Origin of the sequence: Citrobacter koseri ATCC BAA-895 (genome assembly GCF_000018045.1) — a bacterium.
Taxonomy (GTDB): Bacteria; Pseudomonadota; Gammaproteobacteria; order Enterobacterales; family Enterobacteriaceae; genus Citrobacter_B; species Citrobacter_B koseri.
This window is the reverse complement of record NC_009792.1, coordinates 3,857,867-3,915,537: the sequence shown is the minus strand read 5'-3', so window position 1 is coordinate 3,915,537 and position 57,671 is coordinate 3,857,867. Positions and strand designations below refer to the sequence as shown.

General features: G+C 55.2%; 47 protein-coding genes and 3 tRNA genes (2 of these 50 running past the window's edge). 28 read left to right on the top strand and 22 right to left on the bottom strand.

The genetic code is table 11. The annotated features are described in order from the left end of the window. On the top strand, positions 1-1,060 hold the 3' portion of the coding sequence (lysA, locus tag CKO_RS17995; protein WP_012134958.1) for a diaminopimelate decarboxylase. Its footprint begins 203 nt before the window's first position; only the last 1,060 of its 1,263 coding nucleotides appear in the window; its start codon lies off the left edge, out of view; its stop codon occupies positions 1,058-1,060. A gap of 111 nt (positions 1,061-1,171) precedes the next feature. Here the strand turns inward: lysA and CKO_RS17990 are convergent, their stop codons facing one another. Further along, a complete protein-coding gene (locus CKO_RS17990) occupies positions 1,172-2,191 on the bottom strand; it encodes a LacI family DNA-binding transcriptional regulator (protein ID WP_012134957.1) in 1,020 nt (339 codons plus the stop codon). 13 nt (positions 2,192-2,204) lie between these two features. Then, positions 2,205-3,233 (bottom strand): HTH-type transcriptional regulator GalR, encoded by a 1,029-nt coding sequence (gene galR / locus CKO_RS17985; RefSeq protein ID WP_012134956.1) that lies wholly within the window; start codon positions 3,231-3,233, stop codon positions 2,205-2,207. A gap of 592 nt (positions 3,234-3,825) precedes the next feature. Here galR and aas point away from each other — a divergent pair. Then, positions 3,826-5,985: a bifunctional acyl-ACP--phospholipid O-acyltransferase/long-chain-fatty-acid--ACP ligase gene (gene aas, locus CKO_RS17980; protein WP_012134954.1), complete on the top strand. Its 2,160-nt coding sequence runs from the start codon at positions 3,826-3,828 to the stop codon at positions 5,983-5,985. Next, the gene (gene lplT, locus CKO_RS17975; protein WP_012134953.1) at positions 5,978-7,174 is read left to right on the top strand and encodes a lysophospholipid transporter LplT; all 1,197 of its coding nucleotides are present in this window, start codon (positions 5,978-5,980) and stop codon (positions 7,172-7,174) included. Before aas ends, lplT begins: the two co-directional genes overlap by 8 nt. A 150-nt stretch (positions 7,175-7,324) precedes the next feature. On the opposite strand, the gene CKO_RS17970 is transcribed toward lplT, so the two are convergent. The 4 genes from CKO_RS17970 to mutH all read right to left on the bottom strand — a co-directional run bounded on the left by CKO_RS17970 (position 7,325) and on the right by mutH (position 10,334). After that, a complete protein-coding gene (locus CKO_RS17970; protein WP_024130910.1) occupies positions 7,325-8,365 on the bottom strand; it encodes an NADP(H)-dependent aldo-keto reductase in 1,041 nt (346 codons plus the stop codon). Between the two features lie 119 nt (positions 8,366-8,484). After that, the gene (gene ygdR / locus CKO_RS17965) at positions 8,485-8,703 is read right to left on the bottom strand and encodes a lipoprotein YgdR (RefSeq protein ID WP_012134951.1); all 219 of its coding nucleotides are present in this window, start codon (positions 8,701-8,703) and stop codon (positions 8,485-8,487) included. 146 nt (positions 8,704-8,849) lie between these two features. Further along, complete coding sequence (locus CKO_RS17960; RefSeq protein ID WP_012134949.1) at positions 8,850-9,563, bottom strand: TerC family protein; 714 nt, start codon at positions 9,561-9,563, stop codon at positions 8,850-8,852. Between the two features lie 78 nt (positions 9,564-9,641). Next, on the bottom strand, positions 9,642-10,334 hold the full coding sequence (gene mutH / locus CKO_RS17955; RefSeq protein ID WP_012134948.1) for a DNA mismatch repair endonuclease MutH: 693 nt from the start codon (positions 10,332-10,334) through the stop codon (positions 9,642-9,644). Between the two features lie 186 nt (positions 10,335-10,520). On the opposite strand from mutH, the gene CKO_RS23820 reads away from it, so the two are divergent. From CKO_RS23820 to recD, 13 genes are all read left to right on the top strand, one after another. Beyond that, positions 10,521-10,667, top strand: a complete 147-nt coding sequence (locus tag CKO_RS23820) for a hypothetical protein (RefSeq protein WP_047461519.1) — start codon at positions 10,521-10,523, stop codon at positions 10,665-10,667. Between the two features lie 351 nt (positions 10,668-11,018). Next, positions 11,019-11,549: an RNA pyrophosphohydrolase gene (rppH, locus tag CKO_RS17945; RefSeq protein WP_024130909.1), complete on the top strand. Its 531-nt coding sequence runs from the start codon at positions 11,019-11,021 to the stop codon at positions 11,547-11,549. Between the two features lie 13 nt (positions 11,550-11,562). Continuing rightward, complete coding sequence (gene ptsP / locus CKO_RS17940) at positions 11,563-13,809, top strand: phosphoenolpyruvate--protein phosphotransferase (protein ID WP_012134945.1); 2,247 nt, start codon at positions 11,563-11,565, stop codon at positions 13,807-13,809. Between the two features lie 510 nt (positions 13,810-14,319). Next, positions 14,320-15,195 carry a prolipoprotein diacylglyceryl transferase gene (gene lgt / locus CKO_RS17935; protein ID WP_012134944.1) on the top strand — a complete coding sequence of 292 codons (876 nt, stop codon included), beginning with the start codon at positions 14,320-14,322 and terminating at the stop codon, positions 15,193-15,195. 6 nt (positions 15,196-15,201) lie between these two features. Next, on the top strand, positions 15,202-15,996 hold the full coding sequence (gene thyA / locus CKO_RS17930) for a thymidylate synthase (RefSeq protein WP_012134943.1): 795 nt from the start codon (positions 15,202-15,204) through the stop codon (positions 15,994-15,996). Positions 15,997-16,180: 184 nt separating this feature from the next. Further along, on the top strand, positions 16,181-16,651 hold the full coding sequence (locus CKO_RS17925; RefSeq protein ID WP_012134942.1) for a prepilin peptidase-dependent protein: 471 nt from the start codon (positions 16,181-16,183) through the stop codon (positions 16,649-16,651). Continuing rightward, the gene (locus CKO_RS17920; protein WP_024130908.1) at positions 16,642-17,205 is read left to right on the top strand and encodes a prepilin peptidase-dependent protein; all 564 of its coding nucleotides are present in this window, start codon (positions 16,642-16,644) and stop codon (positions 17,203-17,205) included. Before CKO_RS17925 ends, CKO_RS17920 begins: the two co-directional genes overlap by 10 nt. Beyond that, positions 17,202-17,609 (top strand): DUF2509 family protein, encoded by a 408-nt coding sequence (locus tag CKO_RS17915; RefSeq protein ID WP_024130907.1) that lies wholly within the window; start codon positions 17,202-17,204, stop codon positions 17,607-17,609. The genes CKO_RS17920 and CKO_RS17915 overlap by 4 nt, the downstream gene beginning before the upstream one ends. Next, a complete protein-coding gene (locus tag CKO_RS17910; RefSeq protein WP_012134939.1) occupies positions 17,594-17,917 on the top strand; it encodes a prepilin-type N-terminal cleavage/methylation domain-containing protein in 324 nt (107 codons plus the stop codon). Before CKO_RS17915 ends, CKO_RS17910 begins: the two co-directional genes overlap by 16 nt. A 12-nt stretch (positions 17,918-17,929) precedes the next feature. Continuing rightward, a complete protein-coding gene (gene recC, locus CKO_RS17905; protein ID WP_012134938.1) occupies positions 17,930-21,298 on the top strand; it encodes an exodeoxyribonuclease V subunit gamma in 3,369 nt (1,122 codons plus the stop codon). 181 nt (positions 21,299-21,479) lie between these two features. Continuing rightward, positions 21,480-24,368, top strand: coding sequence for a pitrilysin (gene ptrA / locus CKO_RS17900; RefSeq protein WP_012134936.1), 2,889 nt, complete (start codon positions 21,480-21,482; stop codon positions 24,366-24,368). Continuing rightward, a complete protein-coding gene (gene recB, locus CKO_RS17895; protein WP_012134935.1) occupies positions 24,361-27,906 on the top strand; it encodes an exodeoxyribonuclease V subunit beta in 3,546 nt (1,181 codons plus the stop codon). Before ptrA ends, recB begins: the two co-directional genes overlap by 8 nt. Continuing rightward, complete coding sequence (gene recD / locus CKO_RS17890) at positions 27,903-29,729, top strand: exodeoxyribonuclease V subunit alpha (protein ID WP_012134934.1); 1,827 nt, start codon at positions 27,903-27,905, stop codon at positions 29,727-29,729. The genes recB and recD overlap by 4 nt, the downstream gene beginning before the upstream one ends. 93 nt (positions 29,730-29,822) lie before the next feature. On the opposite strand, the gene argA is transcribed toward recD, so the two are convergent. After that, positions 29,823-31,154 carry an amino-acid N-acetyltransferase gene (gene argA, locus CKO_RS17885; protein WP_024130906.1) on the bottom strand — a complete coding sequence of 444 codons (1,332 nt, stop codon included), beginning with the start codon at positions 31,152-31,154 and terminating at the stop codon, positions 29,823-29,825. Between the two features lie 233 nt (positions 31,155-31,387). On the opposite strand from argA, the gene amiC reads away from it, so the two are divergent. Next, on the top strand, positions 31,388-32,641 hold the full coding sequence (amiC, locus tag CKO_RS17880) for an N-acetylmuramoyl-L-alanine amidase AmiC (protein WP_024130905.1): 1,254 nt from the start codon (positions 31,388-31,390) through the stop codon (positions 32,639-32,641). Positions 32,642-32,714: 73 nt separating this feature from the next. On the opposite strand, the gene CKO_RS17875 is transcribed toward amiC, so the two are convergent. The 3 genes from CKO_RS17875 to CKO_RS17865 all read right to left on the bottom strand — a co-directional run bounded on the left by CKO_RS17875 (position 32,715) and on the right by CKO_RS17865 (position 33,247). Next, a tRNA-Met gene (locus CKO_RS17875) sits at positions 32,715-32,791 on the bottom strand. A 151-nt stretch (positions 32,792-32,942) separates the two neighbouring features. Beyond that, a tRNA-Met gene (locus CKO_RS17870) sits at positions 32,943-33,019 on the bottom strand. Positions 33,020-33,170: 151 nt separating this feature from the next. Then, positions 33,171-33,247: transfer RNA gene (locus tag CKO_RS17865), tRNA-Met, on the bottom strand. A gap of 208 nt (positions 33,248-33,455) precedes the next feature. Here CKO_RS17865 and mltA point away from each other — a divergent pair. Together mltA and tcdA are read left to right on the top strand one after the other, a co-directional pair. Beyond that, complete coding sequence (gene mltA, locus CKO_RS17860; RefSeq protein WP_012134931.1) at positions 33,456-34,553, top strand: murein transglycosylase A; 1,098 nt, start codon at positions 33,456-33,458, stop codon at positions 34,551-34,553. 139 nt (positions 34,554-34,692) lie between these two features. After that, positions 34,693-35,499 (top strand): tRNA cyclic N6-threonylcarbamoyladenosine(37) synthase TcdA, encoded by an 807-nt coding sequence (gene tcdA / locus CKO_RS17855; protein ID WP_012134929.1) that lies wholly within the window; start codon positions 34,693-34,695, stop codon positions 35,497-35,499. 77 nt (positions 35,500-35,576) lie between these two features. Here the strand turns inward: tcdA and csdE are convergent, their stop codons facing one another. Continuing rightward, positions 35,577-36,023 (bottom strand): cysteine desulfurase sulfur acceptor subunit CsdE, encoded by a 447-nt coding sequence (csdE, locus tag CKO_RS17850; RefSeq protein WP_012134928.1) that lies wholly within the window; start codon positions 36,021-36,023, stop codon positions 35,577-35,579. Then, positions 36,023-37,228 carry a cysteine desulfurase CsdA gene (gene csdA / locus CKO_RS17845; protein WP_012134927.1) on the bottom strand — a complete coding sequence of 402 codons (1,206 nt, stop codon included), beginning with the start codon at positions 37,226-37,228 and terminating at the stop codon, positions 36,023-36,025. Before csdA ends, csdE begins: the two co-directional genes overlap by 1 nt. Before the next feature lie 198 nt (positions 37,229-37,426). Here csdA and CKO_RS17840 point away from each other — a divergent pair, with 198 nt between their 5' ends. From CKO_RS17840 to rlmM, 4 genes are all read left to right on the top strand, one after another. Continuing rightward, on the top strand, positions 37,427-37,654 hold the full coding sequence (locus CKO_RS17840; RefSeq protein ID WP_024130904.1) for a YgdI/YgdR family lipoprotein: 228 nt from the start codon (positions 37,427-37,429) through the stop codon (positions 37,652-37,654). Between the two features lie 349 nt (positions 37,655-38,003). Continuing rightward, positions 38,004-38,921, top strand: coding sequence for a glycine cleavage system transcriptional regulator GcvA (gene gcvA, locus CKO_RS17835; protein ID WP_012134925.1), 918 nt, complete (start codon positions 38,004-38,006; stop codon positions 38,919-38,921). Positions 38,922-38,939: 18 nt separating this feature from the next. Beyond that, positions 38,940-39,335 (top strand): DUF423 domain-containing protein, encoded by a 396-nt coding sequence (locus tag CKO_RS17830; protein WP_012134924.1) that lies wholly within the window; start codon positions 38,940-38,942, stop codon positions 39,333-39,335. Continuing rightward, positions 39,328-40,428, top strand: coding sequence for a 23S rRNA (cytidine(2498)-2'-O)-methyltransferase RlmM (rlmM, locus tag CKO_RS17825; protein ID WP_012134923.1), 1,101 nt, complete (start codon positions 39,328-39,330; stop codon positions 40,426-40,428). Before CKO_RS17830 ends, rlmM begins: the two co-directional genes overlap by 8 nt. Before the next feature lie 82 nt (positions 40,429-40,510). On the opposite strand, the gene fucR is transcribed toward rlmM, so the two are convergent. From fucR to fucP, 5 genes are all read right to left on the bottom strand, one after another. Beyond that, positions 40,511-41,233, bottom strand: coding sequence for an L-fucose operon activator (fucR, locus tag CKO_RS17820; RefSeq protein WP_012134922.1), 723 nt, complete (start codon positions 41,231-41,233; stop codon positions 40,511-40,513). Positions 41,234-41,291: 58 nt separating this feature from the next. After that, a complete protein-coding gene (gene fucU, locus CKO_RS17815; RefSeq protein ID WP_012134919.1) occupies positions 41,292-41,714 on the bottom strand; it encodes an L-fucose mutarotase in 423 nt (140 codons plus the stop codon). A gap of 1 nt (position 41,715) precedes the next feature. Then, a complete protein-coding gene (gene fucK, locus CKO_RS17810) occupies positions 41,716-43,134 on the bottom strand; it encodes an L-fuculokinase (protein ID WP_012134918.1) in 1,419 nt (472 codons plus the stop codon). 103 nt (positions 43,135-43,237) lie between these two features. Beyond that, entirely contained in the window at positions 43,238-45,013 is a 1,776-nt protein-coding gene (gene fucI / locus CKO_RS17805) for an L-fucose isomerase (protein WP_012134915.1), read from the bottom strand. Positions 45,014-45,044: 31 nt separating this feature from the next. Then, complete coding sequence (fucP, locus tag CKO_RS17800) at positions 45,045-46,355, bottom strand: L-fucose:H+ symporter permease (protein ID WP_012134914.1); 1,311 nt, start codon at positions 46,353-46,355, stop codon at positions 45,045-45,047. A 555-nt stretch (positions 46,356-46,910) separates the two neighbouring features. On the opposite strand from fucP, the gene fucA reads away from it, so the two are divergent. Together fucA and fucO are read left to right on the top strand one after the other, a co-directional pair. Continuing rightward, positions 46,911-47,558 (top strand): L-fuculose-phosphate aldolase, encoded by a 648-nt coding sequence (fucA, locus tag CKO_RS17795; protein WP_012134912.1) that lies wholly within the window; start codon positions 46,911-46,913, stop codon positions 47,556-47,558. A 25-nt stretch (positions 47,559-47,583) separates the two neighbouring features. Continuing rightward, positions 47,584-48,732 (top strand): lactaldehyde reductase, encoded by a 1,149-nt coding sequence (gene fucO, locus CKO_RS17790; RefSeq protein ID WP_012134911.1) that lies wholly within the window; start codon positions 47,584-47,586, stop codon positions 48,730-48,732. Between the two features lie 80 nt (positions 48,733-48,812). Here fucO and xni read toward each other — a convergent pair whose 3' ends face one another. The 5 genes from xni to queF all read right to left on the bottom strand — a co-directional run bounded on the left by xni (position 48,813) and on the right by queF (position 55,348). Further along, positions 48,813-49,568: a flap endonuclease Xni gene (gene xni, locus CKO_RS17785; RefSeq protein WP_012134910.1), complete on the bottom strand. Its 756-nt coding sequence runs from the start codon at positions 49,566-49,568 to the stop codon at positions 48,813-48,815. 170 nt (positions 49,569-49,738) lie between these two features. Further along, on the bottom strand, positions 49,739-51,106 hold the full coding sequence (sdaB, locus tag CKO_RS17780; RefSeq protein WP_012134908.1) for an L-serine ammonia-lyase II: 1,368 nt from the start codon (positions 51,104-51,106) through the stop codon (positions 49,739-49,741). Positions 51,107-51,166: 60 nt separating this feature from the next. Beyond that, a complete protein-coding gene (gene sdaC, locus CKO_RS17775) occupies positions 51,167-52,456 on the bottom strand; it encodes an HAAAP family serine/threonine permease SdaC (protein WP_012134907.1) in 1,290 nt (429 codons plus the stop codon). A 564-nt stretch (positions 52,457-53,020) separates the two neighbouring features. Further along, on the bottom strand, positions 53,021-54,385 hold the full coding sequence (gene ppnN, locus CKO_RS17770) for a nucleotide 5'-monophosphate nucleosidase PpnN (protein WP_024130903.1): 1,365 nt from the start codon (positions 54,383-54,385) through the stop codon (positions 53,021-53,023). A gap of 114 nt (positions 54,386-54,499) precedes the next feature. Next, positions 54,500-55,348 (bottom strand): NADPH-dependent 7-cyano-7-deazaguanine reductase QueF, encoded by an 849-nt coding sequence (gene queF / locus CKO_RS17765; RefSeq protein ID WP_012134904.1) that lies wholly within the window; start codon positions 55,346-55,348, stop codon positions 54,500-54,502. Positions 55,349-55,416: 68 nt separating this feature from the next. On the opposite strand from queF, the gene syd reads away from it, so the two are divergent. The 3 genes from syd to truC form a co-directional block, all read left to right on the top strand. Beyond that, positions 55,417-55,962, top strand: coding sequence for a SecY-interacting protein (gene syd / locus CKO_RS17760; protein WP_012134903.1), 546 nt, complete (start codon positions 55,417-55,419; stop codon positions 55,960-55,962). A gap of 634 nt (positions 55,963-56,596) precedes the next feature. Continuing rightward, entirely contained in the window at positions 56,597-56,926 is a 330-nt protein-coding gene (locus CKO_RS17755) for a YqcC family protein (protein ID WP_012134902.1), read from the top strand. Beyond that, positions 56,926-57,671 carry the 5' portion of a tRNA pseudouridine(65) synthase TruC gene (gene truC / locus CKO_RS17750; RefSeq protein WP_012134901.1) on the top strand. Its footprint extends 37 nt past the window's final position, so the window shows 746 of its 783 coding nt (coding positions 1-746); the start codon lies at positions 56,926-56,928; the stop codon falls past the right edge of the window. The genes CKO_RS17755 and truC overlap by 1 nt, the downstream gene beginning before the upstream one ends.

The following is a 57,671-nucleotide window of genomic DNA, read 5'->3' as shown; positions in this document are numbered from 1 at the left end:
GGGCGTAAAGGTGGATTCCGTTTCGCTGGGTGAAATTGAGCGCGCGCTGGCGGCGGGATATGATCCGCAAAACCATCCTGATGATATCGTCTTCACGGCTGATGTCATTGACGCCGCCACGCTGGCCCGCGTCAGCGAACTGCGCATTCCGGTGAATGCCGGGTCGGTGGATATGCTGGATCAACTGGGGCAGGTTTCGCCGGGTCATCGCGTCTGGCTGCGTATCAATCCCGGTTTTGGTCACGGGCACAGCCAGAAAACCAATACCGGCGGCGAGAACAGCAAACACGGCATCTGGCATACCGATCTGCCTGCCGCGCTGGCGGTGATGCAGCGCCATCGGCTTCAGCTTGTCGGGGTTCACATGCACATTGGTTCCGGCGTTGATTACGGTCATCTGGAGCAGGTGTGCGGCGCGATGGTGCGCCAGGTTATCGATTTTGGGCAGGATCTGGAGGCGATTTCGGCGGGAGGCGGGCTGTCGATCCCTTATCACGAGGGAGAAGAGGCGGTCGATACGCAGCATTACTTCGGACTGTGGAACGCCGCCCGCGAGCAAATCGCTCGCCATCTGGGGCATCGGGTGAAGCTGGAAATTGAACCGGGACGTTTTCTGGTGGCGCAATCCGGCGTGCTGGTGACGCAGGTACGCAGCGTGAAAGAGATGGGGCGCCGTCATTTTGTGCTGGTGGATGCCGGTTTCAACGACCTGATGCGCCCGGCAATGTACGGCAGCTATCACCATATTACGGCGCTGGCGGCGGACGGTCGCTCGCTTGAACATGCGCCGCTGCTGGATACCGTGGTGGCGGGGCCGTTGTGTGAATCTGGCGATGTCTTTACGCAGCAGGAAGGCGGTAACGTGGAAACGCGTGCGCTGCCTGCGGTAGCACCGGGGGATTACCTGGTTCTGCACGATACCGGCGCGTACGGCGCGTCTATGTCATCAAATTACAACAGCCGACCGCTGCTGCCGGAAGTGCTGTTTGATAATGGTAAAGCGCGATTGATTCGCCGCCGCCAGACGATTGAAGAGTTGCTGGCGCTGGAAGTTTTTTAACCGGCAGGCCGGATAAGGCGCCTTTGCCTGATGGCGCTACGCTTATCAGGCCTACGGACGGCGCAATATCGTAGGCCGGATAAGGCGCTTGCGCCGCCATCCGGCAAACCATCAGCAATCCGACTGAAAAAATGGCCCGGTGGTCACTGAATCACGCAGCACTAATGTTCCTGTAAACGGCGGGATCGGCTCCAGCTCCTCGCCGCTCGCCAGCCGAATCGCTTGATCGATTGCGGTGGTAATCATACTGTCGATCGGCAGATAAACGGTGGACAGCGCCGGTTCCAGCCACTTCGCGCTGGGCGCGTCATCGAAGCCAAACAGTGAAATATCCTGCGGTATCCGCAGCCCGGCCTGATGCAGCGCCTTTGATGCGCCAAGCGCCATATCGTCGTTACAGGCAAAGAGCGCGGTAAAGGCGATCCCTTCCTCCAGCAGTTCACGGCACGCTTCGTACCCGCGTGTCATACTGGAGTCGCCGTATTTCACTTTCGCCGGGTCCCAGTCGATCCCGTTTTTCTCCAGCGCCTTGCGGTAGCCCGTCAGGCGGGATTTTCCCGTTGGCGTGTGATTCGGTACGGTAATGCAGGCGATATCCCGATGGCCCTGTGAGATCAGGTAATCCACCGCCTGAAACGCGGCATCTTCCTGTTCAAAGAATATGGCGCGATCGCGGGCCAGACTGACATCGCGGTTGATCACGACCAGCGGCGTCTCTATGGTATTAATCAACGAGATGATCGTTTTTTCGCTCATATAGCGGGTATAGAGAATGATCGCGTCGCACTGCCTGTCGGCCAGCATCTGCACCGCCTCTTGCTCGCGTTCCGGCGTGTCATGGCCATCGGTCACGATAAGCTGCTTACCGTGCGACTCCGTCTGGCGTGACGCCTGTTGCAGCAAACGCCCGAAGTAAAATCCGTCAAAGGTCGAGACAACAAGCCCAATGCTGTTACTGGTGCGGTTCGCCAGCGATCGCGCCAAAAAATTGGGTCGGTAATCTAACGCCTGCATCGCTTTGAAGACTTTCTGGCGCGTGCTCTCTTTCACCTGTCCCGTTCCGTTCAGCACGCGAGAAACCGTCGCTTTTGATACGCCCGCGCGACGTGAAACATCCAGCATTGTTGTCATGACGCTATCCTGATTAATCGTTTGACGAAGAATTCCCGGTTTCCGACGGCGTCGAAACGGAATGCCGACGTACCAGAGTAGGGCTAAAGACATGGGTGATTTCGGGTACAGGCCGTTTTTCCGCCAGCGCGAGCGCCAGTTCGGCGGCCTGAGTCGCCATGGTCACGATCGGGTAGCGTACCGTGGTCAGACGTGGACGCACGTAGCGCGAGACCAGCACATCATCGAAACCAATCAGTGAAATTTCGCCCGGCACGTCAATACCGTTGTCGTTTAATACGCCCATTGCGCCTGCGGCCATCGAATCGTTGTAACAGGCGATCGCCGTGAAGTTTCTTCCGCGACCTAACAGTTCGGTCATTGCCTGTTCACCGCCGCTCTCATCCGGTTCACCAAATGTGACCAGCCTGTCGTTAGCCGGAATATGGCTCTCTTCCAGCGCGTCGTAATAACCCTTGAGCCGGTCTTCCGCATCAGAAATCGAATGGTTGGAACAGATATAGCCGATGCGGGTATGGCCCTGCTGAATTAAATGACGCGTTGCCAGCCAGGCGCCGTAACGGTCATCTAACGCCACGCAGCGCTGCTCAAACCCAGGCAGGATGCGGTTAATCAGCACCATGCCAGGCATCTGTTTCATTAATGACGCCAGGTCCGCGTCCGGGATCATCTTGGCGTGTACGACTAACGCCGCGCAACGATGGCGGATCAGTTGTTCAATCGCCTGATGCTCTTTTTGTTCATTGTGGTAGCCGTTGCCAATCAGTAAGAAATTACCGGTGTGGTAGGCCACCTGCTCGACCGCTTTAACCATCGCGCCAAAGAAAGGGTCGGAGACATCCCCCACGACTAAACCAATTGTCTCCGTGGATTGCTGCGCCAGCGCTCGCGCATTGGCGTTGGGGTGATAGCTGAGCGATTCCATCGCGCTGGTGACCGCGAGGCGGGATGCTTCGCTGGCTTTCGGGGAATCATTAATAACGCGAGAAACGGTGGCGACTGAAACACCAGCCAGTCGGGCTACATCCTTTATGGTCGCCATGACAGTACCTATAGTGGGTAAACGCTTACATTTCGTCAGTGTTACGGAAAATGGCTATCTGTTCAAGCAGATTGCCTGACGGGAACGCGCAAATGTGAGCGCACGCCGGGGAAGTAAGACAGAAAAGGGAGAATGCAAACCTTTGGTTACACTTTGCGAAGCGCTGTTGCGATTGTTCGCTGGTGAGGGCGTCGGGCGGATTGCTAGAGTTGAGATCCCAGAGGTATTGATAGGTGAAATCAGCTTTCGGGTTGATCACAAGAATTACACCAACCTGCGCATCATGTGCAGGTTTTTTTTGCGCTTACACCAATCTGTAACAGTAACCGATAATTTACACAACTCGTTGCATTTGTGTTCATTCCTTTGCGTTTTGCTGGTGGCGCGCAGCGTCGCCGGAGACCACAATCAAGATCCCAGAGGTATTGATTGGTGAGATTATTCGGTACGCTCTTCGTACCTGTCTCTTGCACCAACCTGCGCGGATGCGCAGGTTTTTTTTCGTCCTTCCATTTACCTGTCGCGCCTGTTCCCCATCTCGTATAATCTGCAACCATGCATCTTTACCGAACTGTGAGCAAAGGGAGTTGACATGCTTTTTGGATTTTTTCGCAACCTGTTCCGCGTGCTTTATCGTGTACGCGTCACCGGGGATGCCAGGGCGCTACAGGGTGAGCGCATCCTGATCACGCCAAACCATGTCTCTTTTATCGACGGTATTTTACTCGCCCTGTTTTTACCGGTTCGCCCTGTTTTCGCGGTCTATTCCTCTATCAGCCAGCAATGGTATATGCGCTGGTTAAAGTCGCTGATTGATTTTGTGCCGCTCGACCCGACGAAGCCGATGGCGATTAAGCACCTGGTACGCCTGGTAGAGCAGGGCCGCCCGGTGGTTATCTTCCCGGAAGGGCGAATTTCGGTTAGCGGTTCGTTGATGAAAATCTACGACGGCGCCGGGTTTGTGGCGGCGAAGTCTGGCGCAACGGTGGTGCCGGTTCGTATTGAAGGCGCAGAGCTTACGCACTTTAGCCGCCTGAAAGGTCTGGTAAAACAGCGCTTTTTCCCGCGCATTCACCTGCATATCCTGCCGCCCACCCATCTGCCGATGCCGGAGGCGCCGCGAGCGCGCGAGCGCCGCAAACTGGCCGGAGAAATGCTGCATCAAATTATGATGGAAGCGCGCATGGCGGTGCGCCCGCGTGAAACGCTGTATGAATCACTGTTAGCTGCGCAGTACCGCTACGGGGCGGGTAAAAACTGTGTTGAAGATATTAACTTCACGCCGGACACTTATCGCAAATTGCTGACAAAAACGCTGTTTGTCGGCCGCATTCTGGAAAAATACAGCGCGCAGGGCGAAAACATCGGCCTGATGCTGCCAAACGCGGCCATCAGCGCCGCCGTCATCTTTGGCGCGGTTTCTCGTGGCCGTATCCCGGCGATGATGAACTACACGGCGGGCGTGAAAGGGCTGACCAGCGCCATTACCGCTGCGGAGATCAAAACCGTATTCACCTCCCGTCAGTTTCTTGAGAAAGGCAAACTCTGGCATCTGCCGGAGCAACTGACGCAGGTTCGCTGGATTTATCTCGAAGATTTAAAAGCTGATGTGACGCTCGCCGATAAGCTCTGGATTTTTGCGCATCTGCTGATGCCACGCCTGGCGCAGGTCAAACAGCGGCCGGAAGAGGCGGCAATGATCCTCTTTACATCCGGTTCGGAAGGGCACCCGAAAGGCGTGGTGCACAGCCATAAAAGCCTTCTGGCGAACGTTGAGCAGATAAAAACCATTGCCGATTTCACGGCGAACGACCGCTTTATGTCAGCGCTGCCGCTGTTCCACTCCTTCGGCCTGACCGTCGGCCTGTTGACGCCGCTGCTGACCGGCGCTGAGGTGTTTCTCTATCCCAGCCCGTTGCACTATCGCATTGTGCCGGAGCTGGTCTATGACCGGAACTGCACGGTGCTGTTTGGCACGTCGACGTTTCTGGGCAACTACGCGCGGTTTGCCAACCCGTATGATTTCTATCGCCTGCGCTATGTCGTCGCCGGCGCGGAAAAATTGCAGGACAGCACCCGACAGCTCTGGCAGGACAAATTTGGCCTGCGCGTTCTGGAAGGTTACGGCGTGACCGAATGCGCGCCGGTTGTGTCGATTAACGTACCTATGGCGGCGAAGCCGGGCACCGTTGGGCGCATTTTGCCAGGCATGGATGCGCGCTTGCTGGCGGTTCCGGGCATTGATGACGGCGGGCGTCTGCAACTCAAAGGGCCTAATATCATGAATGGCTACCTGCGGGTTGAAAAACCGGGCGTGCTGGAAGCGCCTGCGGCGGAAAATGCGCTGGGTGACGTTGAACAGGGCTGGTACGACACGGGCGATATTGTGCGTTTTGATGAAAACGGTTTTGTGCAGATCCAGGGGCGAGCGAAGCGCTTTGCGAAAATCGCCGGAGAGATGGTTTCGCTGGAGATGGTCGAACAGCTGGCGCTGGGCGTCTCGCCAGATAAAATGCACGCTACGGCGATTAAAAGCGACGCCAGCAAGGGCGAAGCGCTGGTGCTGTTCACGACAGACGGCGAGCTGACGCGTGAAAGCCTGCTGCAATATGCCCGCACACACGGCATTCCTGAACTTGCCGTACCGCGTGATATCCGCTATCTGAAACAACTTCCGTTACTGGGCAGCGGCAAGCCGGACTTTGTGACGCTGAAAAGCTGGGTTGATGAACCGGAAAAACAACATGCGTGAGTCAGTACATACTAACACTTCGATCTGGTCGAAAGGGATGATGTCGGTTATCGCCGCGCAGTTTCTCTCTGCGTTTGGCGATAACGCGCTGTTGTTCGCGACGCTGGCGCTGCTGAAGGCGCAGTTCTACCCGGACTGGAGCCAGCCGATCCTGCAAATGGTGTTTGTAGGCGCTTACATTCTTTTTGCCCCCTTTGTCGGGCAGGTGGCGGACAGCTTTGCCAAAGGTCGGGTGATGATGTTCGCCAACGGCCTGAAACTGTTGGGCGCCGCGAGCATCTGTTTTGGTTTTAATCCCTTTGTCGGCTATACGCTGGTGGGGATTGGCGCGGCGGCTTACTCTCCGGCGAAATATGGCATTCTTGGCGAGCTGACCACGGGCGACAAACTGGTGAAAGCCAATGGTCTGATGGAAGCCTCCACCATTGCCGCGATTCTGCTGGGATCGGTGGCAGGCGGCGTACTGGCAGACTGGCATGTGATTGCGGCGCTGGTCGCCTGTGCGTTGGCTTATGCGGGCGCAGTCGTCGCTAACCTTTTTATTCCGAAACTCGCGGCGGCGCGGCCAGGCCAGTCCTGGCATTTGCGTAAGATGGTGCGCAGCTTCTTCTGCGCCTGCATATCGCTCTGGCGTAACGGGGAGACGCGTTTCTCGCTGGTTGGCACCAGCCTTTTTTGGGGCGCGGGCGTCACGCTGCGTTTTCTGCTGGTGCTGTGGGTGCCGGTAGCGCTGGGAATTACCGATAACGCCACGCCGACTTACCTGAACGCAATGGTGGCGATCGGTATTGTTGTGGGCGCAGGCGCTGCGGCGAAGCTGGTTACGCTGGAGACGGTAGCGCGTTGTATGCCTGCGGGTATTCTGATTGGTGTGGTGGTGCTGATTTTCTCTTTGCAGCACGCATTACTTCCGGCCTATGCGCTGTTGACGCTTATTGGCGTGCTGGGCGGCTTTTTCGTGGTGCCGCTCAATGCGTTATTGCAGGAGCGCGGCAAGAAAAGCGTCGGCGCGGGCAACGCGATTGCGGTACAGAACCTGGGGGAGAACAGCGCGATGCTGTTGATGCTGGGTCTCTATTCGCTGGCCGTACTGGTGGGTATTCCGGTCGTGGCGATCGGCATTGGTTTTGGCGGACTGTTTGCGCTGGCGATTGCGGCGCTGTGGATTTGGCAGCGCCGCCAGATGTGATTGTTGCGCCGTCGGTAGGCCTGATAAGCGCAGCGCCATCAGGCAGAAGCGCCGGATGGCGGCGCAGGTGCCTTATCCGGCCTACGGTATGGTGCTGTTGGTAGGCCTGATAAGCGTAGCGCCATCAGGCAGAAACGCCGGATATGCGCATTACGGTGCCGGGTAGGTATAAACCTGATGCACCGCTTCGATCTCCGCCAGCACCTCTTCGCTTAACTCCAGATGCAAACTCTCAACGTTAGTTTTTAACTGCGCCATCGTCGTTGCGCCCAACAGGGTGCTGGCGACGAACGGCTGACGACGCACAAACGCCAGCGCCATCTGGGCCGGATCGAGGTTGTGGCGTCTGGCGATGTCGACGTAGGCCGCAACCGCCTTTTGCGCCTGCTCGCCGCTGTAGCGCGTAAAGCGGCTAAACAGGGTGTTGCGCGCGCCGACGGGTTTGGCGCCATTCAGATATTTACCGGTCAACGTACCGAATGCCAGGCAAGAGTAGGCCAGCAGCTCGACGCCTTCATACTGGCTGACTTCCGCTAATCCCACCTCATAACTGCGGTTCAGCAGGCTGTAAGGGTTCTGGATAGTGACAATGCGCGGCAGGTCATGTTTATCCGCCAGATGCAGATAGCGCATGACGCCGAAGGCCGTTTCGTTAGAGACGCCAATGTAGCGAATTTTGCCCGCGCGCTGGAACTCCGTCAGCGCGTCCAGCGTTTCGAGCAGCGTGACAACCGGAGCCGAATCCGTCCAGCTGTAGCCCAGCTTGCCGAAGCAGTTGGTCGGGCGCTGCGGCCAGTGAACCTGATACAGATCCAGATAGTCGGTTTGCAGGCGTTTGAGGCTATCGTGTAAGGCCTCACGGATATTTTTACGATCCAGCGCCTGATTGGGGCGAATTCCGCTGTCGTTATTACGCGATGGGCCGCTTACCTTGGAAGCGATAACCAGCTTCTCACGGCTGCCGTGTTTAGCAAGCCAGTTACCGACATAGGTTTCTGTTAGCCCCTGGGTTTCCGGGCGTGGAGGCACCGGATACATTTCGGCGACGTCGATCAGGTTAATGCCCTGATCCACGGCGTAATCGAGCTGTGCATGTGCGTCGGCTTCGCTGTTTTGTTCACCAAACGTCATTGTGCCCAGCCCCAGTGTACTTATTTCAAGCGAGCTGTGGGGTATACGGTGATAGTGCATAGCCGTTTCCTTCTTATTATGAAGTCAGTAAATCCCGACAAAGGAATATAAAAATGGCAGAGGGAAGAGAAAAGGGAAAGAGAAAATTCTAAGGCCAGCAGGGCTGCTGACCTCAACAATTAGCGTTCAATGATCTGAGAGACTTCGTCACGATTGATTTGCATCGCGTTGCCTTGCTGATCATGGTAGCTCACCAGACCCGTATCATCGTCAATTTCTGGTTTACCGTCGGTCAGAATCATCCGACCATCTTTGGTCGCCATTACATAATCGCTGCTACATCCAGAAACAGCAAAAGCCAGTCCTACAGCGGAAATCACAACTGCCCATTTTTTCATCCATTTATCCTCACGTGGCCTGCGTCTGATAATAGTCTAGTAATAACCTGAAGTTATGTCTGATAAAAGCAGTAAAATCTTAAACTGTGAGGAACGGGAGCGGCATTGCGGGTGTTCGCTCCCCTTACAGGGAGCGAAAGAGTGAATCAGAGAGGGTTCTTTTTATTGCGCATCAGGTTCAGGCTCTCTACGGCGATAGAGAAGAACATGGCGAAGTAGATGTACCCTTTCGGAACGTGTACATCGAAACTTTCCAGAATCAGGGTAAAGCCGACCAGAATCAGGAAAGAGAGCGCCAGCATTTTTACGGAAGGGTGGCGGTCAACAAACTCGCCGATAGGGCGCGCCGCGAACATCATCACGCCGACGGCAATCACAACTGCCGCCATCATGATAAACAGATGATCCGAGAGGCCCACCGCCGTGATGACGGAATCAAGGCTGAAAATAATATCCAGCATCATGATCTGGACAATCGCGCCCAGGAAGGAGGAGACGCGCGTTTTCAGCCCTTCTTCCTCGCCTTCAATCGATTCGTGAATTTCTTTACTGGCTTTCCAGATCAGGAACAACCCACCCAGCAGCAGGATCAGATCGCGGGCGGAAATCGCTTCGCCGAAAATCTCGAACAGCGGGTTTGTCAGGCGTGTGACCCAGGCGATAGAAGCCAGCAAAGCCAGGCGCATCACCATCGCCGCCGCCAGCCCAAGGCGTCGGGCGTGATTCCGTTGCGCTGTAGGAAGTTTCGCCACCACCAGAGAGAGGAAAATAATATTGTCGATCCCAAGAACGATCTCCAGCAGCGTCAGCGTACCGAGCGCGAGCCAGGCGTTAGGATCGGTTACCCATGCAAATAACATCGAACAAAGTCCTGCCAAAAAAAAGAAGCGCTAATTATAGGCGCGCAATGCGGCAGGTGAAAGTCCAGTCTGTGCCTGTTAGCCCTGTAACAGGAAATGGCGGGCCAGCAGCGTGCGAGTGAAGTTCTTTTTCAGATAAAAGCCGCGCGGCAGCGTCAGAATGGTCTCTCCCTGCGCGCCAATTGCTTCGGTAAGGGCTTTGGCATTCGCTGCTTTTGGCCGCAGTTGTAAAAATTCGCCATGCCGGGCGGTGATCCGCTCAACCTGACCCAGCACAATCATGTCCATCAACTCTTCCCAGTCGAGGCGAAGCTGCTGATCTTCTTCTTCATTTGGGCTCCACAGCAGTGGGGAACCGACGCGCCGATCGGCTAACGGAATACTGCGATCCCCCTCTACGGGGACCCATAACACGCGTTTTAATTTGTGGCGGACGTGACTTGTTTCCCACGTCACGCCGCTGTTGCCGGTTAGCGGCGCGACGCAGACAAACGTGGTTTCCAGCGGGTGGCCAAGGCTATCGACGGGAATGGTTTTCAGCTCCACGCCAAGCGCGGCGAAATCTTGTTCCGGTTTGCTACCGGCGCTGGCGCCGAGCCAGATCTCCAGCAGCACGCCAATCCAGCCTTTATCCCGTTTCAAATCTTTAGGGGCCACTAAACCGGCCAGCGCCGCCAGTTCGCCCAGCGAGTAACCTGAAAGCTGCTGCGCCTGGGCAAGCAAAAGGGCTTCAGATGCTGGCGGAGAAAGTAGCGGGCGGAGTCCGGGCATGACGTTATACCTTAGGCGAAAAAGTGAACAATGATTTTATACCGTATGAACAGAGTTTAACGATTTCCACACGCGATGTTCAATCGCATGATTTATATTGGTTTTTAGGATCTGATCCTGCAAGTTGCGCAACAGAGAAATGGGTTTTCCAAATCTGGTCACTGAAAATAAACAGGATCTTACACCATGTTATCCACAGAAAGATGGGATAACTGTGAAAAACCGCCACTACTGTTTCAATTTACAGCCTTGACGTGCGACGAAAATCGAATTTTTACACAAATTGTGCCTAACTTATTGGCACAATCTGTGGATAAAAGCGACGGTGGTTGATCTTTCATCAGCCTGACGATCTTCAATGTGATGGCTGTCACGATTTAGCACGAATGGTCGCAGGTTTTGCATTTAACTTAATGAATTTACGAGGCTATTTTTTGATGGCGTTTGCCGCCCAATTCAGACTGCTCCGGGTTTTCCCGTAGTAATTCCGTACTTCTTCACAACTATATCCACAGAAAAGGTGAATAAAATCGTCTGTGAACACACCTCTCTGTTTATAACTCGGCTATTTGCTGTGAGTTATTCAATTGTTATTAGTAGCGCGTACGCCTAACAGAGTGGTTTACCGTCTCTCTGGAGTGTGAAACAATCATTCATATATAAGGTTTATGTTGAGGTAGTCCGGTGATTGATGACGATGGCTACCGCCCAAATGTAGGTATCGTAATTTGTAATCGCCAGGGGCAGGTTATGTGGGCCCGGCGATTTGGTCAGCACTCCTGGCAATTCCCGCAAGGCGGGATAAATTCAGGGGAGTCAGCAGAACAAGCGATGTACCGGGAACTGTTTGAAGAAGTCGGGTTGAGCCGTAAAGATGTGCGGATACTTGCTTCTACTCGCAACTGGTTGCGTTACAAGTTACCGAAACGTTTGGTGCGTTGGGACACGAAGCCGGTTTGTATCGGCCAGAAACAAAAATGGTTTCTTCTGCAATTGATGAGCGCTGATGCGGAAATCAATATGCAAACCAGCAGCACCCCTGAGTTTGATGGCTGGCGCTGGGTAAGTTACTGGTACCCGGTCAGGCAGGTGGTGTCATTTAAACGCGATGTCTACCGCAGGGTGATGAAAGAGTTCGCAAGTGTCGTGATGGCGCTTCAGGAGAGTACGCCGAAGCCACAAAACGCACCTGCCTGGCGACGTAAAAGAGGTTAAAGCTACGCAAATTATGCTCACCCGCCTGCGCGAAATAGTGGAAAAGGTGGCCAGTGCGCCGCGCCTTAACGAGGCGCTGAATATTCTGGTCACTGATATCTGTCTTGCGATGGATACAGAGGTCTGTTCGGTCTATCTGGCCGATCACGACCGACGTTGTTACTACCTCATGGCGACGCGAGGGCTAAAAAAACCGCGTGGCCGTACTGTCACACTCGCATTTGATGAAGGTATCGTCGGCCTGGTTGGCAGGCTGGCGGAACCGATCAACCTTGCCGATGCGCAGAAACACCCCAGCTTTAAATACATCCCGTCAGTAAAAGAGGAGCGTTTCCGCGCTTTTCTGGGTGTGCCGATTATCCAGCGCCGCCAGCTACTGGGGGTGCTGGTGGTACAGCAGCGTGAACTGCGCCAGTACGATGAAAGCGAAGAGTCTTTCCTCGTTACGCTGGCGACCCAGATGGCGGCTATCCTTTCGCAGACGCAGCTAACCGCGTTATTTGGTCAATACCGCCATACGCGCATCCGTGCGCTACCCGCCGCGCCCGGCGTGGCGATAGCGGAAGGCTGGCAGGATGCAACGTTGCCGCTGATGGAGCAGGTCTATGAAGCCTCCACCCTTGACCCGGCGCTTGAGCGCGAGCGGCTGACCGGCGCGCTGGAAGAGGCCGCTAACGAATTTCGTCGTTACAGTAAGCGCTTTGCCGCTGGAGCGCAGAAAGAGACGGCGGCGATCTTCGATCTGTATTCACACCTGCTTTCTGATGCCCGACTGCGTCGTGAACTGTTTGCCGAAGTCGATAAAGGCGCGGTGGCGGAGTGGGCCGTCAAAAAAGTCATCGAAAAGTTTGCCGAGCAGTTTGCCGCCCTGACGGATGGCTACCTCAAAGAGCGTGCCGGAGATTTACGCGCGCTGGGCCAGCGTCTGTTATTCCACCTGGATGACACCATTCAGGGGCCGAACACATGGCCCGAGCGTTTTGTGCTGGTGGCGGACGAACTCTCAGCCACCACGCTGGCGGAACTGCCGCAGGACAGACTGGCCGGCGTCGTGGTTCGCGACGGCGCGGCTAACTCGCATGCGGCGATTATGGTGCGCGCGCTCGGTATTCCGACCGTGATGGGCGCGGATATTCAGCCTTCGGTTCTTCATCACCGCACGCTGGTGGTGGATGGCTATCGCGGGGAACTGCTGGTCGATCCTGAACCGGTATTGTTGCAGGAATATCAGCGGCTTATCAGCGAAGAGAATGAACTAAGCCGGCTGGCGGAAGATGATGTCAATCTGCCCGCGCATCTGAAAAGCGGCGAACGCGTTAAGGTGATGCTTAACGCAGGGTTAAGCCCGGAACATGAAGAGAAGCTGGGCAGCCGTATCGACGGTATCGGGCTTTATCGCACCGAAATTCCGTTCATGTTGCAAAGCGGTTTCCCCTCGGAAGAAGAGCAGGTAGCGCAGTATCAGGGGATGCTGCAAATGTTTAACGACAAACCGGTGACTCTGCGTACGCTGGATGTCGGCGCGGACAAGCAACTGCCCTATATGCCGATCAGCGAAGAAAACCCGTGCCTGGGCTGGCGCGGCATTCGTATTACGCTCGATCAGCCGGAGATCTTCCTGATCCAGGTGCGCGCGATGCTGCGCGCCAACGCCGCGACCGGCAACCTGAGCATTTTACTGCCGATGGTCACCAGCATTGATGAAGTGGATGAAGCGCGACGCCTGATTGAGCGTGCCGGACGTGAAGTCGAAGAGATGATCGGTTACGCGATCCCCAGGCCGCGCATTGGGATCATGCTGGAAGTGCCGTCGATGGTATTTATGCTGCCGCAGCTGGCGAACCGGGTCGATTTTATCTCCGTTGGCACCAATGATCTGACGCAGTACATCCTGGCGGTTGATCGCAACAATACGCGTGTGGCCAGTATTTACGACAGCCTGCACCCGGGGATGTTACGTGCGCTGGCGATGATCGCTCAGGAAGCCGAAAAGCAGGGGCTTGATTTGCGGCTATGCGGTGAAATGGCGGGCGATCCGATGTGTGTGGCGATCCTGATAGGCCTGGGATTCCGCCATCTGTCGATGAACGGTCGCTCCGTCGCGCGTGTGAAATACCTGCTGCGGCACATTGATTATGAAGACGCGCAAACGCTGGCGCAGCGCAGTCTGGAAGCGCAAATGGCGACGGAAGTGCGTCATCAGGTAGCGGCGTTTATGGAGCGCCGTGGCATGGGCGGCCTGATACGCGGGGGGTTGTGACAGGCGCAGTGCCCTTGATTGCCGGATGGCGGCGCACGCGCCTTATCCGGCCTACGGCGCGGTGCCATTCGTAGGCCTGATAAGCGCAGCGCCATCAGGCAAAGATGTTGTGCCGTCTGTAGGCCTGATAAGCGTAGCGCCATCAGGCAAAGGTGTTGCGCGGTCCGTAGGCCTGATAAGCGTAGCGCCATCAGGCAAAGGTGTTGCGCGGTCGGTAGGCCTGATAAGCGTAAGCGCCATCAGGCAAAGATGTTGCGCGGTCCGTAGGCCTGATAAGCGTAAGCGCCATCAGGCAAAGATGTTGCGCGGTCTGTAGGCCTGATAAGCGTAAGCGCCATCAGGCATTCCTGGGATTGTCATTGATAGCCTATACAGATCTTTTACATCTTCCCGGCATCACCGATGCACCCCTTGTGCTATCATTCGCTCCTTTGGAGCGCCTGTGAACGGCTGGCGCGCATATCAATTGCTGTCTATTTTCAGCGAAATAACAAGAACTTGTGGTGACAGATGACCAGTAGCTATCTGCATTTTCCGGAATTTGATCCGGTCATTTTCTCAATTGGGCCCGTTGCGCTGCACTGGTACGGCATGATGTACCTGGTCGGTTTTGTCTTTGCAATGTGGCTGGCGATTCGCCGGGCAAACCGTCCGGGCAGCGGCTGGACCAAAAACGAAGTTGAAAACTTACTCTATGCCGGTTTTCTCGGCGTTTTCCTCGGTGGCCGTATTGGTTACGTTCTGTTCTACAACTTCCCGCTGTTCCTGGAAAATCCGCTCTATCTGTTCCGCGTCTGGGATGGCGGCATGTCTTTCCACGGCGGCCTGATCGGCGTCATTCTGGTGATGGTGATCTTCGCCAGACGCACTAAACGTTCTTTCTTCCAGGTATCCGATTTTATCGCGCCGCTGATTCCTTTTGGTTTAGGCGCAGGGCGTCTGGGGAACTTTATCAACGGCGAGCTGTGGGGGCGTGTCGATCCGAGCTTCCCGTTTGCCATGCTGTTCCCGGGCTCTCGCGCGGAAGATATCGAGCTGTTGCCGTCAAACCCGCAGTGGCAGTCGATCTTTGATACCTATGGCGTTCTGCCTCGCCATCCGTCCCAGCTGTATGAGCTGGTGCTGGAAGGTATCGTGCTGTTCATTATTCTTAACCTGTTTATCCGCAAGTCGCGCCCGATGGGGGCTGTCTCTGGCCTGTTCCTGATTGGCTATGGCGCGTTTCGTATCATTGTTGAATTCTTCCGCCAGCCGGATGCGCAGTTTACCGGCGCATGGGTACAGTACATCAGCATGGGGCAGATTCTCTCTATCCCGATGATTGTCGCTGGTGTGATCATGATGGTTTGGGCTTACCGCCGCAGCCCACAGCAACACGTTTCCTGAGGAACCATGAAACAGTATTTAGAACTGATGCAAAAAGTGCTGGATGAAGGCACACAGAAAAACGACCGTACCGGAACCGGAACGCTTTCCATTTTTGGTCATCAGATGCGTTTTAACCTGCGGGAAGGATTTCCGCTGGTGACGACGAAGCGCTGCCATTTACGCTCCATCATTCACGAGCTGTTGTGGTTCCTGCAAGGCGATACCAACGTCGCTTACCTGCATGAAAACAATGTGACGATCTGGGACGAATGGGCCGATGAAAACGGTAATTTAGGCCCGGTATATGGCAAACAGTGGCGCGCATGGCCTGCGCCGGACGGTCGCCATATTGACCAGATCACCACGGTCATGAACCAGTTGAAAAATGACCCGGACTCCCGCCGTATTATTGTTTCCGCCTGGAACGTCGGCGAGCTGGATAAAATGGCGCTGGCGCCGTGTCATGCGTTCTTCCAGTTCTATGTTGCGGACGGCAAACTCTCCTGCCAGCTGTATCAGCGCTCCTGCGACGTCTTCCTGGGGCTGCCGTTTAATATCGCCAGCTATGCGTTACTGGTGCATATGATGGCGCAACAGTGCGACCTGGAAGTGGGCGACTTTGTCTGGACCGGCGGCGACACGCACCTGTACAGCAACCATATGGAACAGACGCATCTACAGTTAAGCCGCGAACCGCGCGCGCTGCCGAAACTGGTGATCAAACGTAAGCCTGACTCTATCTTCGACTACCGTTTTGAAGATTTTGAGATTGAAGGCTACGACCCGCATCCTGGCATTAAAGCGCCGGTCGCTATCTGACCTGAGCTCATCCTGTCATAACCGACGCCCTTGCGCGTCGGTTTTTTTTATCCTGTACGCCATTCTTCGGCGCTGATTCCCGAATTTTTGCAACGTGCTGTAATACGATAACTATTTCTCGTAACGCGCCGAATAATCTGCATTCTTGCCTCGTCATTTTCTCCGCCCCCGGCATACTGCCGCTATGAAAAAACAACAGGGCTATACGCTCATTGAAACAATGGTCGCAATGCTTCTTATGGTTAGCCTTAGCGCCACAGGACTCTATGGCTGGCAGCGTTGGCAACAGCAGCAACGGTTATGGCAAACCGCCAGCCAGCTGCGGGATTACTTGCTGCAACTGCGTGAGGATGCGAACTGGCACAACCGGGATCACATTGTTCAGGTCATCAGAGAACGCGGCGGCTGGTGCTTTGTCAGCGCTGCTTCGGCGCAAGGTGCCTGTACGCCAGACGCGCCGTTTGTCTTTATTCCAGCATGGCGCGATATCGACATGGTGGAGATCACCCCCTCGCTGGCGTTTTTTGGTCTGCGCAATACCGCCTGGGCCGGGCATATCCGCCTGAAAAACGCCGCGGGCGAATGGCGTCTGGTGGTTTCGTCCTGGGGGCGAATCCGGCTCTGTGAGGGACGAGAGGCCGAAGCATGTCGATGAACGAGCGCGGTTTTTCTCTGCTGGAGGTACTTATCGCGATGGCGATAAGCAGCATGCTACTGCTCGGCGCGGCACGATTTTTACCCGCGCTACAGCGTGAGATTCTACAGACCACGCGGCAGTTGTTGCTGGAAGATGAGATCTGGCAGCGTGCTTATACCGTGGCAAAACACCTGCAACGCGCGGGATATTGTCGGGGAAACTGCACAGGGAAAGGACTGGTGATTGCCGGGCAGGGGGAGTGCGTTATCGTACAGTGGGACGCCAATAATAACGGGCGCTGGGAGACTGCGCCGGGAAAAGAGGCCGAACAGACCGGGTTTCGTTTAAACAATAAAACGCTGGAAACATTGCGTGGGGCAACATCATGCGCAGATAAAGGGTGGGATAAAATGACCGATCCCGATACGGTACAGATTGAGGCATTTAACGTTGAGCGTCAGGAGATGCCCGGTTTTGCGCCGGTACTGACGCTGTCTCTTCAGGGGCGCAGTAAAGCGGCTTCTAAAACCGCTGTTGAGGCGCAATACAGCGTCACCGGGTTTAATCTGTGAAACGTGAACGGGGTGTGTCCTCTCTGGTGATGGTGCTTTTGCTGCTGGTATTGGGCAGCCTGCTGCTTCAGGGGGCAAACCAGCAGCAGGCGAGCTTTTCCACTCTGGTGGCGACAGAAAGCCGGGCCTTGCAGCGTCAGGCGGTGGCGCAGTCGGCGCTGGAATGGGGAAGGATGCAGTCATGGTCGGCGCAGGCTGTGGTTGAGTGCCGGCAATACACCACGCCGAATGCCCGCGTTTGCCTGCGCCTGCTCGAGAACAACACCGCTTTATTGATTGCGCAGTATGATGGCGCATCGGTCTGGCGCCTGGGAGCGCGGGAGGAAAGCGGCGTTGTATTTTCTCCGCATGGATGGAGCGATTTTTGCCCGTTGAGTGAGGTGGCGTTATGCCAGATACCCTGAACAGGCAGCGTGGTTTTAGTCTGCCGGAAGTGATACTGGCGATGGCGCTGCTGGTGATAACCGTCACCGCGTTATCGGGTTATCAGCGGGCGTTGATGACGAGTCTTGTCGTCAGGGCGCAATATCAACAGCTCTGGCGGTATGGCTGGCAGCAAACGGCGCTGTATTCATTTTCACCTCCCGAAAGCTGGCAGGCCAACCGAATGCAGACAACACAAGCGGGATGTGTCAGCATCAGCGTTAAACTCATTTCCCCTTTGGGCAGGCAAGGCCAGATGTCGCGCTTACATTGCCCGAAAAGTCAGTAGTCAGGAGTTGCTATGTTAAGGGTCTACCACTCCAACCGTCTGGACGTGCTGGAAGCGTTAATGGAATTCATCGTTGAGCGCGATCGGCTTGACGATCCTTTTGAACCCGAACTTGTGTTGGTTCAAAGTACCGGTATGGCGCAGTGGCTGCAAATGACCCTTTCGCAGAAATTTGGTATCGCCGCGAATATCGATTTTCCGCTACCCGCGAGTTTTATCTGGGATATGTTTGTACGCGTGCTGCCTGATATCCCGAAAGAGAGCGCGTTCAGCAAGCAAAACATGAGCTGGAAGCTGATGACGCTGCTGCCGCAACTGCTGGAGCGTGAAGATTTTACGCTACTGCGCCACTATCTGACGGACGACGCTGACAAGCGCAAGCTATTCCAGCTTTCCTCGCGTGCCGCCGATCTTTTCGATCAGTATCTGGTCTATCGCCCCGACTGGCTTACCCAGTGGGAGGCGGGGCAGATGGTTGACGGGTTAGGGGAGGCTCAGATCTGGCAGGCGCCGCTGTGGAAGGCGCTGGTGGAATACACGGCTGAACTGGGGCAGCCGTGCTGGCACCGTGCGAATGTGTATCAGCGTTTTATCCAGACGCTGGAAAATGCGACAACCAGCCCGACGGGGCTGCCTTCGCGCGTCTTTATTTGTGGTATTTCCGCGCTGCCGCCGGTGTATCTCCGGGCCTTGCAGGCGCTGGGAAAGCACATCGAAATCCATCTGCTGTTCACTAACCCCTGTCGTTATTACTGGGGGGATATCAGAGATCCTGCCTGGCTGGCAAAACTGGTGGCTCGTCAGCGTCGTCACAGCTTTGAGGAGCGCGACTTACCGCTGTTTCGCGATAACCAACGCGCCGGGGAGTTATTTAATAGCGACGGCGAGCAGGATGTCGGGAACCCGATGCTGGCGTCCTGGGGGAAACTGGGGCGGGACTACATTTACTTGCTTTCCGAACTGGAAAACACACAGGAACTGGATGCGTTTGTCGATATTCCCCCGGACAATCTGCTTCATAACATTCAGGCGGACATCCTTGAGCTGGAAAGTCGCGCCGTGGCTGGGGTGAACCTCGAAGAGTACGCCCGAAGCGACAACAAGCGTCTGCTTGACCCGAATGACGCCAGCGTGACCTTTCACGTATGCCATAGCCCGCAGCGTGAAGTGGAGATCCTGCATGATCGTCTGCTGGCGATGCTGGAGGCCGACCCGACGCTGATGCCGCGCGATATTATCGTCATGGTGGCGGATATCGACAGCTATAGCCCCTTTATTCAGGCCGTATTTGGCAGTGCGCCTGCCGAACGCTATCTGCCTTATGCCATCTCCGATCGCCGGGCGCGTCAGTCGCATCCTGTTTTGCAGGCGTTTATCAGCCTGCTGTCGTTGCCGGACAGCCGTTTTGTCTCTGAAGATGTGCTGGCGCTGCTGGACGTGCCGGTTCTGGCGGCCCGATTTAACATCAACGAAGAAGGGCTGCGCTATCTTCGCTTATGGGTCAATGAGTCGGGTATCCGCTGGGGGATTGATGACGACAACGTGCGCGAGCTGGCGCTTCCTGCAACGGGGCAGCATACCTGGCAATTTGGCCTGACGCGTATGCTGCTGGGTTACGCGATGGAAAGCGCGCAGGGCGAATGGCAGTCCGTGCTGCCTTATGACGAGTCCAGCGGGCTGATTGCGGAGCTGGTCGGGCATCTGGCGTCCCTGCTTATGCAGTTGAACCTCTGGCGTCGCGGGCTGGCGCAGGCGCGTCCGCTGGAAGAGTGGCTCCCGGTTTGCCGCGACATGCTCAATGACTTTTTCCTGCCCGATGCGGAAACGGAAGCCGCAATGACCCTTATCGAGCAGCAATGGCAGGCGATTATCACCGAAGGGCTTGAGGCGGAGTATGGCGATGCGGTGCCGCTGTCTCTGTTACGGGACGAGCTGGCGCAAAGGCTGGATCAGGAACGCATCAGCCAGCGTTTTCTGGCGGGGCCGGTAAACATCTGTACGCTCATGCCTATGCGTTCTATCCCCTTTAAGGTTGTGTGTCTCCTTGGTATGAATGACGGCGTCTATCCGCGTCAGCTGGCGCCGCTCGGTTTTGACCTGATGAGTCAGAAACCGATGCGCGGGGATCGTAGCCGTCGCGATGATGACCGCTACCTGTTCCTTGAGGCCTTAATCTCTGCGCAGCAGACGCTCTATATCAGCTACATCGGGCGCTCTATTCAGGATAACAGCGAACGTTTCCCGTCAGTCCTGGTGCAGGAACTGATGGATTATATCGGGCAAAGTCACTATTTGCCGGGAGATGAAGAACTGACCAGCGATGAGAGCGAGGCCCGCGTGAAAGCGCATATCGCTCGCCTGCACACGAGGATGCCGTTTGATGCGCAAAACTATCTTCCCGGAGAACAGCAAAGCTACGCGCGCGAATGGCTGCCTGCTGCAAGTCAGTCAGGCGAGGCCCACTCTGATTTTGTACAGCCGTTGCCCTATGAACTCCCTGAGACGTTGACGCTGGAAAAACTTCAGCGCTTCTGGGCGCATCCGGTGCGGGCGTTTTTCCAGATGCGGCTACAGGTGAATTTCCGCGCGGAAGAGAGTGAAATTCCCGATACGGAGCCGTTCATTCTGGAAGGGCTAACCCGCTATCAGCTTAATCAGCAGTTGCTTAATACGCTGGTCGAAGAAGAGGATGCCGGGCTTTTATTCCGTCGCTTCCGGGCGGCGGGCGATCTCCCGTATGGCGCTTTTGGCGAGATCCTCTGGGATACGCAGCGTCAGGAGATGCAGTCGCTGGCGGACAGGATTATCGCGTGTCGTCAGCCGGGGAAAAGTATGGAAGTTGATCTGCTCTGCAATGGCGTGCAGATCACGGGGTGGTTGCCGCAGGTGCAGGAAGACGGTTTGTTGCGCTGGCGCCCATCTTTAATAAGCGTTGCGCAGGGAATGCAACTTTGGCTGGAACACCTTGTCTATTGTGCCTGTGGCGGAAAAGGCGAAAGTCGTTTGTTCCTGCGTAAAGAGGGAGAGTGGCGCTTCCCGCCGTTAGAGGCTGAACAGGCGTTAACTTACCTCGCACAGCTGATTGACGGTTATCGGGAAGGGATGTCATCCCCACTGCTGGTTCTTCCTGAAAGCGGCGGCGCATGGATAAAAGCTTGTTATGACGCGACGAATAATGCCATGTTAGATGATGCTGACACGCTGCAAAAAGCCCGGACGAAGTTCTTGCAGGCTTATGAAGGTAACATGGTGATACGCGGAGAAGGGGATGATATCTGGTATCAACGGTTGTGGCGTCAGCTGGAGCCGAAGACGATAGAGAGCATTATTTCTCAGTCTCAACGTTATCTGTTACCGCTATTTCGTTTTAATCAGTCGTGAGGGCTGTATAAAAATTGCGCAATTAAATGGCTTCATTTATGATGCGTTTTCTGTCACGGACTGATTTTACAATAAGAGATGCTGACTCGTTTAGCACACAGTTTTGTCCTGCTCAATAAGCGCCAGCGTCGCGCTCGCGCTTCACCTGAGCGGGAAAGAAAGTTAATGATGAGGTTCGTGAATGCCCCGCAGCACCTGGTTCAAAGCGTTATTGTTGTTTGTCGCCCTTTGGGCACCCTTAAGTCAGGCAGATACCGGTTGGCAGCCTTTGGCGGAAACCATCCGTAAAAGCGAGAAAGATACGCGTCAGTATCAGGCGGTTCGTCTGGACAATGACATGGTGGTTTTGCTGGTATCCGACCCGCAAGCGGTGAAATCGCTTTCGGCGCTGGTGGTGCCTGTTGGATCGCTGGAGGACCCCGATGAACATCAGGGGCTGGCGCACTATCTCGAACATATGAGCCTGATGGGGTCTAAAAAATATCCCCAGCCTGACAGCCTTGCCGAATACCTTAAAATGCACGGCGGCAGCCATAATGCCAGCACCGCGCCGTATCGTACCGCCTTCTATCTGGAGGTGGAAAACGACGCCCTGTCAGGTGCGGTCGATCGCCTTGCCGATGCCATTGCCACGCCGTTGCTGGATAAAAAATATGCCGAGCGTGAGCGCAATGCGGTCAATGCCGAACTGACGATGGCGCGTACGCGAGACGGTATGCGTATGGCGCAGGTCAGCGCAGAAACCATCAACCCGGCGCACCCGGGTTCGCGCTTCTCTGGCGGCAATCTGGAAACCTTAAGCGACAAACCGGGCAATCCGGTTCAGCAGGCGTTGCAGGCGTTTCACGAAAAATATTATTCAGCGAACCTGATGAAGGCGGTGATTTACAGTAACAAACCGCTGCCGGAACTGGCGCGTATTGCGGCTGAAACCTATGGCCGGGTGCCGAATAAAAATATCAAAAAGCCGGAAATTACCGTGCCGGTAGTAACGGACGCGCAAAAGGGCATCATCATTCATTATGTGCCTGCTCTGCCGCGTAAAGTGCTGCGCGTAGAGTTTCGTATTGATAACAACAGCGCGCAGTTTCGCAGCAAAACCGACGAACTGGTGACCTACCTGATTGGCAACCGGAGCCCGGGAACGCTCTCCGACTGGCTGCAAAAACAAGGATTAGTGGAAGGCATTCGTGCGGACTCTGACCCGGTGGTTAACGGTAACAGCGGCGTACTGGCTATTTCCGCTACCCTGACGGACAAAGGACTGGCGAACCGGGACGACGTTGTCGCCGCCATCTTCAGCTATCTCAACCTGTTACGTGAAAAAGGCGTGGATAAACGCTACTTCGATGAGCTGGCGCATGTGCTGGATCTCGACTTCCGTTACCCCTCTATCACCCGTGATATGGATTACGTCGAATGGCTGGCGGATACGATGATTCGCGTTCCGGTGGAACATACGCTGGATGCGGTGAATATCGCCGATCAATATGATGCGGCGGCGGTGAAATCACGCCTGGCGATGATGACGCCGCAGAATGCGCGTATCTGGTACATCAGCCCGAAGGAACCGCACAACAAAACGGCCTATTTTGTCGACGCGCCTTATCAGGTGAATAAAATCGACGACAAAACGCTCGCCGACTGGCAGCAAAAAGCGCAGGGCATTGCGCTGTCATTACCGGAGCTTAACCCCTATATTCCAGACGATTTCACGCTGATCAAACCGGAGAAGGAATATCCCCACCCGGAGCTGATTGTCGATGAACCGGATTTGCGCGTGGTTTATGCGCCGAGCCGTTATTTTGCCAGCGAGCCTAAGGCGGATGTCAGCGTTATTCTGCGTAACCCGAAAGCAATGGACAGCGCCAGAAACCAGGTGATGTTTGCGTTAAACGATTATCTCGCGGGGATCGCGCTCGACCAGTTAAGCAACCAGGCATCGGTCGGCGGGATTGGCTTTTCCACCAACGCCAACAATGGCCTGATGCTTAACGCGAACGGTTACACGCAACGCTTGCCGCAGCTTTTCCAGGCATTGCTGGAAGGGTATTTCAGCTACACCGCGACGGAAGAACAGCTGGAACAGGCGAAATCCTGGTATGCGCAGATGATGGATTCCGCAGAAAAAGGGAAGGCCTACGATCAGGCGATTATGCCGGCACAGATGCTTTCTCAGGTGCCTTACTTCCAGCGTGATGAACGCCGTAAGCTGTTGCCTTCGATCACGCTGAAAGAGGTCATGGCTTACCGCGATACGTTAAAAGCAGGCGCGCGACCGGAGTTCCTGGTGATTGGCAATATGCGCGAAGCGCAGGTGAAAACCATGGCGCGGGATATCCAACAGCAGCTTGGCGCCAACGGTTCAGAGTGGTGTCGCAATAAAGACGTACTGGTGGATAAAAAGCAGTCGGTCATCTTTGAGAAGGCGGGAAGCAGCACTGACTCCGCGCTGGCGGCGGTATTCGTTCCAACCGGTTACGATGAATATGCCAGTTCAGCCTACAGCGCGATGTTAGGGCAAATCGTTCAGCCGTGGTTCTATAATCAGTTGCGTACTGAAGAACAGTTAGGTTATGCGGTGTTCGCTTTCCCGATGAGCGTCGGGCGTCAGTGGGGGATGGGTTTCTTGCTGCAAAGCAGCGACAAGCAACCGTCTTATCTCTGGGAGCGTTACAAAGCATTCTTCCCAACGGCGGAAGCGAAGCTGCGGGCGATGACGCCGGAAGAGTTTGCGCAAATTCAGCAGGCGATCATCGCGCAGATGTTGCAAGCGCCGCAAACGCTGGGCGAAGAAGCGTCGAAATTAAGCAAAGATTTCGATCGCGGCAATATGCGCTTTGATTCACGTGATAAAATCGTGGCTCAGATTAAACTGCTGACGCCGCAAAAACTTGCCGATTTCTTCCATCAGGCGGTGGTTGAGCCGCAAGGCATGGCGATACTGTCACAGGTTTCCGGCAGTCAGAACGGGAAAGCAGAGTACGTGCGCCTGGAAGGCTGGAAAGTGTGGGAGAACGTCAGCGCGTTGCAGCAAACCTTACCCCTGATGAGTGAAAAGAATGAATGATGCCGCTGAGTCCCTTGATCCTTTACGCTTGCCCCTCACGGGCGAGCGTCTGATTGAAGCCTCTGCGGGCACTGGCAAAACGTTTACTATCGCCGCGTTGTATCTGCGCCTGCTGCTCGGATTGGGCGGCTCTGCCGCCTTTCCCCGACGGCTGACCGTGGAAGAACTGTTGGTCGTGACGTTTACCGAGGCGGCCACCGAAGAGTTACGCGGCCGCATCCGCAGCAACATCCATGAACTGCGCATTGCCTGTCTGCGTGAAACTACCGATAACCCGTTATATGCCCGCCTGCTGGAAGAGATCGAGGATAAAAAGCAGGCGGCGCAGTGGTTACTGTTGGCGGAAAGACAGATGGATGAGGCGGCGGTATTCACCATCCACGGTTTTTGCCAGCGCATGCTCAGCCTGAATGCGTTTGAGTCCGGCATGCTGTTCGAGCAGCAATTAATCGAAGATGAATCCCTTCTGCGCTATCAGGCCTGCGCCGACTTCTGGCGGCGTCACTGTTATCCGCTGCCGCGCGAAATTGCCCAGGTTGTCTTTGAAGCGTGGAAAGGCCCCCGGGCGCTACTGAAAGATATCGATCGTTATTTGCAGGGTGAAGCGCCGGTCATCAAAGCCCCGCCGCCGTCAGACGAGACGCTGGCGTCTCGCCACGAACATATTTTGTCGCGTATTAACGCCCTGAAGCAGCAATGGTGCGCGTCCGTTGATGAACTGGATGGGGTGATAGAGTCGTCGGGAATCGATCGCAGAAAATTCAATCGCGGCAACCAGACGAAATGGATCGAGAAGATCACGGCGTGGGCGCAGGCGGAAACGCAAACCTATCAATTACCCGACGCGCTGGAGAAATTCTCCCGGCGATTCCTGGAAGAGAGAACCAAAGCGGGCGGCATAACCCCGCAGCATCCGCTGTTTGTCGCCATTGAGGAACTGCTGGCTGAACCGTTGACGATAAAAGATCTGCTGATCACCCGTGCGCTGGCAGAAATCCGCGAGACGGTTGCGCAGGAAAAACAACGCCGGGGTGAATTAGGTTTCGACGACATGCTGAGTCGTCTGGATGTTGCGCTGCGTAGTAATAGCGGCGATGCGCTGGCAAGCGCAATTCGTGGCCGTTTCCCGGTGGCGATGATTGATGAATTTCAGGATACCGACCCGCAGCAGTACCGCATTTTCCGCCGCATCTGGCGGCATCAGCCGGACACCGCGCTGTTGCTGATTGGCGATCCGAAACAGGCGATTTATGCGTTTCGCGGCGCGGATATCTTCACCTACATGAAAGCCCGCAGCGAGGTCAGCGCCCATTATACGCTGGATACCAACTGGCGTTCCGCACCGGGCATGGTCAACAGCGTGAATACGTTGTTCAGTCAGATGAACGACGCCTTTATGTTCCGCGAAATTCCATTTGCGCCGGTTAAATCGGCCCAGAAGAACCAGTCGCTGCGCTTTGTGCTGAACGGCGAGACGCAGCCCGCCATGAACATGTGGTTGATGGAAGGGGAAAGCTGCGGCATTGGCGACTATCAGAGTTACATGGCGCAGGTGTGCGCGACGCAAATTCGTGACTGGCTGAAAGCCGGGCAAACTGGCGATGCGCTGCTTGTTAGCGAGAAAACCTCACGCCCGGTTCGAGCCTCGGATATCAGCGTGCTGGTGCGAAGCCGCCAGGAAGCGGCGCAAATTCGTGATGCGCTGACGCTGCTGGCGATTCCGTCCGTTTATCTCTCCAACCGCGACAGCGTATTTGAGACGCTGGAAGCGCAGGAAATGCTGTGGATCTTACAGGCCGTCATGACGCCTGAGCGTGAAAATACGCTGCGTAGCGCGATGGCGGCCTCGATGATGGGGTTGACCGCGCAGGACATCGAAACGCTGAATAACGACGAAAATGCCTGGGATGCGGTGGTCGAAGAGTTCGACGGCTATCGTCAAATCTGGCATAAGCGCGGCGTCATGCCCATGCTGCGCGCGCTGATGTCAGCGCGGAATATTGCCGAAAACCTGCTGGCGACGGCGGGAGGCGAGCGCCGCCTGACCGATATTCTGCACATCAGCGAATTGTTGCAGGAAGCCGGTTCGCAGCTGGAAAGCGAGCATGCGCTGGTGCGCTGGCTGTCGCAGCATATTCTTGAGCCGGACAGCAATGCCGCCAGCCAGCAACTGCGGCTGGAAAGCGATAAACATCTGGTGAAAATCGTCACCATCCATAAATCAAAAGGGCTGGAATATCCGCTTGTCTGGCTGCCTTTTATTACCCATTTCCGCGTGCAGGATCAGGCGTTTTATCACGATCGCAATTCGTTTGACGCGGTGCTGGATCTCAGCCACGCCGAGGAGAGCGTTGAACTGGCGGAAGCAGAGCGTCTGGCGGAAGACCTGCGTTTGCTTTATGTGGCGCTGACCCGTTCGGTGTGGCATTGCAGCCTCGGCGTTGCGCCGTTGGTGCGTCGTCGCGGAGATAAGAAAGGCGATACCGATGTACACCAGAGCGCGCTCGGGCGCCTGCTGCAAAAAGGTGAGCCGAAAGATGCCGCCGGGCTTCGCGCCTGTATTGACGCGCTTTGCGGGGAGGATATCACCTGTCGGACGCCAGCCGAACCGGACAGCGAACGCTGGCAGGTAACGGAAGCGTCGCGTGCGGCGCTAAGCGCCAGAGCATTACGCCGAATGCCTGCCGACAACTGGCGAGTAACCAGTTATTCCGGCTTACAGCAGCAAGGCCATAGCGTCGCCCAGGATTTAATTCCGCGTCTGGATGTGGATGCCGCCGGGGTAGGGGACGTGGTGGAAGAGCCGGAGCTGACGCCGCACCAGTTCCCGCGAGGGGCATCGCCGGGTACATTCCTGCATAGCCTGTTTGAAGACCTCGACTTTACGCAGCCCGTTGACCCGGCCTGGGTGCGGGAAAAACTGGAGCTTGGCGGTTATGACGCGCACTGGGAGCCGGTTTTAACGCAGTGGCTGGACGCTGTTTTGCAGGCTCCCCTGACCGAACGCGGCGTGAGTCTGCGTCATCTTTCTGCCCGTGAAAAACAGGTGGAGATGGCGTTTTATCTGCCGATCGCACAGCCGCTTATCGCCAGTCAACTGGATGCGCTGATTCGCCGGTTTGATCCGCTCTCGGCGGGCTGCCCGCCGCTCGACTTCATGCAGGTTCGCGGCATGCTGAAAGGGTTTATCGACCTGGTGTTTCGCCATGAAGGGCGGTATTACCTGCTCGATTACAAATCAAACTGGCTGGGCGAAGACAGCACGGCCTACACTCAGGAGGCGATGGCCTCAGCGATGCAGGCGCATCGCTATGACCTGCAATATCAGCTGTATACGCTGGCGTTGCACCGCTATCTGCGCCATCGCATCGCCGATTATGACTATGAACGTCATTTCGGCGGCGTGATCTACCTTTTCCTGCGCGGCGTTGACCGTGAATATCCACGGCAGGGCATTTTCTCGACCCGGCCGGACGGTGAATTGATTGCATTAATGGATGAGATGTTTGCAGGCGTTGTAGCGGAGGAGGCGCAATGACAATTCAGAAGCGGTTACTGGAGGCCGTAGAACAAAAGTTGTTGCGGCCATTAGACGCGCAGTTTGCGCTGGCGGTTGCCGGGCAGGACGATCCGTGCGTAACGCTGGCCGTTGCATTGCTCAGCCGCGATGCCGGGGAAGGGCATGTCTGTATGCCGCTTTCGCGTCTGGCGATAACGGAAGAGTCGCATCCGCTACTGGTCTCCTGGTTTAGCGAGAGGGATGTGCCTGAAGACTGGGCATCGTGTCTGCTGGCTTCCGGGGCGGTCAGTCGGGGAGAGCGGCCAACGCCGTTGATTCTGCATGAAGATCGCCTTTACCTGAACCGGATGTGGAGTAACGAGCGCACGGTAGCCCGCTTTTTTAGCGAGGTTAACCAGGCGATCGCGGTAGATGAACAGCAACTGGCCCGCACGCTGGATGCGCTTTTCCCGCCGACGGATGATGTCAACTGGCAAAAAGTGGCGGCGGCCGTGGCGTTGACGCGCCGTATTTCCGTCATTTCCGGCGGGCCTGGCACCGGTAAAACCACTACCGTGGCGAAGCTGCTGGCCGCGTTGATTCAGATGGCGGACGGCGAACGATGCCGTATACGACTGGCGGCGCCGACGGGGAAAGCGGCGGCGCGTCTGACCGAGTCGCTTGGCGCGGCATTGCGCCAGCTTCCGCTCACGGATGAGCAAAAAAAACGCATCCCGGATGACGCCAGTACGTTGCACCGGCTGTTGGGCGCACAGCCCGGTAGCCAGAGGCTGCGCCATCATGCGGGAAACCCGCTGCATCTGGACGTGCTGGTGGTGGATGAGGCATCAATGATCGATTTGCCGATGATGTCGCGGCTAATTGAGGCGCTGCCGCCGCACGGACGCGTGATTTTTCTCGGCGATCGCGATCAGCTGGCTTCCGTTGAGGCGGGGGCGGTGCTGGGCGATATCTGCGCCTGGGTAAATGCCGGATTTACCGCCGGGCGCGCGCAGCAGCTGAGCCGATTGACGGGAAGCCCCATTCCTGCGGGCGCAGGCACGGAGGCAGCCTCTTTGCGCGATAGCCTGTGTTTGCTGCAAAAAAGCTATCGCTTCGGGCATGATTCCGGCATTGGTCAACTGGCGGCAGCCATTAATTGCGGCGATAAAGCGGCGATGAAAACGGTCTTTCAGCAGGGATTCAGCGATATTGAAAAACGAACGCTACAGAGCAGCGAGGATTACGCCGCCATGCTCGACGAGGCGCTGGCCGGTTATGGGCGTTATCTGGCGCTTGTTCGCGAGGGCGCGGAGCCGGGGGCGATTATTCAGGCTTTCAATGAGTACCAGTTGCTGTGCGCGCTGCGTGAAGGGCCGTTTGGCGTTGGCGGTCTGAATGAACGCATCGAACAGGTTATGCTGCAAAAGCGCAAAATTCAGCGTCACCCGCACAGCCGCTGGTATGAAGGGCGTCCGGTAATGATTGCGCGTAATGACAGCGCGTTGGGGTTGTTCAATGGCGATATCGGCATTGCGCTCGATCGCGGCCAGGGGTTGAGGGTGTGGTTCGCCATGCCGGATGGCAGCATTAAGTCGGTGCAGCCCAGCCGTTTGCCGGAGCATGAAACAACCTGGGCGATGACGGTGCATAAATCGCAGGGATCGGAGTTCGATCATGCGGCGCTGATTTTACCCAGCCAGCGCTCGCCGGTTGTGACCCGCGAGCTGGTGTATACCGCCGTGACGCGCGCACGTCGTCGCCTGTCTCTCTATGCCGATGAACGGGTTTTGAGTGGGGCAATTGCGACGCGCACGGAGCGACGTAGCGGACTGTCCGCGTTTTTTAATAACGGGCTGTGAGGCAAGTTGCCGGATGGCGCCTGCGCTTATCTGGCCTACAGCATCCCCGTAGACCCGATAAGACGCTTTAGCGTCGCCGTCAGGCAAAATGGGTTATCCCAAATCTGCCATCAACACCTTTGAACGACGCTGATAGTTGTACATCTCTTTTTTGCTCTCGGGCAGCAGTTCGATATCCACCGGCGTAAACCCACGTTCCTGGAACCAGTGAATACTACGCGTTGTCAGCACAAACAGCTTGCTGAGGCCCATCTGTCTTGCCTGCACGGCGATCCGCTCCAGCAAGACTTCGCCACGCGATGAACTGCGATAATCTGGATGTACCGCCACGCAGGCCATTTCGCCGATTTTTTCTTCGGGGAAAGGGTACAGCGCGGCGCAGGCGATGGTCAGATTATCTCGCTGGATAATCGTGAATTTGTCGATCTCCATCTCCAGTTGTTCACGGGAGCGGCGCACCAGAATCCCCTGTTGCTCCAGCGGGCGAATCAGCTCCAGGATCCCGCCGATATCGTTAATGGTGGCGCGGCGAATCTGCTCGGCGCTCTCCATCACGATTTGCGTCCCGATCCCGTCGCGTGAGAACAGCTCCTGCAATAGCGCGCCGTCTTCCTGGTAGCTAATCAGATGGCAGCGACGCACGCCGCTGCGACAGGCTTTCACCGCGCCGCGCAGGAACCGCACGGTGCCTGAATTGTAATCGCCTTTTTCTTCCTGCGCTTCAACGCGTGCCTGCGCTTCGTTCGGGAAAAGTTCGGAAACGATGTCGCCTTCGTCGTTAGTTACCCCTTGCGACGAACAGAAGCCGATCATCTTCTCCGCCTTCAGTTTGATGGCGAGCTGCGTGGCGATCTCTTCTGAGGTCAGGTTAAAACTTTCGCCTGTGACGGAAACCGCGACCGGCCCCATCAGCACAATTGCGCCGCTGTCTAACTGGCGATGAATCGCCTCTTCATCAATACGGCGAATGCGTCCGCTGTGGCAGTAATCCACGCCGTCATCCACGCCCAGCGGCTGTGCAATAATAAAATTGCCGCTGACGACGTTGATGTGCGCGCCCTGTAAGGGGGTGTTGTTCAGGCTCATCGACAGACGGGCGGTGATATCCAACTGCAACGTGCCTGCCGCTTGCTTAACCAGTTCCAGCGTTTTGGCGTCCGTCACGCGGGTATTTTTGTGGTACAGCGGCTCATGGTGATGTGCGGCAAGGTTCGCGTCGATTTGCGGACGCGCGCCATACACCACCACCAGGCGAATGCCCAGACTGTGCAGAAGCCCGATGTCATTGACGATACTGGAGAAATTTTCATGCTCAATGGCCTCACCGCCAAGCATAATGACAAACGTTTTTCCCCGATGGGTATTGATATAGGGAACAGAATGGCGGAATCCCTGTACCAGTTCGGTTCTACGTTCCTTCACCACGGCACACCCTCATTGCATGATTATTCGAAATTAATGTATTTTTATTCTGTTTTTCCGTCGTGCGCAAGCGCAAATTTTAATCCCGCTGAAGTTTTCTCTCAGTAATACCGTGAATACAAAAAGAAAGTTTACCCTTTTATAGATGACAGATTATGCGTCATTCGCTAAAGTTTCCGGTCAATTTAGACGTTTTGTACATCAGCACCGTTAAGTTTGTTTTGCTCGGGAGAAGCATGTCGGGATCCAACTCAGCAATCAGTCGCCGTCGTTTACTACAAGGGACGGGCGCCATGTGGCTATTGAGCGTAAGTCAGGTCGGTTTGGCTGCCGTCAGCCAGGTCGTCGCGGTACGCATCTGGCCTGCGTCCAGCTATACCCGCGTCACGGTGGAATCGAACCGTCTGCTGAAATACAAACAGTTTGCCCTGAGTAACCCTGAGCGCGTGGTGGTGGATATTGAAGGCGTGAATCTGAACTCGGTGCTTAAAGGCATTGGCGCGCAGATCCGCGCGGACGATCCGTATATCAAGTCAGCGCGAGTGGGGCAGTTTGATCCACAGACGGTGCGGATGGTGTTTGAGCTGAAGCAAAACGTGAAACCGCAGCTGTTTGCCCTTGCGCCGGTGGCGGGCTTTAAAGAACGCCTGGTGATGGATCTCTACCCTGCCAATGCGCAGGATATGCAGGACCCGTTGCTGGCGCTGCTGGAAGATTACAACAAAGGCGATCTGGATAAGCAGGTGCCGCCTGCACAGAGCGGGCCGCAGCCGGGCAAGGCGGGACGCGATCGCCCGATCGTGATCATGCTCGATCCCGGTCATGGAGGAGAAGATCCCGGCGCCGTGGGGAAATACAAGACGCGCGAAAAAGACGTGGTGTTGCAGATTGCCCGCCGCTTGCGCGCGTTAATTGAGAGAGAAGGCAATATGAAGGTCTACATGACGCGTAATGAGGATATCTTCATTCCGCTGAAAGTGCGCGTGGCGAAAGCCCAGAAGCAGCGCGCCGACCTGTTTGTCTCTATCCATGCGGACGCGTTTACCAGCCGACAGCCCAGCGGTTCATCCGTTTTTGCGCTCTCGACGAAGGGCGCGACCAGTACGGCGGCAAAATACCTCGCGCAAACTCAGAACGCCTCGGATTTGATCGGCGGCGTGAGTAAAAGCGGCGATCGCTATGTCGATCACACGATGTTCGACATGGTGCAATCGTTGACCATCGCCGATAGCCTGAAGTTCGGTAAAGCGGTGCTCAACAAGCTGGGAAGGGTTAATAATCTGCACAAAAATCAGGTCGAGCAGGCCGGCTTTGCGGTGCTGAAAGCGCCGGATATTCCCTCTATTCTCGTGGAAACCGCCTTTATCAGTAATATTGAAGAGGAGCGTAAGCTCAAAACGGCGAAGTTCCAGCAGGAAGTGGCGGAGTCGATTCTGGCGGGTATTAAAGCCTACTTTGCCGATGGGGCGACGCTGGCGAGAAGGGGATAATAAAAAAGCGCTGAAAGGCGCTTTTTTTTACGGACCGTAGAAACGAAAAAACACCCGTTAAGGTGTTTAATATTGGTTGCGGGGGCCGGATTTGAACCGACGACCTTCGGGTTATGAGCCCGACGAGCTACCAGGCTGCTCCACCCCGCGTCCGTCTTTCTGCTTCGTATTTCAAACCACATCTGCGTTGGCTTTCCTCGTTCACCTCAGTCACTTACTGGAGTAAGCTCCTAAGGATTCACTGCGTCGCCGCCTTGTTGTGATTCGAACTACTTTGCAAAATATTACATCATATTTCAATTGGTTGCGGGGGCCGGATTTGAACCGACGACCTTCGGGTTATGAGCCCGACGAGCTACCAGGCTGCTCCACCCCGCGTCCGTCTTTCTGCTTCGTATTTCAAACCACATCTGCGTTGGCTTTCCTCGTTCACCTCAGTCACTTACTGGAGTAAGCTCCTAAGGATTCACTGCGTCGCCGCCTTGTTGTGATTCGAACTACTTTGCAAAATATTACATCAGATTTTAATTGGTTGCGGGGGCCAGATTTGAACTGACGACCTTCGGGTTATGAGCCCGACGAGCTACCAGGCTGCTCCACCCCGCGTCCGTGGATGCGCACTATACTCTGCTAACATTTTCATGCAACCCTTTTTTCACCCGGATCACGAAATTGGGATGATTGTGTGCAAAAACAACGCGCTTTGGTACGTTTTTTGTGCGTAATTTGCGTCAGGGGAGCGCTTCGCATTTCATTAGGTTCGGGGGTTTGTTATCTTCATAGCGCAAGATTTACAGCTAAAAGACGAGAACTCATGAAAGGACGTTGGGCAAATTACCTTCTTATGGGGGCGGTGGTTGCAATGCTTGCCGCCTGTTCCTCTAAACCGACCGATCGCGGCCAGCAGTATAAAGACGGGAAGTTTACCCAGCCTTTCTCACTGGTGAACCAACCTGACGCCATTGGGGCGCCTATCAACGCAGGCGATTTCGCCGAGCAGGTCAACCAAATCCGCAGCGCGTCGCCGCGTCTGTATGGCAACCAGAGCAACGTCTATAACGCCGTGCAGGAGTGGTTACGTTCCGGTGGCGATACGCGAATGATGCGCCAGTTTGGTATTGATGCCTGGCAGATGGAAGGGGCGGATAACTACGGCAACGTCCAGTTTACTGGCTACTACACGCCGGTTATCCAGGCGCGCCATACCCGTCAGGGCGAGTTCCAGTACCCTATTTATCGCATGCCGCCAAAACGCGGCCGCTTACCGTCTCGTGCCGAGATCTATTCCGGCGCGCTGAGCGACAGCTACATTCTGGCGTACAGCAACTCGCTGATGGATAACTTCATCATGGACGTTCAGGGCAGCGGCTATATTGATTTTGGCGACGGCAGCCCGCTGAATTTCTTCAGCTATGCCGGGAAAAACGGCCATGCTTACCGCAGTATCGGCAAGGTGCTGATCGATCGCGGTGAAGTGAAGAAAGAAGATATGTCGATGCAGGCTATTCGCCACTGGGGAGAAACCCACAGTGAAGCGGAAGTGCGCGAGCTGCTGGAGCAAAACCCGTCATTCGTCTTCTTTAAGCCGCAATCTTTTGCCCCGGTGAAAGGCGCCAGCGCCGTGCCGCTTATCGGCCGTGCGTCTGTGGCTTCCGATCGCAGCATTATCCCGGCAGGAACAACTCTGCTGGCGGAAGTCCCGTTGCTGGATAACAACGGCAAGTTTAACGGCCAGTATGAATTGCGCCTGATGGTGGCGCTGGACGTGGGCGGCGCGATTAAAGGCCAGCACTTTGATATTTATCAGGGGATAGGCCCGGACGCCGGGCACCGCGCAGGCTGGTATAATCACTATGGGCGCGTCTGGGTGCTGAAAAACGCCCCGGGAACCGGTAACGTATTTAGCGGTTGATTGCCTGATGGCGGCTTCGCTGAAGATTTAAATCGTAGGCCTGATAAGCGTAGCGCCATCAGGCAAATCATGCCGGATGGCGTCGCAAGCGACGTATCCGGCCTACGATCGTATTACCCCTTTTTAATTCTGAGGTCGTATGTCTGTTGTAATTAGTGATGCCTGGCGCCAGCGTTTTGGCGGCACCGCCCGTCTGTATGGTGAAAAAGCGTTGCAGCTGTTTGCCGGTGCGCATATTTGCGTGGTCGGAATCGGCGGCGTCGGCTCCTGGGCGGCAGAGGCGCTGGCGCGTACCGGCATTGGCGCGATCACGCTCATCGATATGGATGACGTATGCGTCACCAACACCAACCGGCAAATTCATGCGCTGCGCGATAACGTCGGTCTGGCGAAGGCCGAGGTGATGGCCGAGCGTATTCGTCAGATCAACCCGGAGTGCCGGGTGACGGTGGTGGATGACTTTGTCACGCCGGATAACGTCGCAGAGTATATGAGCGCAGGGTTTTCGTATGTCATTGATGCCATCGACAGCGTGCGGCCAAAAGCCGCGCTGATTGCCTGGTGCCGCCGAAATAAGGTTCCGTTAGTCACCACCGGCGGGGCGGGTGGGCAGATAGACCCGACCCAGATTCAGGTAACGGATCTGGCGAAAACCATCCAGGACCCGCTGGCGGCGAAACTGCGCGAACGACTGAAAAGCGACTTTGGTGTGGTGAAAAACAGCAAGGGCAAACTGGGCGTGGACTGCGTGTTCTCAACGGAAGCGCTGGTTTATCCGCAGGCTGATGGTTCCGTATGTGCGATGAAAGCGACGGCGGAAGGGCCGAAACGAATGGATTGCGCCTCTGGATTCGGCGCAGCCACGATGGTAACTGCGACCTTTGGCTTTGTTGCTGTGTCCCACGCGCTGAAGAAGATGATGGCGAAGGCGGCGCGTCAGGCTTGATTGTGTCGGATGGCGCTATGCTTATCCGACCTACGGTTCGTGCGGTGTTGTAGGCCGGATAAGACGCATCAGCGTCGTCATCCGGCTTGCTGGGCAGCCTCAATAATCGCGTTATTCAGCGCATTCAGCCCCTGGCTGCGCGATGCGCTAAGTTGTGTTGTTAAGCCTAACTCATCAAACAACCCCTGCGGCGAGTGCGCCAGCAGTTCCGCCGGGGTCTTTCCCTCTACCGCCGTGAGTAAAACCGCCAGCAAACCACGTACAATACGCCCTTCGCTGTCACCGAAAAAGTGTAGCGTTCCCTTCTCTGACAGGGTATGCCCCAGCCAGACGCGGTTCTCACATCCTGCGATCTCTTTTGCCTGCGTTTTTAGCTCATCCGGCAATGCCGGGAGTTGCTTACCCAACAGAATAAGCTGGCGATACTTGTCCTCCCACTGCGAGAGCGGGATAAAGAGAGCGCGTAACGTCTCTTCCGTTACGGTCGTGCCAAACGGGTGTCCGGCAAAAAGAGGGCTTGTCATTAATCCACCAGTATTTCCAGCGCGCGGTCAACGGCGCTGACCAACGCATCCACATCATGCTTTGTATTATACGGCGCAAAAGAGGCGCGCAGGGTGCCCGTTACGCCAAGCGCCGCCAGCAGCGGCTGCGCGCAGTGCTGCCCGGCGCGCAGGGCGATGCCGTATTCGGCCAGTAACGTCACCATATCGCTGTGATGAACGCCGGTAAAATCGAAGGCCAGCAGGCTGGAGTCCTGGCAACGGAAAGAGCGGAAACCCGGACGCTTCGCCAGCGCGTCTTCCGCCAGCGTCGCCAGACCGCGACTCCAGCTTTCGGCCTGCGCCATATCCACTTCCGCCAGCCACTCCAGCGCGGCGCTAAGGCCAATAACCCCAGCCACGTTTGGCGTGCCGGCTTCCAGACGCCAGGGAACGGCCTGGGTTGTGAATCCTTCAAAATTGACTTCAGCGATCATCTTACCGCCGCCGAGCCACGGGGACATCTCTTCCAGTAAGGCCGGTTTACCGTACAGCGCGCCGATGCCCGTCGGGCCGTACAGCTTGTGGGCGGAGAAAGCATAAAAATCAATATCCAGCTGCTGTACATCGGCGGGGAAATGCACCGCGCCTTGCGCGCCGTCAACCATCACCACCATCCCTGCCGCGTGCGCCAGCGTGATAGCGCGCGCCAGGTCCGGGCAGCCGCCCGTGACGTTCGACATCTGTCCTAGGGCCAGAATCCGGCTGCGTGGCGTGATGAGTTCAGGCAGACGCTCCACGTCGGGGAGGAAAAGGGCATTCAGGGGCAGTTTGACGATTTTTGCGCCCGTCTGCTGAGCGACCATCAGCCAGGGAACGAGATTCGCGTGATGCTCCGCTTCACTGACGATTATCTCATCGCCGGGTTGCAGGCGCGGGCGGGCATAGCATTGCGCCACCATATTGATGGCTTCCGTGGTGCCGCGTGTCCAGACAATCGAAGCATCATCAGGTGCGTTCAGCCACTGCGCCACTTTGCCGCGCGCCGCTTCATAGCGTGCGGTTAGCCGCTGTGCCTCGGCGAACTGGCTGCGATGGACGTTTCCGGCGCTCAGGTTGTAGAACTGATGCGTAGCGTCGATCACGGCCTGAGGCTTAAGCGCCGTCGCGGCGCTGTCGAGATAAACGCCCGCATCGGTAAGGGCAGGAAATTGCGCGCGAAACTGCGCAGGATTGAAAGCGTTCATGGTATTCCTCAATTCAGTATACCGATCGTGGCGCAAAAAGGGCTGTGATACAAGGTTTGTCCTAACCATCGGAATTGTCTGGTTATCCTGGTGAAGTCAGGGAAGCAGGTTATGCTAAATAGTGTTAGGCGAATGTTTTTGCCTGTTACGGAACCCGTTTTATTTAGCATAAACAGCTTTAAGGAGAAGAAGATGAAAATGAAAAAGACTGCCGCAATGATCTCTGCATGTATGCTGACTTTTGCCCTGAGCGCCTGTTCCGGTCCGAATTATGTGATGCACACAAATGATGGCCGTACTATCGTGTCAGACGGTAAGCCAAAAACCGATGATGAAACCGGCATGATTTCTTATAAAGACGCTAACGGCAACAAACAGCAGATCAATCGTACTGACGTTAAAGAGATGGTCGAACTGGATCAGTAACCGGTCGGTCATGGACAAAAAAAAGCACCGCAATTGGCGGTGCTACATTAATCACTATGGACAGACAGGGTAAATGTACAGGAAGTGAAAAAGGGTAGCTTCGCTACCATGGTCTGAATCGCAGACCAATTGCAAACACAACAACACAACATCACAACCGTAAGCCAAAAGCCCATCAGAACACGCATTCCGATAAAACTTTTCGTTCCGGCTCAGGAAGTGTCGCCACTATAGGTATTTGCTGGTAGAACCTCAACGGACAAATTATAATGGCTCAGATTAAAAAAACTAATAGGTTACACAAGGTTACCTAATTGTTAAATTTATTTAACATCAAAGTCTAAAAGCCATGTCAAAACGATTACCACCCTTAAATGCATTACGTGTTTTTGATGCCGCAGCGCGGCATTTAAGCTTCACTCGCGCAGCAGAAGAGCTTTTTGTGACACAGGCCGCAGTAAGTCACCAAATCAAGTCACTTGAGGATTTTTTGGGGCTAAAACTGTTCCGTCGTCGCAATCGTTCGCTTTTGCTAACGGAAGAGGGGCAGAGCTATTTCCTCGACATCAAAGAGATTTTTTCGCAATTAACCGAAGCGACGCGTAAACTTCAGGCGCGGAGTGCAAAAGGCGCGCTTACGGTCAGTTTATTGCCCAGTTTTGCGATCCAGTGGCTGGTTCCTCGACTCTCAAGCTTTAACTCAACTTATCCGGGAATCGATGTCAGAATTCAGGCCGTGGACCGTCAGGAAGATAAGCTGGCTGATGATGTCGACGTCGCTATTTTTTATGGGCGTGGCAACTGGCCGGGCTTGCGCGTCGAAAAATTGTACGCAGAATATTTACTGCCGGTGTGTTCACCGTTATTACTGACGGGCGATAAGCCGTTAAAGACGCCGGAAGATCTGGCAAAACATACATTACTGCATGATGCTTCGCGAAGAGACTGGCAGACCTATACGCGTCAGTTGGGGCTGAATCATATTAATGTGCAGCAGGGACCTATTTTCAGCCATAGCGCAATGGTGCTACAGGCTGCCATCCACGGACAGGGGGTTGCGCTGGCGAACAACGTCATGGCGCAATCAGAAATTGAAGCCGGGCGTCTTGTCTGTCCCTTTAACGACGTTCTGGTCAGTAAAAATGCTTTTTATCTGGTTTGTCATGACAGTCAGGCAGAACTGGGTAAAATAGCCGCCTTTCGTCAGTGGATTCTGACCAAAGCGGCCGCTGAACAAGAAAAATTCCGCTTTCGTTACGAACAATAATTTATTTAGGGTACTACCATGACCAGCCGTTTTATGCTGATTTTTGCCGCGATAAGCGGCTTTATCTATGTTGCTCTGGGTGCCTTTGGGGCGCATGTCCTGAGCAAAACTCTTGGTGTGGTTGAAATGGGCTGGGTCCAGACCGGCCTGCAATATCAGGCGTTTCATACGCTGGCCATTTTTGGCCTGGCGGTTGCGATGCAGCGACGCATTAGCATCTGGTTTTACTGGAGCAGCGTTTTTCTGGCGTTAGGTACGGTGCTGTTTAGCGGCAGCCTGTATTGCCTGGCGCTGTCTCATTTACGCCTGTGGGCGTTTGTTACTCCTGTCGGCGGCGTGAGTTTCCTGGCAGGCTGGGTGCTGATGTTAATTGGCGCCATCCGTTTGAAACGTAAGGGCGTTGGTCATGAATAAGGTTGTATTGTTGTGTCGCCCTGGTTTTGAAAAGGAGTGCGCTGCTGAAATAACGGATAAGGCGGCGCGTCGGGAAATCTTTGGCTTCGCTCGTGTTAAAGACAATGCCGGATACGTCGTCTTTGAGTGCTATCAGCCGGACGATGCTGAAAAAATAGTAAAAGAGTTGCCTTTTTCCTCGCTCATTTTTGCGCGTCAGATGTTCGTCGTCGGCGAGCTGCTGCGCGACCTGCCGCCGGACGATCGCATTACGCCGATTGTCGGGATGCTACAGGGCGTTGTGGAAAAAGGCGGCGAGCTGCGTGTTGAAGTCGCAGACACCAATGAAAGCAAAGAGTTGATGAAGTTTTGCCGTAAATTTACGGTGCCGCTGCGTGCCGCGCTGCGCGACGCGGGGATACTGACAAACTATGAAACGCCAAAGCGTCCGGTGGTACATGTTTTCTTCATCGCGCCGGGCTGCTGTTATACCGGGTATTCGTATCCTGACAACAACTCGCCGTTCTATATGGGGATTCCGCGGCTGAAATTCCCGGCCGATGCGCCAAGCCGTTCGACGCTGAAGCTGGAAGAAGCGCTGCATGTTTTTATTCCGGCCGATGAGTGGGATGAACGTCTGGCGAACGGGATGTATGCCGTGGATTTAGGCGCCTGCCCTGGCGGTTGGACCTACCAGTTAGTGAAGCGCAACATGTGGGTTTACTCTGTCGATAACGGCCCAATGGCGCAGAGCCTGATGGATACCGGGCAGGTGACCTGGCTGCGCGAAGATGGATTCAGATACCGTCCGAATCGCAATAACATCTCGTGGATGGTGTGCGACATGGTGGAAAAGCCTGCTAAGGTTGCCGCGCTGATGGCGCAGTGGTTAGTAAACGGCTGGTGTCGCGAGACGATCTTCAATCTCAAGCTGCCGATGAAAAAACGCTATGAAGAGGTGTCGCAGAACCTGGCGTATATTCAGGCGCAGCTTGATGAACACGGCATTAACGCGCAAATTCAGGCGCGACAGCTGTATCACGATCGTGAAGAAGTGACCGTGCATGTCCGTCGGCTGTGGGCCGCCGTGGGCGGGCGTCGCGACGAGCGGTAATACGATGGATTGCCGGATAGCGGCGTAAATGCCTTATCCGGCCTGCGCCGGGTATTTGTTGGCCTGATAAGCGGCAACGCTATCAGGCATGAATCACCCCCTGGCGCTCATCGGAAATGATGTGCGTCACATCATCCAGATGCCCGATGCAGGCCTCTCCCGAGCGGTTGAGCTTACTCTTGTCGATCAACAATAAAGACTGCGATGCGCGCTTAAGCAGCGTGGATTTGAAATCCGCGTTGATCGTATTTGAGTCCCAGAGCGCGCCGCCGCGGTCAATCCCTTCGCAGGAAAAAATAAACAGGTCAATGTCGAGCGGCTTAAGCTGAGAAATAAGCGACGGATTGACGTAGCAGCCATATTTACGCTCAAGCTGGCCGCCGGAACTGATGAGCTGAATATGCTCGCGTTTGCCCAGCTCCTGGCAAATCGGGTGACTGTTGGTAAAGACGTGAATATCAATGTCCGGCAACTGGCGGGCCAGATACCAGCAGGTTGAGCTGGCGTCCAGAGCGATCACCATGCCCGGTTCTATCCATGCCAGCGCCTCCCTGGCGATATCCGCCTTATGCGCATAGTGGCTTTTCAGCCGGATGTGGAACGGGTCGCCGCTGTCCTGGTTTTCCCGGTGAATATACTTGGCGCGCCCGTGATTGCGCAGCACTTTTCCCTGCGCCTGTAGCTCGCTGAGATCGCGGCGAATAGTCTCTTTGCTGACGTTAAGCTGTACTGACAGCGCCTCGGTGGTCAGACTTTTATGGTTGATCAGCAGGTCTACTATCGCTTGTTGGCGTGCCGCTTTCATCTTTTCTCACCCCATCATTCGATGAACGCCCGCATCATGCGGGCGCACCGGCAAGAGATTACGGCGTTACCCCTTTTTTTAAAAGAATATTCCCGTACTTCGCGCACTCTCCTGTGATAACGATCGCAAAGGCTTTTTGCGCCCGCTCATAAAACGCATAGCGGTCGATGCGGACAATCTCCGGGCACGGCGTCTGTAATGAGAGCGCATCGCGATAACGCGCTTCAACCGTCGGGTCGAGCGAATCGCCCTCCACGGCGGCCATCATCACCAGCGGCGGCGCGTAGCTGTCCAGTTCAAACAGCGGGATAATCGCCCGGAGCAGATCGCTGACTTTCAGACCATCTGCGCGAATAACCTGCGGTCCCATGCTGTGCGCGGGAAAGTGGGCATCGGAAAAAATAATCTCATCCCCGTGCCCCATTTCAGCCAGCACTTTCAGTAACTCAGGGGATATTAATGGCGAAATAGTTTTTAGCATCTCACACTCCCTCAATAAATTCGGGTTCAGTTTGCGGCCAGAAATAGCGGTACTGATAGCGCACCTGGGCTCGGGCCTGTTCCGGGCTGGCAAATTCGCCTACGCCATACCAGCCGAACATGGCGGCCCCGGCGACGGTGGTTTCCGCGTCATCCAGCACCTTAATCGGTATATCAAGCAGATTGGCTTTGATTTGATTCCACAGTGCGTTGCGGCTTCCGCCGCCAACCAGCAGAAGCTCAGTTGCCTGGAAGTGACCAATCTTTTCCAGCGTTTGCAGATTACGTTGCAGTTGCGCCGTTAGCCCTTCCAGCGCGGCGCGGTAAAAATGACCACGCGTTGTGTTCAGCGTCACCCCCTGCCAGCCCGCGTTTTGACAGGTGAGGAGATCGCACTGCATCTTCACGCCTTCAGCTCCCGGCGGAATGGCGTGCGCCTCGTCAATCAGCGTCTGCCACGGCGTTTCTGGCGTCCAGAGCAGTTTGCGCACCCATTCGAGCACGCCGGAAGCCAGCCACTGCATGCCTGGGTTATAAAGTCCGGCCTGGCTGTCCAGTTCACAGGTGGAACCGGCGTAATGGCTGAGCAGCGGCGTGTTCACCTGCGCGCTGCGTACCATCAGGATTTCCCACGTACCGGACGAGAGTACCGGTTCATCCTGTTCTGCGCCGGCGCCAAAGAGGGCAAACTGCGTGTCATGCCCGGCGGAGATCACCGGAATACCCGCCTCAAGCCCAAGCAGGTTTGCGGCGTCGTTTTGCAGCGTGCCAATCCGTTCGCCTGCTTCAACTAACCGTGGAAACAGACGGCGGGGTAAACCCGTGGCCTGTAAAATCTCCGGGCTGAAATCCCGCTGGTGGATATCCAGCATCTGGCTGGTGCCCGCCATGGTGATATCGGTGGTGAATTCACCGGTTAAACGGTGGTTGATCAGTGATGAAATAAACAGCCAGGCGTGCGCCTGTTCGAGCAACTGCGGGTGGTTCTCTTTCAGCCACACCAGTTTATGCAGCGTATTAAAGGCGAATGCGCCGACGCCGGAGATCGCCTGCAACTGCTGCGGCGGCATAAAGCGGCCGATGTTTTCCATGACGGCAAGGGTGCGGGGGCATTTCCAGCTGATCACCGGATAGAGCAACTGACCGTGTTCATCGACCAGCGCACCGTCTACGCCGAACGTCGTGACGGTGATGCCGCGAACCCGGCAGGCCGCCAGTTCCGTCTTCAGTTGCTGACAGCAGTCCGCGAAGCGTTGCAGAATGGCCGCCAGCGACCACTGATGCCAGGCGCTATTTTCCGTGGCGATGTCGCTGGCATTCGCTGTTGATGCGCGGGCGACAATGTTTCCCTGACGGTCAACGGCCATTGCCCGTACGTTGGTGGCGCCGCAGTCGAGAACCAGAATGACGTCTTGTTTCATAGTAGCTCCGAAACGTTGCCGGATGGCGCTTCGCTGATCCGGCCTACAAAATGCGAAATTGTAGGCCCGGTAAGCTTACGCCACCGGGCAAAGAAGTGACGCATTAACGTTTGTACAGCGGCCCGTAGTTCTGGCAGGCGCGATAATCCTGGCCTTCAATATCCATACCGTGCGCAGCCCAGGCGGAAGGACGGTAGATTTTCGCATCGTCCACGTTGTGCATGCAGACCGGAATACGCAGCATGGCGGCGAGCGTGATGAAGTCAGCGCCGACGTGGCCGATGGTCAGTACGCCGTGGTTAGCGCCCCAGTTCGCCATCACCGAGTAAACGTCGGTGAACGGGCCTTTACCGGTAAGACGCGGCGCAAACCAGGTGGTCGGCCAGGTCGAGTTGGTGCGGGCGTCGAGCTGATCGTGCATCTCTTTCGGCAGTTCCACGCTCCAGCCTTCAGCGATTTGCAGTACCGGCCCCAGACCCTTGATGATGTTCACGCGGGTCATGGTGAACGGCACGCCGCCTTCGGTCAGGAAGCGAGAGGAGTAGCCGCCGCCACGGAAGTATTCGTGGATCGCCGGGCACCATTCGGTAGCGGCCAGGCAGGCGTCCGCTTCCTGTTGGCTGATTTCCCAGTGCGGCTTCATGGTCGGTTTGCCTTCGCTATCGCGCTGTTTGCAGGAGCCGTCCAGCGCCGCAGAGCCGGAGTTGATCAGGTGAATGATGCCGTGCTCCGCAAGGCCGGTGAGCGGCTGGCCTGTGACGCGCTCTACCGCTTCCGGCGACCAGTAGGTTCGCACGTCGGCAAAGACCTGCGCGGTTCCGGTGAGCTGGTGGCCCAGCAGCATCGCTACGCCGTTGAGGCTGTCGTTTTCGGTAGCGACGACAAACGGTTCGCGCACGCCGTTCCAGTCAAAGGAGCTGTTCAGCAGCGCTTCGGCGGTGTCGCCGTTCGGGTATTGATCGGTCCAGTGGCGCTGGCCCTGGAAGCCTGCCGCAATAGCGTTATAACCCAGCGACTCTTCGACCAGCCCTTTTTCCGCCAGCTTGTTGTTGCCCTGCATCATGTCGCGAATGCACATCGCCATCAGCAGACTCTCTTTCAGCACCGCGCGGCTTTGTTCTTCATTACGTTTGTACTGCTGCGCGTTCTGATCCTCGCCATAGCGGAAGTTTTTATCCGCCCACGCCAGCGCCATCTCCAGCTCGGCTTCGTCATAGATTTTCTGGTCGATGCGACGGCGCAGCTCGGTCATGTCCACCGCCTGCACTTTCATCCCCAGCCAGGACTCAAAGAAGTTGTGATCGACGATGGAACCGGCAATCCCCATTGAGACGCCGCCCACAGAGAGGTAGCTTTTGCCTTTCATGCTGGCGACCGCCAGACCAGCGCGCGCAAAGCGCAACAGTTTTTCTTCAACGTCGGCAGGGATCGAGGTGTCGTCGGCATCCTGTACGTCATGACCATAAATAGAGAATGCCGGAATGCCTTTCTGGCTGTGCGCGGCCAACGCGGCGGCCAGATAAACGGCGCCGGGACGTTCCGTACCGTTGAAGCCCCAGATGGCTTTCGGGCGCATTGGGTCCATATCGATGGTTTCGCTGCCGTAGCACCAGCACGGCGTCACGGTAATGGTTACGCCAACATTCTGGCTGCTGAATTTCTCTTCACAGGCGGCGGATTCCGCCATTCCGGCAATGCAGGTATCCGCAATCACACATTCAATCTGCGCGCCGCAGGCATGGCGGAGTTTTTCGGTGATAAGCGCAGCGGTGGCTTTCGCCATATTCATGGTCTGTTCTTCCAGCGACTCGCGTACCCCCATGCGACGTCCATCAATAACCGGGCGAATGCCAATTTTCGGTAAGCTGATTTTTTTCATTACAGGTTCCTCACGTTATTCGGAAAAATATTCAGTTAGTTGCCGCTTGTGAACGGAAACGGGCAAAGATGAAGATGACGGCAAAGCAGAGCGCCGGGACCAGCTCAGCCGTTGGGATGTTGCCAGCCGCATCGCTGACAAAACCCATGACCGGCGTGACGATGCCGCCGCCAATGATGGTCATGACGATGAACGACGAGCCGTATTTGGTGTCCTGTCCCAGATTTTTAATACCCAGCGAGAAGATAGTGGGGTACTGAATCGACATAAATGCGCTGCACAGCGTCAGGGCCAGCAGACCGATATGGCCGCCGCTAAAGGCTGAAACTAGGCACAGGATCATGGAGAGCAGGGCATAGGCAGCCAGCACTTTATGCGGCGCAAAGCGGCTGATAAGCCAGGTGCCGGAGAAGCGGCCAATAAAGAAGCACACCATCGTGCCGGTCAGGTAGTTGGCGGCAAAGCCAGGCGTCATGCCGGGGATCTCTTCGATAGCGTAACGGATCAGGTAGCTCCAGCAGGCGGTTTGCGCACCGACGTAGCAGAACTGCGCCAGCACCGCCCAGCGCCAGTGGCGAATACGCACCAGGCGGGCAAGCGAAGCGGTGAATGAACTTTGTTGGGCGTCACTGTGATCGTCGCTCTGTAGCGCCGGGAATTTGGTCAGCATGATCAGCAGGGCAACCAATAAAACGATAGCCACGATGATCATATAAGGCGTCTGTACCGATAAAACCAGGCTGTGTTTATATGTACTCAATTGCTCAGGCGTCATTTTATCGAGCACGTCCTGAGATTGATGTGGAACGTTAGACAAAATAAGACTTTGCCCGAACACCACGGCGATAATAGCGCCGAAAGAGTTAAATGTTTGCGCCAGATTGAGACGGAAATGGCCACCGCTTTCTGGCCCTAATACCGTAACAAAAGGGTTCGCGGCGGTTTCAAGACAACCAAGTCCTGCGGCAATAATAAAAAGACCAATCAAAAACAAGGTGTAATTCATCACTTCAGCAGCTGGCCAGAATAATGCCGCGCCAAAAGCATATAAGAATAGTCCGGTAATTATCCCCGCTTTATAACTCAGCTTTTTCATCAAAATACCCGCGGGGATGGGAATAACAAAATAGCCGAAATAAAAAGCAGACTGAATCAAACCTGCCTGAAAATTAGTTAACGTAAAGGCTTGCTGAAATTGTGGTAATAAAATGTCATTCAGGTTATTGGCAACCGCCCAAAGGAAAAACAGTGAGCAGAGTAAAGCGAACGGAATGATATAGCGTTTGCTTTGCCCTGTATCCACCGCACGAAAACTCTGCGTCTGTATTGTTGTGTTTCCCATAGCATCCTCATTGGCTCAGAAGCGTGTTCAACATTTTAGAAGTACGACCGGTGTTTCTCACCAGATCGACAAACCAGGCGAGTTCCTGTTATCTGCCAGAGAAAATTGGCTGTTGATGGTGAACTCATGAATTCATTTTCAAATAAAAAACGCTGTTTAATATGATGGTGGTCACATTTAGCACCTGGAGGGGGGCTTTATGTGATTATCATCACTTTAATTTCTGAAAAATGATGCCCGTTTGAGTAAATAAAATTAAAAACCCACAGCGTTGATGACCGATTTAATTTATTACTGCGAAAACGGGCATTTGTTACAAATATTATGAAAATGCCCGTTTGGATAAATAATATTAAGAGCGGTCATTTTGGCGAGAGTGAATCCGGCGAAAACGGTATTTAACTGACGTGATTAATTGATGCGTATCACAAAATAAAGTCATGTAAATTCCTTTATCGCTATTCAATATGATGATGGTTACCAAATGTTCAATTAATTCAGCAGAGCAACGTGCTGTTCTGTTGTCGCGTTTTGAATGACTGAGAGAGGTAACTAATGGAACGAAACACACTGGCCCGCCAGATTATCGACACCTGCCTGGAGATGACCCGGCTGGGGCTGAACCAGGGGACCGCAGGCAATGTGAGCGTGCGTTATCAGGGCGGGATGCTGATCACGCCAACGGGCATTCCGTATGACAAACTCACCGAATCACATATCGTCTTTATTGATGCAGAGGGTCAGCATGAGCAGGGAAAATTGCCTTCCAGCGAGTGGCGTTTCCATATGGCGGCCTACCAGACGCGCCCGGATGCTAACGCTGTCGTCCATAACCATGCCGTTCACTGCACGGCGGTGTCGATCCTCAATCGTCCTATTCCAGCCATTCATTACATGATTGCGGCGGCGGGGGGGAACTCCATTCCGTGTGCGCCTTACGCCACGTTCGGCACGCGTGAACTTTCTGAATACGTTGCCGTTGCGCTCAAAAATCGCAAAGCGACCCTGCTACAGCATCATGGGTTGATCGCCTGCGAAGAGAACCTGGAAAAAGCGCTGTGGCTGGCGCATGAAGTGGAAGTGCTGGCGCAGCTGTACCTCAGTACGCTGGCGATTACCGATCCGGTGCCTGTACTGGATGATGAGGCTATCGCCATTGTGCTGGAAAAATTCAAAACCTACGGATTACGTATCGAAGAGTAATTTCGCACAGCGAAGGAGACGGGCTATGGCGAACAGAATGATCCTGAACGAAACGGCATGGTTTGGCCGGGGGGCGGTGGCGGCGTTAACCGATGAGGTTCAACGCCGGGGCTATCGCAAGGCGCTAATTGTCAGTGACAAAACGCTGGTGCAGTGCGGTGTGGTCAGAAACGTCACGGATAAGATGGATGCCGCAGGGCTGGCATGGGCGATCTACGATGGCGTGATCCCAAATCCAACCATCGGCGTGGTGAAAGAGGGGCTGAACGTATTTCAACAAAGCGGGGCAGACTACCTGATTGCCATCGGCGGCGGCTCCCCGCAGGATACCTGTAAGGCGATCGGCATTATCAGCAATAACCCTGAGTTTGCTGACGTGCGCAGTCTGGAAGGTCTGTCGCTGACCCGTTATCCGAGCGTGCCGGTGATGGCGATCCCGACCACTGCGGGAACCGCAGCGGAAGTGACCATTAACTATGTGATCACCGATGAAGAAAAGCGGCGTAAATTTGTTTGTGTCGATCCGCATGATATCCCGCAGGTCGCGTTTATTGATGCCGACATGATGGACGGCATGCCGCCCGCGCTGAAGGCGGCAACCGGGGTGGATGCGTTAACCCACGCGATCGAAGGATACATCACCCGTGCCGCGTGGGCGTTGACGGATGCGCTGCATATTAAGGCCATTGAGATCATCGCCGGGGCATTGCGTGGTTCGGTTGCGGGCGAGCGTGAAGCGGGCGAAGCGATGGCGCTGGGGCAGTACGTTGCCGGGATGGGCTTTTCCAACGTGGGGCTTGGGCTGGTGCACGGGATGGCGCATCCGCTGGGCGCGTTTTATAACACTCCGCACGGCGTTGCTAATGCGATTCTTCTGCCGCATATCATGCGCTACAACGCGGAATATACCGGTGAGAAGTTCCGTGATATCGCGCGTGCGATGGGCGAGAAGGTCGAAGGGATAAGTTTGAGCGAGGCGCGTAATGCCGCCGTGGAAGCGGTATTTACCCTCAACCGGGACGTCGGTATTCCGTTGCATTTACGCGATGTCGGCGTGCGTAAAGAGGATATTCCGGCGCTGGCGCAGGCGGCATTTGACGATGTTTGCACCGGTGGTAATCCGCGTGAAGCGAGTATTGCCGATATCGTCGAGTTGTACCATACCGCCTGGTAATTTTGCCAGATGGCCTTATCCGGCCTACAGGATTGCACGAAATGTAGGCCGGATAAGCGCAGCGCCACCCGGCAACACAGCTACCGCGTCAGCCGTAGCTGCTGTAAGTTCCCGTCGATATGGAGATCCGTTTGCAGGCGCGCGATATCGCGGCACAAAAATGCCATCTCTTTATGCGCTTCAAGCTTCTTGCACCACTTTTCCGCTACCTCGTCGAGGTGCGCATAAATCCCTTCCAGAGTCTGAAACTGAACCAACAATTGAGTCGCGCTTTTGGGGCCAATGCCCGCCACGCCGGGGACTTTTGAACTGCTAATCCCCGCCAGCCCCCAGTAGTCCGGCAACTGTTGGGGGAGGACGCCGAACTCTTTCTCAATGAATGGCGCATCCAGCCAGCGTTTCTGGAAATAATCGCGGATACGCAGCGTCGGGGAGAGCAACTGACAGTAGCCTTTGTCGGTAGAAACGATAGTGGCCTGATGCCCGGCCTGTGTGACCTTGACCGCCAGCGTGGCGGCTAAATCATCCGCCTCATTGCCGCTGGAAACCCAGCATTGCACGCCGCGCTGTTCGAAGGCGGCGCGTATTGCGGGCATTTCATTGTGCAACTCGTCAGGCATGGGAGGACGACCGGCTTTGTAGTCCGGGAGACGCTGATGACGCCAGCCGCTGTTGCGCGCGTCATCGTCAAATACGGCGACGGCGTGTGTCGGCTGACTGTGTACAATCAACTGCTCAAGCGCATGCAGGCAGGTCTCCGCGCAGGGCGATCCTTGAACCGCATGAATACGGCGAATTAAATTCAGTGCATCGACGATAAGCAGATGGACGGCCACGGTATTCTCCCTGACAAATTTGGGGACAGGGTAACATCCAGGGCGACAGGAGGCGAGTGTTGCGAAATAGCGCGATCCGTAGGCCTGATAAGCGAAGCGCCATCAGGCAATAAATGCCGGATGGCGGCGAGCGCCTTATCCGGCCTACAGATCCTGAAACGTGGTAGGACTTAATCGCAGGCGACAATCTTCATCGCCAGGCCGCCGCGGGAGGTTTCACGGTACTTGGCGTTCATGTCTTTACCGGTTTCGTACATGGTCTCAATAACTTTATCGAGGCACACGCGCGGCTCGCTGGTACGACGCAGCGCCATACGCGCGGCGTTGACCGCTTTCACGGAGGCAATCGCGTTACGCTCAATGCACGGCACCTGTACCTGGCCCGCAACCGGATCGCAGGTCAGACCCAAGTTGTGCTCCATGCCGATTTCCGCAGCGATGCACACCTGTGTCGGACTGCCGCCCAGCAGCTCTGCCAGACCCGCCGCCGCCATAGAGCAGGCCACGCCGACCTCACCCTGACAGCCCACTTCCGCACCGGAAATGGAGGCGTTCATCTTGTACAGAGAGCCGATCGCGCTGGCCACCAGCATGTAGCGAGCCAGTGAGTTGGCGTTAACTTCGCGGATAAACTTGTCGTAGTACGCCAGTACCGCCGGGACGATGCCGCATGCGCCGTTGGTTGGCGCAGTCACGACACGCCCGCCCGCCGCGTTCTCTTCGTTGACCGCCAGCGCGAACATGTTGATCCAGTCGACAACCGCCATCGGGTCGGTCGTGGTTTTATCCTGGCTGACCAGCATACGACGCAGCGCCGCGGCACGACGTGGAACGCGCAGTTTCCCCGGCAGTACGCCTTCCGTCGTGATGCCGCGTTCAATACCGCCGCGCATCACTTCCCAGACGTTGGCAAAGTGCTGTTCCAGCTCTTCTTTGCTGTGTAGCGCCAGCTCGTTTTGCATCATCAGGCCGGAAAGCGACAGACCGGTTTCCTGGCAGTGTTTTTGCAGATCGGCAGCGGATTTGTACGGATACGGCACGTTGACCGGCGCACTGTTCGACAAACCGAAATGTTCTTCATCAACGATGAAACCACCGCCAATGGAGTAGTAAGTTTGGCTGTAGAGGACCTTATCGCCCGCCAGCGCGCTAATACGCATCCCGTTTTCATGCAGAGACAGGTTGTCGGCATGGAAATTCATGCACTTATCGACCGGAAACTCCACTTCATGCTGACCATTCGCCAGCAGTAAACGTCCGTGGGTGTTCACGTCCTGAATAAAGAACGGAATGGCGTCGATGTCGACGGTATCCGGCAGATTTCCCGCCAGACCCATAATAATGGCAATGTCAGTGTGGTGACCTTTACCGGTCAGCGACAGTGAACCATAGACATCCACCACGACGCGGGTGACATCGGTCAGGATATTGCGGGCAATCAGATCATCCGTGAATTGTTTGCCTGCTTTCATTGGCCCGACGGTGTGAGAGCTGGAAGGGCCAATGCCGATTTTGAAAATATCGAATACGCTAATCATAGGGCATCCATTGCTTAAATCTCAGGGAGGAAGCGCCGCCCGAAAGCGGCGCTACAAAACTTAGCTGAACAGGGAGTAGAAAATAGCGGAGATAGCGATCAGACCCATAACAACAACGAATACGTTGCTGATGTGGCCGCTGTACTTACGCATTGCCGGGACTTTCTGGATGGCATACATCGGCATCAGGAACAGAATCATCGCGATGATTGGGCCGCCCAGGGTTTCAATCATTCCCAGGATGCTTGGGTTCAGCGTGGCGACAATCCAGGTCGTAACCAGCATGAACAGCGCAGTGATTTTGTTCAGCTTGTTGATTTCGATGGATTTGCCTTTGCCGCGCAGAGACTTGATAACCATTCCGTTGAAACCTTCACGAGCGCCCAGGTAGTGGCCGAGGAAGGATTTCGTGATGGCGATAATCGCGATGATCGGCGCCATCCAGGCGATAACTGGCGCGTTAAAGTGGTTCGCCAGGTAAGACAGAATAGAGATGTTCTGCTCTTTCGCCGCCGCCAGGTCCGCTGGCGTCAGGCTCAGTACGCAACTGAAGACGAAGAACATAACGGTCAGCACCATCATGATGTGAGCGAATGCCAGGATCTTAGAGCATTTCTTCTCAGCCGCATCGCCGTACTCTTCACGCTTCGCGACCGCGAAGGAGGAGATGATCGGAGAGTGGTTGAAAGAGAACACCATTACCGGAATTGCCAGCCACAGCGTCATCCACAGACCATTGCCGGTAGAGGCAGCGGAATCAAAGGAGAGCGTTTCCAGCGCTGCGCCGCTCCACTGAGGGATCAGGTACAGGGCCAGCAGCATCAGGGCCGCAACAAACGGGAATACCAGAATACTCATCGCTTTAACGATCATCTGCTCACCGAAGCGCACGATGGTCATCATGCCGACAATCAGGATCAGAGACAGAATCGCGCGCGGCGGCGGGGTGATGGTCAACTGGTGGGTCATGAAGCTTTCCACGGTGTTGGTAATCGCCACACTGTAAACCAGCAGAATCGGGTAAATCGCGAAGAAGTAGAGCAGGGTGATCAGTTTACCCGCGCCAATACCGAAGTGCTCTTCAACCACTTCAGTGATGTCTTCGCCAGGGTTTTTACCGGACAGCACGAAGCGAGTCAGGCCACGGTGTGCGAAGAAGGTCATCGGGAAAGCGATAATCGCCATGATGATCAGCGGGATCATACCGCCGACGCCTGCGTTAATTGGCAGGAACAGTACGCCCGCGCCGATTGCCGTGCCGTAAAGGCCCAGCATCCACATGGTGTCCGTCTTGCGCCATCCGCTTCGAGAATCAATCGAAGCAATAGTGCTGGTTTGAGTGGTTTCCATCTGTTTCTCCTGGAGGAAGCTAAAAGTCAGGTTTGTGGTCTAATCCAATGAAAAAAGACCTGACCGTAAAATGAAATTCGTTTAATGACGATTTTTATATAATTTTTCGCCGTAATAATTTGCGGGCGGAAAGATACATTTAACTTATGAATGTATCAGTGATCGCGATCCCAAATGCAATAATCCACCTGTTATGTGGATAAATTTGGACCATTAATCTGTTAAAAAAACGTCAAAGCGAATTTACGGGCGCGAAGGCTACCATTAACGACATATGCCCTAAAAGATCGGGGCGCAATATACGGAGGTTTGGCTATAAAAAACAATGTTTTTGGAGGATTGTCGCGACTAATAAGAATTACGGCTGATAAATTACTATTGGTATTGTAAGGTAAACGTTTGCGCATTAATGCTTTTATTTTGAAATATAAGCGGCATTTATAAACTTAGCTTCACTATGTGACTGGTATCAATGAAAAAACCGGGCGGTGAAAACACCAGACCCGGTCTGAGAAAGCGGACGATCGTCTGACCCGGCGGATGTGCTCCACCGGGCGCTGCGCGTTATGCGCAGATTTCGTAGCAGGGAATGTAAGCCGAGCCGGGCAGTTTCATACGATGCTGCGCGACAAAGCCCTGGAGCAGGTCGTCCATGCGACGCATCATCTCGCGGTCGCCGTGGATTTTATAAGGCCCGAACTCCTCAATCGCACGGATGCCAACCTCCTTGACGTTACCCGCAACGATGCCGGAGAAGGCGCGCCGCAGATCCGCCGCCAGAATTTCAACCGGTTGATCGGGGTAAAGTTGCAGATTCGCCATATTCTCATGCGACGGTTCGAACGGAATTTGCAGGTCCGGCGCGATGCGAATCGACCAGTTGAAGCTGTAAGCGTCGCCAGTGTCGCGGCGATTCTCTTTCACCAGCGGCATCGCTTTTTTCATCAGCCGCGCCACTTCCGTGGCGTCATCAATGATGACGCGGTAGTAACGGCGGGCGTCTTCTCCCAGCGTATGCACGATAAATTCGTCCAGCACGCGGAAGTAATCCGCACTCTCTTTCGGCCCGGTGAGGATCAGCGGCAGCACCTGATCTTTATTCGCCGGGTTCATCAGGATCCCCAGCAGATAGAGAAGTTCTTCCGCCGTACCGACGCCGCCCGGGAAGATGATGATGCCGTGGGCGATACGCACGAAGGCTTCGAGGCGTTTTTCGATATCCGGCATGATGATCAACTCATTGACCAGCGGGTTAGGCGGTTCTGCCGCGATGATGGAAGGTTCCGTCATACCGATAAAGCGGCTGTCTTTGTAACGCTGCTGCGCGTGGCCTACCGCTGCGCCTTTCATTGGCGCTTCCATTGCCCCTGGCCCGCAGCCGGTGCAAATGTTCAGCTCACGCAGACCCAGCTGGGTGCCGACGCGGCGGGCATAGAGATATTCGTTTTCGTTAATGGAGTGACCGCCCCAGCAGACGACCATGTTTGGCGCTTCGCCGACGTGCAGCGCCCGGGCGTTGCGCAGAATCGAGAACACCAGGTTGGTAATATGCACCGAGCTTTCGAGATCCAGATGCTGGAAACGGCCTGCATTGTGAATCTGACCGTTGACGAACAGGATGTCGCGCAACACGGCGAACAGGTTAGCCTGCAAGGCGCGGATGATGCGTCCGTCCACAAAGGCGTCTTCAGGCGGGTTAATCAGTTCGAGCTTCACGCCGCGTTCACGACGCAGCACGTTGATGTCGAAACTTTCAAAACGAGACAGCAATTCCTTGCTGTTATCAGTCAGACTGCCGGAGTTCAGTACGGCAAGCGAACAGTTACGAAACAGTTGATACAAGTCGCTGCTGGCCGTGCGTTTAAGCATATCGACTTCCAGCTGCGACAACATGTCCATTGAGCCAAGCGGGCTAATATGTGTAATCAAGTAAACTCCTTATGGGACGCAAGACGTCATTCCCTGTTGATTACAATAGCGCTGGCTTATGACCTTTCACAACCTTGCGCGCGGAATCAGGCGCGCAAAATTGAGAAAAAAAGATTACTGACGCACCAGTCTGCCCGTCGCAGGCACAAAATCGGTGTTGCTGCGCCACGGGTTGATATCCAGACCGCCACGACGCGTATAGCGCGCGTACACGCTCAGTTTTTCCGGCTGGCAGAAACGCAGAAGGTCGTTAAAAATGCGCTCTACGCACTGCTCGTGGAACTCGTTGTGATGACGGAACGAGACCAGATAACGCAGCAGCTTCTCGCGGTCAATTTTGCGCCCGCGATAACAAATTTGTATGGAGCCCCAGTCCGGCTGGTGGGTGATCAGGCAGTTTGACTTCAGCAGATGGCTGACCAGCGTCTCTTCCACGACTTTTTCGCCGCTGGCGGCATTCTCCAGGTAGTCGGTGCTGAACTGATAGTTATCGATGGTGATATCCTGGTCATCAATGCAGGTGCCGTGAAAATGGGCGGCAGGTTGCCCTTCCAGCTCATCAAGACGGTACAGCGCGACGCTGACTTCGCCTTGCGCACAGGCGCGCAGGTCGTTTTCCAGCGTCTGGCGCACGGCGTCCCAGGAGTCAAAACGGGTCTGGTTAAAGCTGTTCAGGTACAGCTTAAAACTTTTCGACTCAATCAAATTGACGCTGGTGTAGTCCAGTTCCACATGACCAACGGCGACCTGCGGCACGCCTTTCGCGTTCAGCCATGACAGTTCATACAGCGTCCAGATATCGGCGCCGTGAAAAGGCAGATTGTCCGCTTTTAAATCCAGCGGATCGCGATTCAGGCTGCGCGGAACGCCCTGTAGCAGGCTGGCGTCATAATTATCCCGGTAATCCGTTGATTTTCCGAGAGTCAGGCCATCAAGCGCCTGATGGTTTTCATAAGAAGACATGTTTCACCGTCATAAACCAGATACACTATGCGTCAAGTGTATCCTGGCTTTTATGAAGAGAGAAATCGGTGGACGAACTGACATCGCAAGCCCTGACGGCATTTACGACGCGTTATTGCGACGCATGGCATGAGAAACACAACAGCTGGCCGCTCAGCGAAGAGCTGTATGGCGTGCCTTCCCCGTGCATTATCTCTTCGACCAGCGATGCCGTTTACTGGCAGCCGCAGCCGTTTGAAGGCGAGGCGAATGTAAACGCGGTTGAAAGCGCATTTGATATTGTGATACAATCTGCGGTCCATGCTTTTTACACCACGCAATTTGCCGGGGATATGTACGCGCAGTTCGCGGATGAAAAGCTGACGCTGCTGCAAACATGGAGCGCAGATGACTTCAGACGCGTTCAGGAAAACCTGATCGGCCATCTGGTCACGCAGAAGCGTCTCAAGTTACCGCCTACGCTTTTTATCGCCACGCTGGAAAATGAACTTGAGGTCATTTCGGTGTGTAATCTCTCTGGGGAAGTTTGCAAAGAGACGCTGGGAACGCGCAATCGTACCGTTCTGGCCGCCTCTCTTGCGGAATTCCTGACTCAGCTTAAGCCGCTTCTGTAATCCACTTTGCCAGACACCGTGTGAGAGATCTCTTACATACCCTGTGAGAGATCGCCAGATAATAAGCGAATACTTATTCCATGGTGTTAACTATAATTCCTTTAATATTAATGAGTTGAGTTAACAATCCTGCCTTTCATATGAAAATATCCTTAAGGCATTGTCTGTAAGTGTCTTGTAAGACAAGGCGAAACAGGCGATTCTATACCTGTCGACAAGGAGTCGCACAACGAAGCGAACGTCAGGATGATGGCGCTTCAGCAGGACACGCCAGGATGGTGTTACAAGGACAGGCTTCAGGATGAAGCAAAGTGGAAAACGCCGGATGCGTTAAGGGACACCTCCAGGACGGAGAACGAGAGCCGGGCAGGATGTTCGGTGGGTCAGGATGGCCAGGATACTTCAGGATGAAGTCGATTCACATCGGGGTGATGTGAGCAGGATGCAAATTGTTCAGGATGAGCAGGTCGCAAGACCACAGGAAAAGTTGTCACGGATGAGCAGGGAGCACCAAAAGTAGCCGGAATGCTGCGAAACGAACCGGGAGCACTGTTTTTACAGTGCTCCCTTTTTTTTATTTCGTCTTCACTGATGCTATTCTTCGCGCCAGTTTTTCATCACTGAGGTTAATTTCATGACGACTCATGACCGTGTGCGCCAGCAACTCCACGCGCTGGAAGCCCTGCTGCGTGAACATCATCACTGGCGGATGGACGAGCCGCAGGCCCACCTGTTTACCAGCACGCAACCTTTTTGTATGGATACGATGGAACCGCTTGAATGGCTGCAATGGGTGCTGATCCCCCGTATGCACGCGTTGCTTGATAACGCGCAGCCGCTTCCGCAAGCCTTTGCTGTCGCGCCGTATTATGAAATGGCGCTGACGGCCGATCATCCTCAACGCGAGGTGATCCTGACGACATTGCAGGATCTGGACGCGCTGTTTATGAGCGATAACGTCTGATGCTGGAAATCCTCTATCAGGATGAATGGCTGGTGGCGGTGAATAAACCGTCTGGCTGGCTGGTTCACCGCAGCTGGTTGGATCGCGACGAAAAAGTCGTGGTGATGCAAACCGTACGCGACCAGATTGGTCAGCACGTCTTTACTGCCCACCGGCTCGACAGGCCGACTTCCGGTGTCCTGCTGATGGGGCTTTCCAGCGAAGCGGGGCGCCTGCTGGCGCAGCAGTTTGAGCAGCATCAGATTCAGAAACGCTACCATGCGATTGTGCGCGGCTGGTTAATGGATGAGGCCGTTCTGGATTATCCGCTGGTGGAAGAACTGGATAAGATTGCCGATAAATTTGCCCGCGAAGATAAAGGCCCGCAACCTGCCGTGACCCATTACCGGGGGCTGGCGACGGTCGAAATGCCGGTGGCGACCGGGCGTTATCCGACAACCCGCTACGGCCTGGTGGAACTGGAGCCGAAAACGGGCCGTAAACACCAGCTCAGACGTCATCTGGCGCATTTACGCCATCCGATTATCGGCGACAGCAAACACGGCGATTTACGTCAGAATCGCAGCGCCGCAGAGCATTTTGGTTGCCAGCGCTTAATGCTGCACGCCAGTCAACTGACGCTTACCCACCCCTTTACCGGTGAACCGCTGATCCTGCGCGCCGGTCTGGACGACGTCTGGATGCAGGCGTTATCACAGTTTGGCTGGCGCGGACTTCTCCCTGAGAATGAAAGGGTTGAGTTTAA

Excerpts from the sequence above, each read along its gene's own strand:
- recD (WP_012134934.1), top strand. The coding sequence starts at position 27,903 with ATGACAATTCAGAAGCGGTTACTGGAGGCCGTAGAACAAAAGTTGTTG.
- fucP (WP_012134914.1), bottom strand. The coding sequence starts at position 46,355 with ATGGGAAACACAACAATACAGACGCAGAGTTTTCGTGCGGTGGATACA.
- mutH (WP_012134948.1), bottom strand. The coding sequence starts at position 10,334 with ATGCCCGGACTCCGCCCGCTACTTTCTCCGCCAGCATCTGAAGCCCTT.
- fucK (WP_012134918.1), bottom strand. The coding sequence starts at position 43,134 with ATGAAACAAGACGTCATTCTGGTTCTCGACTGCGGCGCCACCAACGTA.
- aas (WP_012134954.1), top strand. The coding sequence starts at position 3,826 with ATGCTTTTTGGATTTTTTCGCAACCTGTTCCGCGTGCTTTATCGTGTA.
- ptrA (WP_012134936.1), top strand. The coding sequence starts at position 21,480 with ATGCCCCGCAGCACCTGGTTCAAAGCGTTATTGTTGTTTGTCGCCCTT.
- fucU (WP_012134919.1), bottom strand. The coding sequence starts at position 41,714 with ATGCTAAAAACTATTTCGCCATTAATATCCCCTGAGTTACTGAAAGTG.
- recB (WP_012134935.1), top strand. The coding sequence starts at position 24,361 with ATGAATGATGCCGCTGAGTCCCTTGATCCTTTACGCTTGCCCCTCACG.
- tcdA (WP_012134929.1), top strand. The coding sequence starts at position 34,693 with ATGTCTGTTGTAATTAGTGATGCCTGGCGCCAGCGTTTTGGCGGCACC.
- galR (WP_012134956.1), bottom strand. The coding sequence starts at position 3,233 with ATGGCGACCATAAAGGATGTAGCCCGACTGGCTGGTGTTTCAGTCGCC.
- amiC (WP_024130905.1), top strand. The coding sequence starts at position 31,388 with ATGTCGGGATCCAACTCAGCAATCAGTCGCCGTCGTTTACTACAAGGG.
- CKO_RS17970 (WP_024130910.1), bottom strand. The coding sequence starts at position 8,365 with ATGCACTATCACCGTATACCCCACAGCTCGCTTGAAATAAGTACACTG.
- ptsP (WP_012134945.1), top strand. The coding sequence starts at position 11,563 with ATGCTCACCCGCCTGCGCGAAATAGTGGAAAAGGTGGCCAGTGCGCCG.
- CKO_RS17910 (WP_012134939.1), top strand. The coding sequence starts at position 17,594 with ATGCCAGATACCCTGAACAGGCAGCGTGGTTTTAGTCTGCCGGAAGTG.
- gcvA (WP_012134925.1), top strand. The coding sequence starts at position 38,004 with ATGTCAAAACGATTACCACCCTTAAATGCATTACGTGTTTTTGATGCC.
- fucR (WP_012134922.1), bottom strand. The coding sequence starts at position 41,233 with ATGAAAGCGGCACGCCAACAAGCGATAGTAGACCTGCTGATCAACCAT.
- rlmM (WP_012134923.1), top strand. The coding sequence starts at position 39,328 with ATGAATAAGGTTGTATTGTTGTGTCGCCCTGGTTTTGAAAAGGAGTGC.
- CKO_RS17925 (WP_012134942.1), top strand. The coding sequence starts at position 16,181 with ATGAAAAAACAACAGGGCTATACGCTCATTGAAACAATGGTCGCAATG.
- fucI (WP_012134915.1), bottom strand. The coding sequence starts at position 45,013 with ATGAAAAAAATCAGCTTACCGAAAATTGGCATTCGCCCGGTTATTGAT.
- recC (WP_012134938.1), top strand. The coding sequence starts at position 17,930 with ATGTTAAGGGTCTACCACTCCAACCGTCTGGACGTGCTGGAAGCGTTA.
- sdaB (WP_012134908.1), bottom strand. The coding sequence starts at position 51,106 with ATGATTAGCGTATTCGATATTTTCAAAATCGGCATTGGCCCTTCCAGC.
- fucO (WP_012134911.1), top strand. The coding sequence starts at position 47,584 with ATGGCGAACAGAATGATCCTGAACGAAACGGCATGGTTTGGCCGGGGG.
- sdaC (WP_012134907.1), bottom strand. The coding sequence starts at position 52,456 with ATGGAAACCACTCAAACCAGCACTATTGCTTCGATTGATTCTCGAAGC.
- CKO_RS17990 (WP_012134957.1), bottom strand. The coding sequence starts at position 2,191 with ATGACAACAATGCTGGATGTTTCACGTCGCGCGGGCGTATCAAAAGCG.
- lplT (WP_012134953.1), top strand. The coding sequence starts at position 5,978 with ATGCGTGAGTCAGTACATACTAACACTTCGATCTGGTCGAAAGGGATG.
- ygdR (WP_012134951.1), bottom strand. The coding sequence starts at position 8,703 with ATGAAAAAATGGGCAGTTGTGATTTCCGCTGTAGGACTGGCTTTTGCT.
- fucA (WP_012134912.1), top strand. The coding sequence starts at position 46,911 with ATGGAACGAAACACACTGGCCCGCCAGATTATCGACACCTGCCTGGAG.
- mltA (WP_012134931.1), top strand. The coding sequence starts at position 33,456 with ATGAAAGGACGTTGGGCAAATTACCTTCTTATGGGGGCGGTGGTTGCA.
- csdA (WP_012134927.1), bottom strand. The coding sequence starts at position 37,228 with ATGAACGCTTTCAATCCTGCGCAGTTTCGCGCGCAATTTCCTGCCCTT.
- csdE (WP_012134928.1), bottom strand. The coding sequence starts at position 36,023 with ATGACAAGCCCTCTTTTTGCCGGACACCCGTTTGGCACGACCGTAACG.
- CKO_RS17830 (WP_012134924.1), top strand. The coding sequence starts at position 38,940 with ATGACCAGCCGTTTTATGCTGATTTTTGCCGCGATAAGCGGCTTTATC.
- CKO_RS17920 (WP_024130908.1), top strand. The coding sequence starts at position 16,642 with ATGTCGATGAACGAGCGCGGTTTTTCTCTGCTGGAGGTACTTATCGCG.
- thyA (WP_012134943.1), top strand. The coding sequence starts at position 15,202 with ATGAAACAGTATTTAGAACTGATGCAAAAAGTGCTGGATGAAGGCACA.
- CKO_RS17755 (WP_012134902.1), top strand. The coding sequence starts at position 56,597 with ATGACGACTCATGACCGTGTGCGCCAGCAACTCCACGCGCTGGAAGCC.
- lgt (WP_012134944.1), top strand. The coding sequence starts at position 14,320 with ATGACCAGTAGCTATCTGCATTTTCCGGAATTTGATCCGGTCATTTTC.
- CKO_RS23820 (WP_047461519.1), top strand. The coding sequence starts at position 10,521 with ATGTTATCCACAGAAAGATGGGATAACTGTGAAAAACCGCCACTACTG.
- CKO_RS17840 (WP_024130904.1), top strand. The coding sequence starts at position 37,427 with ATGAAAAAGACTGCCGCAATGATCTCTGCATGTATGCTGACTTTTGCC.
- queF (WP_012134904.1), bottom strand. The coding sequence starts at position 55,348 with ATGTCTTCTTATGAAAACCATCAGGCGCTTGATGGCCTGACTCTCGGA.
- CKO_RS17960 (WP_012134949.1), bottom strand. The coding sequence starts at position 9,563 with ATGTTATTTGCATGGGTAACCGATCCTAACGCCTGGCTCGCGCTCGGT.